This is a genomic window from Pseudomonas cavernae, from assembly GCF_003595175.1.
GTDB classification, from domain to species: domain Bacteria; phylum Pseudomonadota; class Gammaproteobacteria; order Pseudomonadales; family Pseudomonadaceae; genus Aquipseudomonas; species Aquipseudomonas cavernae.
Genome location: NZ_CP032419.1, coordinates 1,980,143 through 2,036,123 on the forward strand (window position 1 = coordinate 1,980,143; position 55,981 = coordinate 2,036,123).

55 protein-coding genes and 1 pseudogene (1 of these 56 only partly in view) are annotated in these 55,981 nt (G+C 65.0%); 43 read left to right on the forward strand and 13 right to left on the reverse strand.

All coding sequences use genetic code 11. From position 1 onward, the window contains the following. The 21 genes from fliM to D3880_RS09250 all read left to right on the forward strand — a co-directional run. On the forward strand, window positions 1-687 hold the 3' portion of the coding sequence (gene fliM, locus D3880_RS09150) for a flagellar motor switch protein FliM (RefSeq protein WP_119893156.1). It extends 288 nt beyond the left edge of the window; only the last 687 of its 975 coding nucleotides appear in the window; the start codon falls outside the window, past its left edge; its stop codon occupies window positions 685-687. Window positions 688-717: 30 nt separating this feature from the next. Continuing rightward, window positions 718-1,185, forward strand: coding sequence for a flagellar motor switch protein FliN (gene fliN / locus D3880_RS09155; RefSeq protein ID WP_119893157.1), 468 nt, complete (start codon window positions 718-720; stop codon window positions 1,183-1,185). 2 nt (window positions 1,186-1,187) lie between these two features. Beyond that, window positions 1,188-1,619 carry a flagellar biosynthetic protein FliO gene (gene fliO, locus D3880_RS09160; protein WP_119893158.1) on the forward strand — a complete coding sequence of 144 codons (432 nt, stop codon included), beginning with the start codon at window positions 1,188-1,190 and terminating at the stop codon, window positions 1,617-1,619. Further along, a complete protein-coding gene (fliP, locus tag D3880_RS09165) occupies window positions 1,619-2,374 on the forward strand; it encodes a flagellar type III secretion system pore protein FliP (protein WP_119893159.1) in 756 nt (251 codons plus the stop codon). Before fliO ends, fliP begins: the two co-directional genes overlap by 1 nt. Before the next feature lie 11 nt (window positions 2,375-2,385). Continuing rightward, on the forward strand, window positions 2,386-2,655 hold the full coding sequence (fliQ, locus tag D3880_RS09170; RefSeq protein ID WP_119893160.1) for a flagellar biosynthesis protein FliQ: 270 nt from the start codon (window positions 2,386-2,388) through the stop codon (window positions 2,653-2,655). Next, on the forward strand, window positions 2,656-3,429 hold the full coding sequence (gene fliR / locus D3880_RS09175; protein WP_119893161.1) for a flagellar biosynthetic protein FliR: 774 nt from the start codon (window positions 2,656-2,658) through the stop codon (window positions 3,427-3,429). A 16-nt stretch (window positions 3,430-3,445) separates the two neighbouring features. Continuing rightward, entirely contained in the window at window positions 3,446-4,582 is a 1,137-nt protein-coding gene (gene flhB, locus D3880_RS09180; protein ID WP_119893162.1) for a flagellar biosynthesis protein FlhB, read from the forward strand. Between the two features lie 296 nt (window positions 4,583-4,878). Then, entirely contained in the window at window positions 4,879-6,975 is a 2,097-nt protein-coding gene (gene flhA / locus D3880_RS09185; protein ID WP_119893163.1) for a flagellar biosynthesis protein FlhA, read from the forward strand. Window positions 6,976-6,987: 12 nt separating this feature from the next. After that, entirely contained in the window at window positions 6,988-8,307 is a 1,320-nt protein-coding gene (gene flhF / locus D3880_RS09190; RefSeq protein WP_119893164.1) for a flagellar biosynthesis GTPase FlhF, read from the forward strand. A gap of 59 nt (window positions 8,308-8,366) precedes the next feature. Next, complete coding sequence (gene fleN, locus D3880_RS09195; RefSeq protein WP_420800853.1) at window positions 8,367-9,197, forward strand: flagellar synthesis regulator FleN; 831 nt, start codon at window positions 8,367-8,369, stop codon at window positions 9,195-9,197. Beyond that, entirely contained in the window at window positions 9,194-9,940 is a 747-nt protein-coding gene (fliA, locus tag D3880_RS09200) for an RNA polymerase sigma factor FliA (protein ID WP_162934968.1), read from the forward strand. The genes fleN and fliA overlap by 4 nt, the downstream gene beginning before the upstream one ends. Before the next feature lie 92 nt (window positions 9,941-10,032). After that, a complete protein-coding gene (locus D3880_RS09205) occupies window positions 10,033-10,407 on the forward strand; it encodes a chemotaxis response regulator CheY (protein ID WP_177412165.1) in 375 nt (124 codons plus the stop codon). 19 nt (window positions 10,408-10,426) lie between these two features. Beyond that, a complete protein-coding gene (locus D3880_RS09210) occupies window positions 10,427-11,215 on the forward strand; it encodes a protein phosphatase CheZ (RefSeq protein ID WP_119893168.1) in 789 nt (262 codons plus the stop codon). A 30-nt stretch (window positions 11,216-11,245) separates the two neighbouring features. After that, window positions 11,246-13,480 carry a chemotaxis protein CheA gene (locus D3880_RS09215; RefSeq protein ID WP_119893169.1) on the forward strand — a complete coding sequence of 745 codons (2,235 nt, stop codon included), beginning with the start codon at window positions 11,246-11,248 and terminating at the stop codon, window positions 13,478-13,480. 46 nt (window positions 13,481-13,526) lie between these two features. Further along, complete coding sequence (locus D3880_RS09220) at window positions 13,527-14,657, forward strand: protein-glutamate methylesterase/protein-glutamine glutaminase (RefSeq protein ID WP_119893170.1); 1,131 nt, start codon at window positions 13,527-13,529, stop codon at window positions 14,655-14,657. Then, entirely contained in the window at window positions 14,657-15,397 is a 741-nt protein-coding gene (locus tag D3880_RS09225) for a flagellar motor protein (protein WP_119893171.1), read from the forward strand. The genes D3880_RS09220 and D3880_RS09225 overlap by 1 nt, the downstream gene beginning before the upstream one ends. 12 nt (window positions 15,398-15,409) lie before the next feature. Then, complete coding sequence (motD, locus tag D3880_RS09230; RefSeq protein WP_119893172.1) at window positions 15,410-16,285, forward strand: flagellar motor protein MotD; 876 nt, start codon at window positions 15,410-15,412, stop codon at window positions 16,283-16,285. Between the two features lie 52 nt (window positions 16,286-16,337). After that, a complete protein-coding gene (locus D3880_RS09235) occupies window positions 16,338-17,126 on the forward strand; it encodes a ParA family protein (protein ID WP_119893173.1) in 789 nt (262 codons plus the stop codon). Window positions 17,127-17,198: 72 nt separating this feature from the next. Next, window positions 17,199-18,008, forward strand: a complete 810-nt coding sequence (locus tag D3880_RS09240) for a CheW domain-containing protein (protein WP_119893174.1) — start codon at window positions 17,199-17,201, stop codon at window positions 18,006-18,008. Window positions 18,009-18,142: 134 nt separating this feature from the next. After that, complete coding sequence (locus D3880_RS09245) at window positions 18,143-18,622, forward strand: chemotaxis protein CheW (RefSeq protein ID WP_119893175.1); 480 nt, start codon at window positions 18,143-18,145, stop codon at window positions 18,620-18,622. A gap of 1 nt (window position 18,623) precedes the next feature. After that, on the forward strand, window positions 18,624-19,019 hold the full coding sequence (locus tag D3880_RS09250) for a DUF2802 domain-containing protein (protein WP_119893176.1): 396 nt from the start codon (window positions 18,624-18,626) through the stop codon (window positions 19,017-19,019). 1 nt (window position 19,020) lies between these two features. Here D3880_RS09250 and D3880_RS09255 read toward each other — a convergent pair whose 3' ends face one another. Then, window positions 19,021-19,356, reverse strand: coding sequence for an EscU/YscU/HrcU family type III secretion system export apparatus switch protein (locus D3880_RS09255; protein ID WP_119893177.1), 336 nt, complete (start codon window positions 19,354-19,356; stop codon window positions 19,021-19,023). After that, on the reverse strand, window positions 19,353-20,894 hold the full coding sequence (gene fliK / locus D3880_RS09260; RefSeq protein ID WP_119893178.1) for a flagellar hook-length control protein FliK: 1,542 nt from the start codon (window positions 20,892-20,894) through the stop codon (window positions 19,353-19,355). Before fliK ends, D3880_RS09255 begins: the two co-directional genes overlap by 4 nt. Before the next feature lie 136 nt (window positions 20,895-21,030). Here fliK and ccmA point away from each other — a divergent pair, with 136 nt between their 5' ends. The 10 genes from ccmA to D3880_RS22690 are packed head-to-tail and all read left to right on the forward strand — an operon-like array spanning window position 21,031 to window position 28,448. Next, on the forward strand, window positions 21,031-21,696 hold the full coding sequence (gene ccmA, locus D3880_RS09265) for a cytochrome c biogenesis heme-transporting ATPase CcmA (RefSeq protein WP_119893179.1): 666 nt from the start codon (window positions 21,031-21,033) through the stop codon (window positions 21,694-21,696). Then, window positions 21,693-22,364, forward strand: coding sequence for a heme exporter protein CcmB (gene ccmB / locus D3880_RS09270; protein WP_119893180.1), 672 nt, complete (start codon window positions 21,693-21,695; stop codon window positions 22,362-22,364). Before ccmA ends, ccmB begins: the two co-directional genes overlap by 4 nt. A gap of 48 nt (window positions 22,365-22,412) precedes the next feature. Beyond that, window positions 22,413-23,171 (forward strand): heme ABC transporter permease, encoded by a 759-nt coding sequence (locus D3880_RS09275; protein WP_177412166.1) that lies wholly within the window; start codon window positions 22,413-22,415, stop codon window positions 23,169-23,171. After that, entirely contained in the window at window positions 23,168-23,344 is a 177-nt protein-coding gene (gene ccmD, locus D3880_RS09280) for a heme exporter protein CcmD (RefSeq protein WP_119893182.1), read from the forward strand. Before D3880_RS09275 ends, ccmD begins: the two co-directional genes overlap by 4 nt. Continuing rightward, on the forward strand, window positions 23,341-23,808 hold the full coding sequence (gene ccmE / locus D3880_RS09285) for a cytochrome c maturation protein CcmE (protein ID WP_119893183.1): 468 nt from the start codon (window positions 23,341-23,343) through the stop codon (window positions 23,806-23,808). The genes ccmD and ccmE overlap by 4 nt, the downstream gene beginning before the upstream one ends. Before the next feature lie 17 nt (window positions 23,809-23,825). Then, window positions 23,826-25,799, forward strand: a complete 1,974-nt coding sequence (locus D3880_RS09290) for a heme lyase CcmF/NrfE family subunit (protein WP_162935047.1) — start codon at window positions 23,826-23,828, stop codon at window positions 25,797-25,799. Further along, the gene (locus D3880_RS09295; protein ID WP_119893185.1) at window positions 25,796-26,332 is read left to right on the forward strand and encodes a DsbE family thiol:disulfide interchange protein; all 537 of its coding nucleotides are present in this window, start codon (window positions 25,796-25,798) and stop codon (window positions 26,330-26,332) included. The genes D3880_RS09290 and D3880_RS09295 overlap by 4 nt, the downstream gene beginning before the upstream one ends. Then, window positions 26,329-26,817, forward strand: coding sequence for a cytochrome c-type biogenesis protein (locus D3880_RS09300; protein WP_119893186.1), 489 nt, complete (start codon window positions 26,329-26,331; stop codon window positions 26,815-26,817). Before D3880_RS09295 ends, D3880_RS09300 begins: the two co-directional genes overlap by 4 nt. Then, window positions 26,810-28,015: a c-type cytochrome biogenesis protein CcmI gene (gene ccmI / locus D3880_RS09305; RefSeq protein WP_119893187.1), complete on the forward strand. Its 1,206-nt coding sequence runs from the start codon at window positions 26,810-26,812 to the stop codon at window positions 28,013-28,015. The genes D3880_RS09300 and ccmI overlap by 8 nt, the downstream gene beginning before the upstream one ends. A 13-nt stretch (window positions 28,016-28,028) precedes the next feature. After that, window positions 28,029-28,448: a hypothetical protein gene (locus tag D3880_RS22690; RefSeq protein WP_162934969.1), complete on the forward strand. Its 420-nt coding sequence runs from the start codon at window positions 28,029-28,031 to the stop codon at window positions 28,446-28,448. 110 nt (window positions 28,449-28,558) lie between these two features. Here the strand turns inward: D3880_RS22690 and D3880_RS09315 are convergent, their stop codons facing one another. The 8 genes from D3880_RS09315 to gcl all read right to left on the reverse strand — a co-directional run bounded on the left by D3880_RS09315 (window position 28,559) and on the right by gcl (window position 38,041). Continuing rightward, window positions 28,559-29,224, reverse strand: a complete 666-nt coding sequence (locus D3880_RS09315; RefSeq protein WP_162934970.1) for a DUF2459 domain-containing protein — start codon at window positions 29,222-29,224, stop codon at window positions 28,559-28,561. Window positions 29,225-29,345: 121 nt separating this feature from the next. Then, window positions 29,346-29,954 carry an MliC family protein gene (locus D3880_RS09320; protein WP_119893190.1) on the reverse strand — a complete coding sequence of 203 codons (609 nt, stop codon included), beginning with the start codon at window positions 29,952-29,954 and terminating at the stop codon, window positions 29,346-29,348. Between the two features lie 62 nt (window positions 29,955-30,016). After that, on the reverse strand, window positions 30,017-30,925 hold the full coding sequence (locus tag D3880_RS09325; RefSeq protein WP_119893191.1) for an urea transporter: 909 nt from the start codon (window positions 30,923-30,925) through the stop codon (window positions 30,017-30,019). A gap of 225 nt (window positions 30,926-31,150) precedes the next feature. After that, window positions 31,151-32,566 (reverse strand): pyruvate kinase, encoded by a 1,416-nt coding sequence (gene pyk / locus D3880_RS09330; protein ID WP_119893192.1) that lies wholly within the window; start codon window positions 32,564-32,566, stop codon window positions 31,151-31,153. After that, window positions 32,563-33,837: a glycerate kinase type-2 family protein gene (locus tag D3880_RS09335; protein WP_119893193.1), complete on the reverse strand. Its 1,275-nt coding sequence runs from the start codon at window positions 33,835-33,837 to the stop codon at window positions 32,563-32,565. Before D3880_RS09335 ends, pyk begins: the two co-directional genes overlap by 4 nt. A 489-nt stretch (window positions 33,838-34,326) precedes the next feature. After that, entirely contained in the window at window positions 34,327-35,217 is an 891-nt protein-coding gene (locus D3880_RS09340; protein ID WP_119893194.1) for a 2-hydroxy-3-oxopropionate reductase, read from the reverse strand. A 141-nt stretch (window positions 35,218-35,358) separates the two neighbouring features. Further along, window positions 35,359-36,141 (reverse strand): hydroxypyruvate isomerase, encoded by a 783-nt coding sequence (gene hyi, locus D3880_RS09345; protein ID WP_119893195.1) that lies wholly within the window; start codon window positions 36,139-36,141, stop codon window positions 35,359-35,361. Between the two features lie 124 nt (window positions 36,142-36,265). Next, window positions 36,266-38,041, reverse strand: coding sequence for a glyoxylate carboligase (gene gcl / locus D3880_RS09350; RefSeq protein ID WP_119893196.1), 1,776 nt, complete (start codon window positions 38,039-38,041; stop codon window positions 36,266-36,268). A 339-nt stretch (window positions 38,042-38,380) separates the two neighbouring features. On the opposite strand from gcl, the gene D3880_RS09355 reads away from it, so the two are divergent. After that, entirely contained in the window at window positions 38,381-38,821 is a 441-nt protein-coding gene (locus D3880_RS09355) for a GlcG/HbpS family heme-binding protein (RefSeq protein WP_119893197.1), read from the forward strand. Window positions 38,822-38,965: 144 nt separating this feature from the next. On the opposite strand, the gene D3880_RS09360 is transcribed toward D3880_RS09355, so the two are convergent. Continuing rightward, entirely contained in the window at window positions 38,966-39,604 is a 639-nt protein-coding gene (locus tag D3880_RS09360) for a TetR/AcrR family transcriptional regulator (protein ID WP_119893198.1), read from the reverse strand. Window positions 39,605-40,029: 425 nt separating this feature from the next. Between D3880_RS09360 and moaA the strand changes: the two genes are divergently transcribed. The 11 genes and pseudogenes from moaA (at window position 40,030) to D3880_RS09420 (ending at window position 52,598) form a co-directional block, all read left to right on the forward strand. Next, window positions 40,030-41,025, forward strand: a complete 996-nt coding sequence (gene moaA, locus D3880_RS09365) for a GTP 3',8-cyclase MoaA (protein WP_119893199.1) — start codon at window positions 40,030-40,032, stop codon at window positions 41,023-41,025. 170 nt (window positions 41,026-41,195) lie between these two features. Beyond that, the gene (locus D3880_RS09370; RefSeq protein WP_119893200.1) at window positions 41,196-42,554 is read left to right on the forward strand and encodes an 8-oxoguanine deaminase; all 1,359 of its coding nucleotides are present in this window, start codon (window positions 41,196-41,198) and stop codon (window positions 42,552-42,554) included. 245 nt (window positions 42,555-42,799) lie between these two features. After that, window positions 42,800-43,627, forward strand: a complete 828-nt coding sequence (locus D3880_RS09375; RefSeq protein ID WP_238474423.1) for a substrate-binding periplasmic protein — start codon at window positions 42,800-42,802, stop codon at window positions 43,625-43,627. 230 nt (window positions 43,628-43,857) lie between these two features. Next, window positions 43,858-44,931 carry a methyl-accepting chemotaxis protein gene (locus tag D3880_RS09380; RefSeq protein ID WP_420800867.1) on the forward strand — a complete coding sequence of 358 codons (1,074 nt, stop codon included), beginning with the start codon at window positions 43,858-43,860 and terminating at the stop codon, window positions 44,929-44,931. Window positions 44,932-45,153: 222 nt separating this feature from the next. Next, window positions 45,154-45,519, forward strand: coding sequence for a response regulator (locus D3880_RS09385; protein ID WP_119893203.1), 366 nt, complete (start codon window positions 45,154-45,156; stop codon window positions 45,517-45,519). 21 nt (window positions 45,520-45,540) lie between these two features. Then, window positions 45,541-47,304, forward strand: a complete 1,764-nt coding sequence (locus D3880_RS09390; RefSeq protein ID WP_119893204.1) for a chemotaxis protein CheA — start codon at window positions 45,541-45,543, stop codon at window positions 47,302-47,304. Continuing rightward, the gene (locus D3880_RS09395) at window positions 47,291-47,776 is read left to right on the forward strand and encodes a chemotaxis protein CheW (RefSeq protein WP_119893205.1); all 486 of its coding nucleotides are present in this window, start codon (window positions 47,291-47,293) and stop codon (window positions 47,774-47,776) included. Before D3880_RS09390 ends, D3880_RS09395 begins: the two co-directional genes overlap by 14 nt. Before the next feature lie 96 nt (window positions 47,777-47,872). Beyond that, window positions 47,873-49,912, forward strand: a pseudogene (locus tag D3880_RS09405) (methyl-accepting chemotaxis protein). Between the two features lie 163 nt (window positions 49,913-50,075). Then, window positions 50,076-50,924 (forward strand): CheR family methyltransferase, encoded by an 849-nt coding sequence (locus tag D3880_RS09410; RefSeq protein ID WP_119893207.1) that lies wholly within the window; start codon window positions 50,076-50,078, stop codon window positions 50,922-50,924. Beyond that, window positions 50,921-51,526, forward strand: a complete 606-nt coding sequence (gene cheD, locus D3880_RS09415; protein ID WP_119893208.1) for a chemoreceptor glutamine deamidase CheD — start codon at window positions 50,921-50,923, stop codon at window positions 51,524-51,526. The genes D3880_RS09410 and cheD overlap by 4 nt, the downstream gene beginning before the upstream one ends. A gap of 10 nt (window positions 51,527-51,536) precedes the next feature. Continuing rightward, a complete protein-coding gene (locus D3880_RS09420; protein WP_119893209.1) occupies window positions 51,537-52,598 on the forward strand; it encodes a protein-glutamate methylesterase/protein-glutamine glutaminase in 1,062 nt (353 codons plus the stop codon). A gap of 284 nt (window positions 52,599-52,882) precedes the next feature. On the opposite strand, the gene D3880_RS09425 is transcribed toward D3880_RS09420, so the two are convergent. Both D3880_RS09425 and D3880_RS09430 read right to left on the reverse strand, forming a co-directional pair. Continuing rightward, the gene (locus D3880_RS09425) at window positions 52,883-53,737 is read right to left on the reverse strand and encodes an outer membrane protein OmpK (protein ID WP_119893210.1); all 855 of its coding nucleotides are present in this window, start codon (window positions 53,735-53,737) and stop codon (window positions 52,883-52,885) included. A 727-nt stretch (window positions 53,738-54,464) separates the two neighbouring features. Beyond that, on the reverse strand, window positions 54,465-55,823 hold the full coding sequence (locus D3880_RS09430) for a nucleobase:cation symporter-2 family protein (protein ID WP_119893211.1): 1,359 nt from the start codon (window positions 55,821-55,823) through the stop codon (window positions 54,465-54,467). Window positions 55,824-55,981: the final 158 nt, after the last annotated feature.

Consider the following 55,981-nt stretch of genomic DNA (forward strand, 5'->3'; position numbering starts at 1 on the left):
TACGTACCGACCAGCCTCAACCTGGTGAAGATGAAGCCGCTGCGCGGCACCGGTCTGTTCATCCTCGACGCCAAGCTGGTGTTCAAGCTGGTCGACAACTTCTTCGGTGGCGACGGCCGTCACGCCAAGATCGAAGGCCGCGAGTTCACCCCGACCGAGTTGCGCGTGGTGCGCATGGTGCTGGATCAGGCCTTCGTCGACCTCAAGGAGGCCTGGCACGCGGTGATGGACGTCAACTTCGAGTACATCAACTCGGAAGTGAACCCGGCGCTGGCCAACATCGTCAGCCCCAGCGAGGTGGTGGTGGTCTCGACCTTCCACATCGAACTGGATGGCGGTGGCGGCGACCTGCACATCACCTTGCCCTATTCGATGATCGAGCCGATCCGCGACATGCTCGATGCCGGCGTGCAGTCGGATGTCGACGATCAGGACGAGCGCTGGGTCAAGGCCCTGCGCGAGGACATCCTCGACGTGCGCGTGCCGCTGGCCGCCACCGTGGCGCGCCGTCAGCTCAAGCTGCGCGACATCCTGCACATGCAGCCGGGCGACGTGATCCCGGTGGAAATCGCCGATGACGTGGTGCTGCGCGCCAGCGGCGTGCCGACCTTCAAGGTCAAGCTGGGCGCGCACAAGGGCAACCTGGCCCTGCAAGTCGTCGAACCGCTCGATCAGCGTCAACGTTAATTCCTATTCAGCTCCAGCCGAGGACATCCCATGGCAGACGAAAACACCACACCCGAGGAACAGGCTCTGGCCGACGAGTGGGCCGCGGCCCTGGCCGAGTCCGGCGATGACGCCAACCAGGACGATATCGACGCCATGCTCGCCCAGAGCAACGCGCCGGCCAGGCCGGCCGCCCCGCGGGCGCCGATGGAAGAGTTCGGCAGCGGGCCGAAGGGCAACCAGCCGGTCAGCCTGGACGGCCCGAACCTCGACGTGATCCTCGATATTCCGGTGTCGATCTCCATGGAAGTCGGCAACACCGAGATCTCCATCCGCAATCTGCTGCAGCTCAACCAGGGCTCGGTGATTGAACTCGACCGCCTGGCCGGCGAGCCGCTCGACGTGCTGGTCAACGGCACCCTGATCGCCCACGGCGAGGTGGTGGTGGTCAACGAGAAATTCGGTATCCGCCTGACTGACGTGATCAGTCAGAGCGAACGCATCAAGAAGCTGCGTTGAGCATGCGGCGCGCGTTTCTCGCTCTGCTCGCGGCTTTGCCGCTTGGCGCCCTAGCCGCCGAAGCCGCGGCGCCGGCGACCCCTATGGCCAACAGCGGGATCACCGGCCAACTGGCGCAGCTGCTGCTCGGCCTGTTGCTGGTGGTCGGGCTGATCTTCCTGCTTGCCTGGTTGCTGCGTCGGGTGCAGCAGATCGCGCCGCGCGGCGGCCAGGTGATCAAGATCGTCGCCAGCCAGGCCCTCGGCCCGCGTGACCGGCTAGTGCTGGTGGAAGTGGGCGGCGAGCAGATCCTCCTCGGCCTCAATGCCGGGCGCATCACGCCCCTGCATGTGCTGGCCGAGCCGGTGGCCATGCCCGCCGGAGAGCCGGCCTCCGCTGAGTTTGCCCAGCACTTGGCGAAGCTGCTGGGGCGCGAGCAGAAGGGCAAGTCCTGATGACCCCACTGCATCTCGCTCTGGCGCTGCTGCTGAGCCTGGCCGCGCCGTTGGCGCTGGGTGCCGACAACCCGCTGTCGATCCCGGCGATCACCCTGTCGACCAATGCCGCCGGGCAGCAGGAGTACTCGGTCAGCCTGCAGATCCTGCTGATCATGACGGCGCTGAGCTTCATCCCGGCGTTCGTCATGCTGATGACCAGCTTCACGCGGATCATCATCGTCTTCTCGATCCTGCGTCAGGCCCTGGGCCTGCAGCAGACGCCGTCGAACCAGATCCTCACCGGCATGGCCTTGTTCTTGACCATGTTCATCATGGCGCCGGTGTTCGAGCAGATTAACCGCGAGGCCTTGCAGCCTTATCTCAGCGAGCAGCTGCCGGCCCAGGACGCGATCGCCAAGGCCGAGGTGCCGCTGAAGAACTTCATGTTGGCGCAGACCCGCAGCTCCGATCTGGAGCTGTTCATGCGCCTGTCCAAGCGCACCGACATCGCCAGCCCCGATCAGGCGCCGCTGACCATCCTGGTGCCGGCGTTCGTCACTTCAGAGCTGAAAACCGCGTTCCAGATCGGCTTCATGATCTTCATTCCGTTCCTGATCATCGATCTGGTGGTGTCCAGCATCCTCATGGCGATGGGCATGATGATGCTCTCGCCGCTGATCATTTCCCTGCCGTTCAAGATCATGCTGTTCGTCCTGATCGACGGCTGGGCGCTGATCATCGGCACCCTGGCCAGCAGTTTCGGCGGCGTGTAGGAGGCTCTGCGATGACTCCCGAAGTAGCCGTAGACCTGTTCCGCGAAGCGCTCTGGCTGACCGCCATGATCGTCGCCATCCTAGTGGTGCCGAGCCTGCTGGTCGGCCTACTGGTGGCGATGTTCCAGGCCGCCACCCAGATCAACGAACAGACCCTGAGCTTCCTCCCGCGCCTGCTGGTGATCCTGCTCACCCTGATCGTCGGCGGGCCCTGGTTGATCCAGCAGCTGATGGAGTACACCCAGACGCTGATCCAGAACATTCCGCAGATGATCGGCTAGATGGAGCTGACCGACGCGCAGATCGGCGGTTGGGTCGGCAGTTTTTTGCTGCCACTGTTCCGCATCGCCGCGTTGCTGATGACCATGCCGATCATCGGCACGCAACTGGTGCCGGTGCGCGTGCGCCTGTACCTGGCGCTGGCGATCGGCGTGGTGATCATGCCGACCCTGCCACCGATGCCGAGCGTCGATGCGATCAGCCTGCAGGCGTTCCTGCTGATCGCCCAGGAGGTGCTGATCGGCGCCATGCTGGGTTTCGCCCTGCAGCTGTTCTTCCATGCGTTCGTGATCGCCGGGCAGATTGTCGCCACCCAGATGGGCCTCGGCTTCGCCTCCATGGTCGATCCCACCAACGGCGTGTCGGTGGCGGTGATCGGACAGTTCTTCACCATGCTGGTGACGCTGCTGTTCCTCGCCATGAACGGCCATCTGGTGGTGCTCGAGGTGCTCACCGAGAGCTTCGTCACCCTGCCGGTGGGCGGCGGTTTTCTGACCACGCATTACTGGGAGCTGGCCAACAAGCTCGGCTGGGTGCTCGGTGCCGGCCTGCTGCTGGTGTTGCCGGCGATCACCGCCTTGCTGGTGGTCAACCTCGCCTTCGGCGTGATGACCCGCGCGGCGCCGCAGCTGAACATCTTCTCCATCGGCTTCCCGCTGACCCTGGTGGTCGGCCTGGTGATCGTCTGGATCGGTCTCGCCGATATCCTCGCCCAGTACCAGTTGCTGGCCAGCGAGGCCCTGCAACTGCTGCGTGACATGGCCCAGTTGCGCTGATGAGGAGCCCGCGCTGATGGCCGAAAGCGAGAGCGGCGCCGACAAGAGCGAACAGCCCACAGAGAAACGCCTGCGCGAATCGCGGGAAAAGGGCCAGATCGCCCGTTCCCGCGAGCTCAACACCCTGGCCATCCTGCTCGCCGGCACCGGTGGGCTGCTGGCCACTGGCGGCAGCCTGGCCGATGTGCTGCTGCAGATCATGCGCGCCAACTTCAGCCTGCCGCGCGAGGTTCTGCTCAACGATCAGGCCATGATCCTGTGGCTGGCGGCGTCGGCGAAGATGGCCTTCGAGGCGCTGCTGCCGCTGTTCTTCACCCTGCTGATCGCCTCCATCGTCGGCCCGATCGCTCTGGGCGGCTGGCTGTTTTCCGTCGAGGCGCTGCAGCCCAAGTTCAGCCGGATGAACCCGCTGGCCGGGCTCAAACGCATGTTCTCGGCCAAGGCGCTGGCGGAGTTGCTCAAGGCCTTGGCCAAATTCTCGGTGGTGCTGTTGGTGGCGCTGCTGGTGCTCTCCAGCGACCGCGACGATTTGCTGGCGATGGCCCAGGAGCCGCTGGAAATGGCCATCCTGCACAGCGTCCAGGTGGTCGGCTGGAGCGCGCTGTGGATGTCCTGCGGGATCATCCTGATCGCCGCCGTGGATGTGCCGTTTCAGCTCTGGGACAACAAGCAGAAGCTGATGATGACCAAGCAGGAAGTGCGCGACGAATACAAGGACAGCGAGGGTAAACCCGAGGTCAAGCAGCGCGTGCGCCAGATGCAGCGGGAGATGGCCGAGCGACGGATGATGGCCGCCGTGCCGCAGGCCGACGTGGTGATCACCAACCCGACGCACTTCGCCGTGGCGCTCAAGTACGACCCCGCCAAGGGCAGCGCGCCGGTGCTGCTGGCCAAGGGCGGAGACTTCCTGGCGCTGAAGATCCGCGAGATCGCCCAGGAGCATCAGGTCATGCTGCTGGAGTCGCCGGCCCTGGCGCGCTCGGTGTATTACTCCACCGAACTGGATCAGGAAATCCCCGCCGGCCTGTACCTGGCGGTGGCCCAGGTGCTGGCCTATGTCTATCAGCTCAAGCAGTTCAAGACCGGCAAGGGCAAGCGCCCGGCGCCTTTGCCGGATCTGCCGATCCCGGCGGATTTGCGCCGCGACGAGTGATGCGTCAAACGGGGCCTAGGTGGGCGTTCGCTGCTCACGTCTCAATCGCCCCTCACCCTAATCCCGCCGGTATAGATCGGCGTCTCGGCCAGCGCCGTAGGATGGGTTGAGCCGTAGGCGATACCCATGCGGGTGGAGTTGATGGGTATCGCTGCGCTCAACCCATCCTACGGACTCCCCGGCGCAAAGTTGGAATGCTTCTTGCCCTAACCCCGGCATAAGGCGCTTTCGCGTCAAAAGATTGGATCAGTCGGGGTAGGGACGTGGCAGTAGATCGTTCGCAGGTGATCGGCAATATGCGCAGCAACCTCGCCGGGTTGCGCCATGGCAACCTCGGGGTGCCGCTGCTGCTGCTGGTGATGCTCGCCATGATGATGCTGCCGGTGCCGCCGTTCCTGCTCGACGTGCTGTTCACCTTCAACATCGCCCTGTCGATCGTGGTCCTGCTGGTCTGCGTGTATGCCTTGCGGCCGCTGGATTTCGCCGTGTTCCCGACCATCCTGCTGGTCGCCACTCTGTTGCGTCTGGCGCTCAACGTCGCCTCCACCCGCGTGGTGCTGCTGCATGGCCACAATGGCCACGAAGCGGCCGGTAAGGTGATTCAGGCCTTCGGTGAGGTGGTCATCGGCGGCAACTACGTGGTCGGTGTGGTGGTGTTCGCCATCCTCATGATCATCAACTTCGTGGTGGTCACCAAGGGCGCCGGGCGGATCTCCGAGGTCAGCGCGCGTTTCACCCTGGATGCCATGCCGGGCAAGCAGATGGCCATCGACGCCGACCTCAACGCCGGCCTGATCGATCAGGCGGAAGCCAAGAAGCGCCGCACCGAGGTGGCTCAGGAGGCCGACTTCTATGGCTCGATGGACGGTGCCAGCAAGTTCGTCCGCGGTGACGCGGTCGCCGGCCTGCTGATCCTGTTCATCAACCTGATCGGCGGCGTGGCCATCGGCGTGCTGCAGCACTCGATGAGCTTCGCCGATGCCGGCAAGGTTTACGCCCTGCTGACCATCGGCGACGGTCTGGTGGCGCAGATGCCGTCGCTGCTGCTGTCGACTGCGGCGGCGATCATGGTCACGCGGGTGTCCAGCTCCGAGGACATGGGCCAGCAGGTCAACCGGCAGATGTTCGCCTCGCCCAAGGCGCTCGCGGTGTCGGCGGCGATCCTGATCGCCATGGGCCTGGTGCCGGGAATGCCCCACGTGTCGTTCCTCGGCCTCGGCCTGATTGCCGCTGGCGGCGCTTACTGGATCGCCAACAAGCAGCGGCAGACCAAGGTCCAGGCCGAACAGGAAGTGCAGCGCCAGCAGGAGTTGCTGCCGGCGCAGAAGGCCCAGGAGATCAAGGAGCTGGGTTGGGACGACGTCACTCCGGTGGACATGGTCGGCCTGGAGGTCGGCTATCGGCTGATCCCGCTGGTCGACCGCAACCAGGGTGGGCAATTGCTGGCGCGGATCAAGGGCGTGCGTAAGAAGCTCTCGCAGGAGATGGGCTTTCTCATGCCCTCGGTGCATATCCGCGACAACCTCGATCTGCTGCCCAACGCCTATCGGTTGACGTTGATGGGCGTCAGCGTCGCCGAGGCCGAGGTCTATCCGGACCGCGAGCTGGCGATCAACCCGGGCCAGGTGTTCGGCAGCCTCAACGGCGTGGCCGCCAAAGATCCGGCGTTCGGTCTCGAGGCGGTGTGGATCGATGCCGCCCAGCGCGATCAGGCGCAGTCGCTCGGCTACACCGTGGTCGACGCCAGCACTGTGGTCGCCACCCACCTCAACCAGGTGCTGCACAAGCACGCCCATGAACTGCTCGGTCACGAGGAGGTCCAACAGCTGCTGCAGGTGCTGGCGAAGAACTCACCGAAGCTGGCGGAAGAGCTGGTGCCGGGCATGGTCTCGCTGTCGACCCTGCTGAAGGTGCTGCAGGCGCTGCTGCAGGAGCAGGTGCCGGTGCGCGACATCCGTTCGATCGCCGAGGCCATCTCCAACGTCGCCTCGAAGAGTCAAGATCCCGCCGCGATGATCGCCGCGGTTCGCGTCGCACTATCCCGGGCAATCGTGCAAAGCCTTGTGGGACTAGAGCCGGAGCTGCCTGTGATCACCCTCGAACCAAGGTTGGAACAGATATTGCTCAATAGCTTGCAGAAGGCCGGTCAAGGCGCCGAGGACGGCATCCTCCTCGAGCCTGGCATGGCCGAGAAGCTGCAACGTTCGCTGGTGGACGCCGCGCAGCGCCAGGAAATGCTCGGCAAGCCGGCGATTCTGCTGGTAGCCGGTCCGGTTCGGGCGATGCTCTCGCGTTTTGCTCGCCTGGCAGTGCCGAACATGCACGTGCTGGCGTACCAGGAAATACCGGACAACAAGCAGGTCACCATCGTCGCCACCGTGGGACAGAACTGAGGTTTATAGGCCATGCAAGTCAAACGCTTCTTCGCCGCCGATATGCGTCAAGCCATGAAGCTGGTTCGCGATGAGCTGGGCGCCGACGCCTCGATCATCGGCACCCGCCGGGTCGCCGGTGGTGTCGAGCTGACCGCCGCGCTGGACTACCAGGTGCCCGCCGCGCCGCTGCAGCCGAACCCGGCGCTGGAGGCCGAGCTGCGCAAGACCCAGGCGAAGATCGCCTCGGCGCAAGCGGAACTGGCCTACCGTGAGCAGGGTGAGGCGCTCAAGGATGGCCAGCTGTTCGCCAACGAATCCATTGTCGCCCCCGAACTGCTGGCTTCGCCGCTGCGCCCCGAGCGTCCGGCGCCGGCCGCCGCCGCCCCGGTGCTGGCTGCCGCCACCGACCAGCATGCCCTCGAGGCCATGCGTTCCGAACTGCATGGCCTGCGCGAGCTGATCGAAGTGCAGCTCGGCTCCATGGCCTGGGGGCAGATGCAGAATCGCCGTCCGCAGCAGGCCAGCCTATGGCGCCGCCTGCAGCGCATGGGCCTGCCCGCCGAGCTGTCGCGCAGCCTGCTGGAGCGCGTGGCCGGCATTGCCGAGCCGCGTCAGGCCTGGCGCATGCTGCTCGCGCATCTGGCCCAGGCCATCCGCACGCCGAAGGAAGAGCCGCTGGAAGAGGGCGGGGTGATAGCCCTGGTCGGCCCCGCCGGCATGGGCAAGACCACCACCTTGGCCAAGCTGGCGGCGCGTTATGTGCTTAAGTACGGCGCGCAGAATGTCGCCCTGGTCAGCATGGACAGCTTCCGTATTGGCGCCCAGGAGCAACTGAAGACGCTCGGGCGCATCCTCAATGTCTCGGTGACCCAGGTCGACCCCGGCCAGTCGCTGCTCCAGGCCCTGGCGCCGCTGGCGCGCAAGCGCCTGGTGCTGATCGATACCGCCGGTCTGCCGGCCAACGATCCGGCCCTGTGCCTGCAGCTGGAAGCCCTGGCGGGACGTGGCATCAAGGCCAGGAATTACCTGGTCATGGCTGCCACCAGCCAGAGCCAGGTGCTCAAGGCGGCGTACCATAGCTACAAACGTTGCGGACTGTCCGGCTGCATCATCACCAAGGCGGATGAGGCCGCGAGCCTCGGCGAGGTGCTAGGGCTGGCTATCGGTCAGCATCTGCCGGTAGCCTATCTCGCCGATGGGCCGCGGATTCCGGACGATCTGCAGGTCCCCCGCAGCCATCAACTGGTCAGTCGCGCCGTCAGCCTGCAGACCGCGGAAGAGCCGAGCGAAGATGTCATGGCGGAAATGTTCGCCGGTCTCTATCAAAGCTCGCAGCGCCGGGTCGGCTAGATCTCGCGACGGACAGAACGGAAGCAGCCAAATGAAGCATGACAAGGTGTGGAACTAACATGGGAATGCACCCCGTACAGGTGATCGCCGTGACCGGCGGCAAAGGTGGCGTGGGCAAGACCAACGTCTCGGTGAATCTGTCCCTGGCCCTGGCCGACCTCGGTCGCCGGGTGATGCTGATGGACGCCGACCTCGGCCTGGCCAACGTCGATGTGCTGCTGGGCTTGACGCCCAAGCGCACGCTGGCCGATGTGGTCAGCGGTGAATGCGATCTGCGTGACGTGATCATCCCGGGCCCCGGCGGCATTCGCGTGGTGCCGGCGGCTTCCGGCACCCAGAGCATGGTGCAGCTGTCGCATATGCAACACGCCGGGCTGATCCAGGCCTTCAGCGATATCAGCGACAACCTCGATGTGCTGATCATCGATACCGCCGCCGGTATCAGCGACGCGGTGGTCAGCTTCGTCCGCGCCGCCCAGGAAGTGCTGGTGGTGGTGTGCGACGAACCGACCTCGATCACCGACGCCTATGCGCTGATCAAACTGCTCAACCGCGATCACGGCATGAGCCGCTTCCGCGTGCTGGCCAACATGGCCCACAGTCCGCAGGAGGGGCGCAACCTGTTCGCCAAGCTGACCAAGGTTACCGACCGCTTCCTCGACGTGGCCCTGCAGTATGTCGGCGCCGTGCCATACGACGAGTCGGTGCGCAAGGCGGTACAAAAACAGCGCGCCGTGTATGACGCGTTTCCGCGTTCGAAATGTGCCCTGGCGTTCAAGGCGATCGCCCAGAAAGTCGACGGTTGGCCGCTTCCAGCCAACCCGCGCGGCCATCTGGAGTTTTTCGTCGAGCGTCTGGTGCGGCACCCGTCTACCGAACCGGCCGTATGATCGCAGCCACTGGACAGCGTATGTACTACAAGGCACAGGCACGGGATTCCCAGCACCAGTTGATCGAGCGCTATGCGCCGCTGGTCAAGCGCATCGCCTACCACCTGTTGGGCCGCCTGCCGGCCAGCGTGCAGGTCGAGGATCTGATCCAGGCCGGGATGATCGGCCTGCTCGAGGCCGCGAAGAAATACGACTCCAGCAAGGGCGCGAGTTTCGAGACTTTCGTCGGCATCCGCATCCGCGGTTCGATGCTCGACGAGGTGCGCAAGGGCGACTGGGCGCCGCGTTCGGTGCACCGCAACAGCCGCATGGTCAGCGATGCGATCCGGAAAATTGAAGCGCGAACCGGTCGTGACGCTAAAGATCACGAGGTTGCTGCCGAACTCCAATTGAGTCTCGAAGATTACTACGGCATCCTTGGTGACACTTTGGGCAGCCGCCTGTTCAGTTTCGACGACCTGTTGCAGGACGGCGAACATGGCGAGCTGGCCGAAGACGCCGAGAGTACCCACTCAGAACCTTCACGCGATCTGGAAGAGGAACGCTTCCAGGGCGCTTTGGCGGACGCCATCGGCAAGCTGCCGGAGCGGGAAAAGTTGGTGTTGTCGCTGTATTACGACGAAGAGCTGAATCTCAAGGAAATCGGCGAAGTGCTGGGGGTCAGCGAGTCGCGAGTCAGCCAGTTGCATAGCCAGTGTGCCGCGCGTTTGCGTGCACGTTTGGGCGAATGGCGCGCACGCTGAGGCGCTATTTGGGGCTGTAGTTGCACGATTGATCGGCGCCTCCCCGGGGCGGGGGCGTTTAAGACTGACCGGAGGTCGACTTGGACAAGAATATGAAAATCCTCATCGTTGACGATTTCTCGACGATGCGACGGATCATCAAGAACCTCTTGCGTGATTTGGGTTTCACCAACACGTCCGAGGCGGACGATGGCACCACCGCGCTGCCGATGCTGCATAGCGGCAACTTCGACTTCCTGGTGACCGACTGGAACATGCCGGGCATGACCGGTATCGACCTGCTGCGCGCGGTGCGCGCCGACGAGCGCCTCAAGCACCTGCCGGTGCTGATGGTGACCGCCGAAGCCAAGCGTGATCAGATCATCGAGGCGGCACAGGCCGGGGTAAACGGCTATGTCGTCAAACCGTTCACGGCGCAAGTACTGAAAGAAAAGATCGAGAAGATCTTCGAGCGCGTCAACGGCTGATCTCCGCCGCGAGGGCACTATGGATCACAACGATTCCCTGCTGGGTGACCTCGAGTCGACCCTGAAAAGTCACGCCCGCGAACTGGTCGAAAGCCTGGAAAAAGGCAACTTCGGCGAGGCCGTGCAGCTCATTCACGAGCTCAACAAGGCGCGCGACCGTGGCCTCTATCACGAGGTCGGCAAGCTGACCCGCGAATTGCACAACTCGATCGTCAACTTCCAGCTCGATCCGCGCATGCCCCATGCTCAGGAAGTCTCGCAGATCACCGACGCCACCGAGCGGCTGAACTACGTGGTGACCATGACCGAGAAGGCGGCCAACCGCACCATGGACTTGGTCGAGCAGAGCGCGCCGTTGGTCAACGATCTCAGCGACGAGGCCCAGCGCCTGAGTGCCGACTGGGGGCGTTTCATGCGCCGCGAGTTGGGTGCCGACGCCTTCCGCGATCTGGCCAAGCGCATCGAGCTGTTCCTCGCCCGCAGCGAGCGCGACACGCACAAGCTGTCGGCCAATCTCAACGACATTCTGTTGGCGCAGGACTTCCAGGACCTCACCGGGCAAGTGATCAAACGGGTCACCCAGCTGGTCACCGAGGTGGAGAGCGATCTGCTCAAGTTGATGCTGATGGCCAGCAGTGTCGATCGCTTCGCCGGCATCGAGCACGATCTCGATCAGCTGCGTAGCGAACAAAAACAACAAAAAAATCCATCCCAGGGTGAAGGTCCGCAGATTCATGCCGATAAGCGTGATGACGTCGTATCCGGTCAGGACGATGTCGACGATCTGCTGTCCAGCCTGGGTTTCTAGGTTCTGGCTGAACCTTTTGGAGCACGCACAATGAGCTTTGGCGCCGATGAAGAAATCCTCCAGGACTTCCTGGTAGAGGCCGGCGAGATTCTCGAGCAACTTTCCGAGCAACTGGTCGAGCTGGAAAGCCGGCCGGATGACGCGGACCTGCTCAATGCCATCTTTCGCGGGTTCCATACCGTCAAGGGCGGTGCCGGCTTCCTCCAGCTGAACGAGTTGGTGGATTGCTGCCACATCGCCGAGAACGTCTTCGACATCCTGCGCAAGGGCGAACGGCGGGTCGATTCGGAATTGATGGACGTGGTTCTGGCTGCGTTGGATGCGGTCAACGGCATGTTCACCGAGGTGCGCGAGCGCGTCGCCTTGACCCCGGCTTCTCCGCAGTTGCTGGCCGCCCTGGCGCGCCTGGCCGAGCCGCAGCGCGACGACGAACTGGCTGCGCCTGCAGCCGTCGCCGAGCCAGAGCCAACGGTGGCTAGCGGCGACATCACCGATAGCGAGTTCGAGCAACTGCTCGAAGCCCTCGGCGATGAGCCGGGCGCTCAGGCGGAAACAGTCGCCGCGGGCGGCGATGAGATCAGCGACGACGAATTCGAGGCGTTGCTCGACCAGTTGCATGGCAAGGGCCAGTTCGGCGGCGGCGTGGCGGCTGCGACAGTGGCTGTGGCCGAAGCGCCGGTGGCGGACGTGGTTGCCAGCGATGACATCAGTGACGACGAATTCGAGGCCTTGCTCGATCAGCTGCACGGCAAGGGCAAGTTCGACGCCAGCGCCGCCACTGTTGCGGCTGGCGAAAGTGTTGCAAGTGCCGCGGTGGTGGCCGGGCCGGTTGCCGTCGCAAGTGCGGCGAGTGAGCTGATCAGCGACGACGAATTCGAAGCCTTGCTCGATCAGCTGCATGGCAAGGGCAAGTTCAGCGAGGCCGCCAGCACTGGCGCCGACGAGTCTGCCGTTGCGGTCGCCACTCCGGTGCCGGCCATCAACGGCGCGGCCAAGCCGGCGGCGCCGAGCAAACCGGCCACCCCGGCGCCGGCCAAGGCCGAGCCGCTGCGCAGTGCTGCGCCGGCGAGCGACAAGCCGGCGGCAAGCAGCGAGGCGGAAACCACGGTGCGGGTCGACACCGCGCGCCTGGACGAGATCATGAACATGGTCGGCGAACTGGTGTTGGTGCGTAATCGCCTGGTGCGCCTGGGTGCCAACAGCAGCGACGAGAGCATGGCCAAGGCCGTGTCCAACCTCGACGTGGTCACCGCCGACCTGCAGACCGCGGTGATGAAGACCCGCATGCAGCCGATCAAGAAGGTCTTCGGCCGCTTCCCGCGCCTGGTCCGCGATCTGGCGCGCAATCTGAAGAAAGAAATCAACCTGGAACTGGTGGGCGAGGAAACCGACCTCGACAAGAACCTGGTCGAGGCCCTGGCCGACCCGCTGGTGCACCTGGTGCGCAACTCGGTGGACCACGGCATCGAGCTGCCGGAGGCGCGCGAGGCCAAGGGCAAGAACCGTGGCGGGCGCATCGTCCTGGCGGCGCAGCAAGAGGGCGACCATATCCTCCTGTCGATCACCGACGACGGCAACGGCATGGATCCCGACGTGCTGCGCGTCAAGGCGGTGGAGAAGGGCCTGCTGGACAAGGACGCCGCCGAGCGCCTGAACGAATCGGAATGCTACAACCTGATCTTCGCTCCGGGCTTCTCGACCAAGACCGAGATTTCCGACGTGTCCGGCCGCGGCGTTGGCATGGATGTGGTGAAGACCAAGATTTCCCAGCTCAACGGCACCATCAATATCCATTCGAGCAAGGGCCAGGGCACCAAGATCGCCATCAAGGTGCCGCTGACCCTGGCGATCATGCCGACCCTGATGGTGATGCTCGCCGACCAGGCCTTCGCCTTCCCGCTGGTCAACGTCAACGAAATCTTCCACCTCGACCTGTCGCGCACCAACGTGGTAGATGGCCAGGAAGTGGTGATCGTCCGCGACAAGGCGCTGCCGCTGTTCTACCTCAAGCGCTGGCTGGTCAAGGACGCCGGCTACGCCGAGCAGCAGCGCGAGGGCCATGTGGTGATCCTCTCGGTCGGCACCCAGCGCATCGGCTTCGTCGTCGATCAGCTGGTCGGCCAGGAAGAGGTGGTGATCAAGCCCTTGGGCAAGATGCTCCAGGGCACCCCCGGCATGTCCGGAGCGACCATCACCGGCGACGGCCGCATCGCGTTGATCCTCGACGTGCCCAGTTTGCTCAAGCGCTACGCGCGGCGCATTTGATTGATTGGCCGTCGGCCCTGCGGGGCGGCGGCATGCAGGAGTGTGTATGGCAGTCAAGGTCCTGGTGGTCGACGATTCCGGCTTCTTTCGCCGACGGGTCTCGGAGATTCTCTCTGCCGATGCCAGCATCCAGGTGATCGGCACTGCCACCAATGGCCGCGAGGCCATCGATCAGGCGCTGGCGCTCAAGCCCGACGTGATCACCATGGATTACGAGATGCCGATGATGGACGGCATCACCGCGGTGCGGCACATCATGCAGCGCTGTCCGACGCCGGTCCTGATGTTCTCCTCGCTGACTCACGAGGGCGCGCGGGTCACCCTCGATGCCTTGGATGCCGGCGCGGTGGACTTCCTGCCGAAGAATTTCGAGGACATCTCGCGCAACCCGGAGAAGGTCAAGCAGCTGCTGTGCGAGAAGGTTCACAGCATCGCCCGCAGCAACCGCCGCTACAACCATTTCAGCGCGCCTGTGGCGCCGCCCGCTGCCAGCCCCGCGGTCAGTCCGTCGCTGGGCAATCGGCCTAGCAGCCCGGCGCCGGTCCGCTCTGCTCCGGCGGCGCCGGCTGCGGCAGCCGCCAGTCCCGCTCCGGCCGGCCCGGCGCCACGGCGCAAGAGCTACAAACTGGTCGCCATTGGCACCTCGACCGGCGGACCGGTGGCCCTGCAGCAGGTGCTGAGCCAGTTGCCGGCGCATTTTCCGGCGCCGCTGGTGCTGATCCAGCACATGCCGGCGGCCTTCACCAAGGCCTTCGCCGAGCGTCTCGACAAGCTCTGCAAGATCCGCGTCAAGGAAGCCGAAGATGGTGACCTGCTACGCCCCGGCCTGGCTCTGCTGGCGCCCGGCGGCAAGCAGATGATGATCGATGGCCGCGGCGCGGTGCGCATCCTTCCCGGTGACGAGCGGCTGAACTACAAGCCGAGCGTCGACATCACCTTCGGCTCGGCGGCCAAGTCGTTCAACGACAAGGTGCTGGCGGTGGTGCTCACCGGCATGGGCGCCGATGGCCGCGAGGGCGCACGCATGCTCAAGCAGGGCGGTAGCCAGATATGGGCGCAGGACGAGGCCAGCTGCGTGATCTACGGCATGCCGATGGCGGTGGTGAAGGCCGCTCTGGCCGATGCCGTGTACAGCCTCGATGACATCGGCCGGCATCTGGTCGAGGCCTGCGTCTGATGGACGTGCTGAGCCTAATCGGCGTCATTCTCGCCTTCGTCGCCATTCTCGGCGGCAATTACCTGGAAGGCGGGCATGCCAGCGCGCTGCTCAATGGCCCGGCGGCGCTGATCGTCATCGGCGGCACCCTCGGTGCCGCATTTCTGCAGGCTCCGGTCAGTGTATTCAAGCGCGCGCTGACGGTGCTGCGCTGGATATTCTTTCCGCCGCGCATCGACCTGGTCGGCGGCATCAACCGGGTGGTGGGCTGGAGCATGACCGCACGCAAGGAAGGCCTGCTCGGCCTCGAAGCGCTGGCCGATGTCGAACCCGATGCCTATGCGCGCAAGGGCCTGCAGCTGCTGGTCGACGGCTCTGAGCCGGAGGCCATCCGCAGCATCCTCGAAGTCGATCTCTACACCCAGGAAAGCCGCGACCTGCAGGCCGCCAAGGTGTTCGAGAGCATGGGTGGCTATGCGCCGACCATCGGTATCATCGGCGCGGTGATGGGCCTGATTCACGTGATGGGCAACCTGGCCGACCCGAGCATGCTCGGCAGTGGTATCGCCGTGGCCTTCGTCGCCACCATCTACGGCGTGGGTTTCGCCAACCTGCTGCTGTTGCCGATCGGCAACAAGCTGAAGGCCGTGGTCCTGCGTCAGGCGCGTTATCGGGAGATGCTCTTGGAGGGCATCCTCTCCATCGCCGAGGGCGAGAATCCGCGCGCCATCGAACTGAAGCTGCAAGGCTTCATGGACTGATGGAGTAGGCCCGTGGCACGTAGACGCCAGCACGAAGAACATGAAAATCACGAGCGCTGGCTGGTGTCCTACGCCGACTTCATCACCCTGCTGTTCGCCTTCTTCGTGGTCATGTACTCGATTTCCTCGCTCAACGAGGGTAAGTACAAGATCCTTTCCGACACCCTGGTCGGCGTGTTCAATCAGCCGGATCGCGCGATCAAGCCGATCCCGGTCGGCGAGGAGCGACCGCTGACCACCGCTCCCGAGCGCCCCGCGGATCAGGACGTGGCCCATGGCCGCGATGAATCCGCCGAAGCCTTGGAGGATATCGCCGCGAGCATGCGCCAGGCGCTGGGCGAATTGATCAAGACCGGCCAGGTCACCGTGCGCGGCAATGAGCTGTGGGTGGAGATCGAGCTGAATTCGAGTCTGCTGTTCCCCAGCGGCGACGCGCTGCCGCGCAACCAGGCGTTCGCCATCATCGAGAAGGTTGCCAAGATTCTGTCGCCCTACGACAACCCGGTGCATGTCGAGGGCTTCACCGACAACCTGCCGATCAAGACCACGCAATACCCGACCAACTGGGAGTTGTCCGCGGCGCGGGCGGCCAGCGTGGTGCGCATGCTGGCACTCGACGGCGTGAGTGCCGGGCGGTTGGCGGCGGTCGGTTATGGCGAGTTCCAGCCGGTGGCCGATAACGCCACGGCGGAGGGCCGGGCGCGCAACCGGCGGGTGGTACTGGTGGTATCGCGCAACCTCGATGTACGTCGCAGCGTCAGTGGCATGGGCAGTGGCAAGGCCAAGCCCGACAGTGCGCTGCAACGCGCTGGCATGCAATCTGCACCGCTGTCGGCAGCACAGGCCCCGCCAGCGGGTGCCGTCAATTCTCCGTCGCCGGTGCACTGAAGCCGGCCTCAGTTCTCGGTCAGGCGCTTGGCCCGTCGGGAGGAAGGAACGCATGAGAGTCTGGGCAGTAGCCAATCAAAAAGGTGGTGTCGGCAAAACCACCACCACCATCGCCCTGGCCGGCCTGCTGGCCGATGCCGGCAAGCGCGTGGTGGTCGTCGATCTCGACCCGCATGGGTCGATGACCAGCTATTTCGGCCACGATCCGGACGCCCTCGAGCACAGCTGCTTCGACCTGTTCCTGCATCAGGGCAACGTGCCGCAGGGCTTGCCGCAGGAACTGCTGCTGCCCACCAGTCACGAACGCATCGCCTTGCTGCCGTCGAGCACCGCGCTGGCCACCCTCGAACGCCAGTCGCCGGGGCAGAACGGCCTCGGCCTGGTGATCGCCAAGAGCCTGACCCAGCTGTGGCAGGATTTCGATTTCGCCCTGATCGACAGCCCGCCCTTGCTCGGCGTGCTGATGGTCAATGCGCTGGCGGCCAGCCAGCAACTGGCGATTCCGGTACAGACCGAGTTTCTCGCAGTGAAGGGCTTGGAGCGGATGGTCAGCACCCTGGCGATGATCAACCGCTCGCGCAAACAGGCGCTGCCCTACAGCATCGTGCCGACTTTGTTCGACCGCCGTACTCAGGCGTCCCTGAGCACCCTGCGGGCGCTGCGCAATGCCTATCCGGAGCAACTGTGGCCGGCCTATATCCCGGTCGACACGCGCCTGCGCGACGCCAGCCGAGCCGGGCAGACGCCTTCGCAGTTCGATGCCAAGAGTCGCGGCGTGATTGCCTACCAGGCGCTGCTCAAACACCTGCTGGCGCGCCTGCCGGCCAGCCAGGTGGCATGAGATGCGCGCTCGCTCAAGTCCCTTGCCGGTCCTGCCGATAGCTAGGCAAGTCCATTTTTTCAGGTTGCCGTCATGAGTCGAGCCGTCGCTGTCGCTACCCGCCCGCAGTTGGCCTTGCAGTCCTATCTGGATAGCCTGTTGCAGGAGGCTGCGCTCGAGCTGGCCGAGTCGGTGAGCCGCGAAGAGTTCGAGGCGGCGGTGCTGGAAGAGCAGGTACGTGATTCCCGTTTGGCGCCGGTTGCGCTGGCTATCCCGGAGCCGGGCGCAGCGCCTCTGGTGGCAGCGCCGGACATCGTGGTCGAGGAAGCGGTGGTCGAGCCGCCGGTGGCCCTGGTGGCGCCGGTGGCCGAGTTGAATGTGGCGGCCGCGCCGCCGGTCATCCTGCCGGGGCTGCAGTTGGAAGGGCGACCGAGCTGGGCGCAGGAGCCGTTCGAGTGCCTGCTGTTCGACGTCGCCGGGCTGACCCTGGCGGTGCCGCTGGTGTGCCTGGGCTCGATCTACCCGCTGGCCGATCAAGAGTTGACCCCATTGTTCGGCCAGCCGGACTGGTTCCTCGGGCTGCTGCCGTGCCAGGCCGGCAACCTCAAGGTGCTGGATACCGCGCGCTGGGTGATGCCGGATCGTTACCGCGACGATTTCCGCCAGGGCCTGCAATACGTGATCTCGGTGCAGGGCTACGAGTGGGGGCTGGCGGTGCATCAGGTCAGCCGCTCGGTGCGCCTCGACCCCAACGAGGTCAAGTGGCGGGCTCAGCGGACCCAGCGCCCCTGGTTGGCGGGCACGGTGATCGAACACATGTGCGCCTTGCTGGATGTCGCGGCGTTGGCCGAGCTGATCGCCAGCGGCGCGGCCAAGCGCCTGGTCGATGGCCGGTTGCACTGAAGCGTTGAGTAATTGAAGAACTGAAGAATTGACTGTCTCGCCCTCGGCGGGGCTCTGTGTTAATAGCTTTGTGTTAATAACAGCGGGCACACCCGCGCGTACCGCCGTAAGCGGGTTTGGATGAGGCTAGGGAAATGAACAAATCGTCGATGCAGGGCGCCGAAGACCCCATTCTGCAGTGGGTGACCTTCCGTCTGGACAACGAGACCTACGGCATCAACGTGATGCAGGTTCAGGAAGTGCTGCGCTACACCGAAATCGCGCCGGTGCCCGGGGCGCCGAGCTATGTGTTGGGGATCATCAACCTGCGCGGCAACGTGGTGACGGTGATCGACACCCGTCAGCGTTTCGGCCTCAATCCGGCGCCGGTGACCGACAACACCCGTATCGTCATCATCGAGGCCGACAAGCAAGTGGTCGGCATTCTCGTCGACAGCGTGGCGGAAGTGGTGTACCTGAAGCAGTCCGAGGTGGAAACCGCGCCGAACGTCGGCAACGACGAGTCGGCCAAGTTCATCCAGGGCGTGTGCAACAAGAACGGTGAGCTGCTGATCCTCGTCGAACTGGACAAGATGATGAGCGAGGAAGAGTGGTCGGAGTTGGAGAACATCTGAGTTGATCGAGATCGCGCTGCTGCTTCTCACGCTAATCTGCGTCGCCCTGGCGGCTAGCTGCTGGTGGCTGGCGCGGCAGTTGCGCGAGCAGGCCGCGGAGCAGGCCAAGCGCGACGCCGCGCGCGATCAACGCCTCAAGGAGCTGGGCAAGCGCCTGGACACCTACCTGACCGGCAGCATCCGCATGGGCGAGGAGCTGCACGAGCTGCGCCATGTGGTGGCGCCGCTGCCGGACAAGCTCAGCCAGATCGAGCAGCGCGATCCCACCAGCCTGTCCTTCACCCAGGCCGCGCGCCTGGTCGGTCTGGGCGCCAGCGTCGACGACCTGACCCAGTCCTGCGGCCTCAGCCGCGCCGAGGCCGAACTGGTCAGCAAGCTGCACCAGTCCAAGCCGTAACTTAAGGTTCTTCCGTGCCTGGCCCGCCGAGCAGCGCGGGGGCGATGCCGTGCTCGCTTTCCGCGCCGAAACCCGGCGGGCACTTGCCCTGCAGATACCAGGCGAACGCGATAATCTCGGCGATGCTGCGATACAGCGCCTCGGGAATCGCGTCGCCAAGCTCCAGGCGGGCGAGCAGGCGCACCAGCTCGGCGTTCTCGTAGATCGGCACTTCATATTCGCGGGCGATGGCGAGAATCGCCTCGGCCAGCTCGTCGTCGCCCTTGGCGCTGAGGCTGGGGGCGTTCTGGCCATCGTAGGTGAGGGCGATGGCTTGGCGGGGTGCGTGCTGTTTCATGCGGTTTCGTCGATCCAGCGCTGTTCCAGGGTGGTGCGCGGCCCTTGCGGCGGCGTGCCTTGACGGCAGGCCAGCTCACCGACCGTGAGGCCAGCCGCGAGCAGGCGTTCGCGCAGGTTGTCGAGTTCGCTGTCGATCAGCCGGGCGGTGCCGGGGCGTTCGGCCCACATCTGGCTGGACAGGCTGCCGTGAGCCAGCTGCGCCTGCACCTGCAGCGGCCCGAGTGGTGCCAGGTCGAAGGCCAGCTCGACGCGCCAGAGCGTGTCCTGTTGGTCCTTCCTGCCCTGCTTGCTCTGATCTTCGCGTTGCAGCTTGAGCTGCAGCGGCACCAGTTCCTGCTGGTTGCGCATGGGCAGTTCCAGCTGCCAAGTGGTCAGCAAGTTGCCTTCCGGACTCAGCTGGGTTTGCGCCAGGCTCGACAGCTGGTGGGTCTGCAGGCGCGAGACGGCGGCGGCGGCGAGTTTCAGCAGGGCTTCCAGGTCGGCCTCGCCATCCATCGCCTGCAGCAGTTTGGACGGCAGGGGAAAGCTCAGCGCCTGCTGGCGATTGCCGGCCTGATCGAGGGCGCCGAGGGCGCTGCGCACGAAGGCCGGCAGAGCCTGGGCCAAGGTGCCGGCGGCAGTGCCAGGATTGAGCGGGGCGGCATTGGGCAGTTGCGGCAACAATTGGGCAATCAGGCGCAGCAGGTTGGCCTTGAGATCCTGCGGCAGGCTGGCGGTGTTTCCGCCGAGCAGTTTGGCTTCGAGCTGCAGGCCGCTGTTTTCCAGGGCCTGCGCCAGCCCCTTGGCATCGCTGAGCTGACGGATGTCGGGGCTGGCCGCGAGCAGCTGGTCGATGCTGGCGCGCAGACCTGCCGGCAAGGCGGCGCCGCTCAGCCCCTGCAGAGCCTTGAACAGGCCGTCGAGCGAGCCTTGGCGATTCTGTTGGGCCAGCAACTGCTGGCCCAGTTCCAGCTGATCCAGGCGGCCGCTGAGCGGCAGGAAACTCAATGCCTGGCTGCCCCGCACCTGGGCAGTCAGCAAGCTGCCGAGGGGTAGGGCGAGGGGCGTCTCTATGCTCAGCTTGTTGCCGGCCAGCGGCGTATTGAGCAGGTTGACCACCACCCGGTACAACACCTGCTGGGCCTTGAGCTGGGCGATCTGCTCGCTGGCTTCGACCTTGCCCTGGATCAGCGTGCCGATCGGCAGCAGGTTCAGGTCCAGCTGGGTCAGCGCACGCTCGCCGGCGCTCTGCAGAATCATCGCCAGCCGGGTGTCCGACAGCGCGGTGACGTTCAGCACGCTGCCCTGACTCAGCGGCTGGCTGCTGCTGGCCTGCAGGGTGGCCTGGCTGCCGTTGGCGAGGGTCAGCTTGAGCAGCACCTGGAAGCTCTGCGCCACCGCTTCCTTGACCGCGATCACCTCGGCCTTGGCGCTTTCGCCGCTGGCCAGCAGGCCGTCCAGCGGTTGCAGGAGCTTGAGCGCCTGCTCGGCGACCTGGCTGGGGCGCGTCGGTGGCGGGCTGGCGGGAAGCGGGCGAGTGCTGCTGATTTCGCTCATGGCGGGGGTTACAACCTGTTGAAAATGGCCGCTGCGGGTGGGTGGGCCGGGCATGTATAATGCCGCCCCGTTCGCGCCGGCCGTGCATTTCGCGTATGCCAGTATAGCGGCCGAGACCTTCCTGACTTGAGCGCCCTTGGGTAAGCATGCCGTGACCAGTCCTGTCCTTGAAACCGTGGCGCTCGCCTGTGAGCGGGACTGGCGTCTGCTGTTCGAGCGTCTCGACCTGCGTTTGAACGGCGGCGAGATGCTGCAGGTCAGCGGCCCCAATGGCAGCGGCAAGACCAGTTTGTTGCGTCTGCTCGCCGGGCTGATGCAGCCGACCACCGGTGAAGTGCGCCTGAACGGCAAGGCGTTGAGCAAGCAACGCGGCGAACTGGCGCGCAACCTGCTGTGGATCGGCCATGCCGCCGGAATCAAGGGCCTGCTGACGGCCGAGGAGAACCTCGCCTGGCTCTGCGCCCTGCATCAACCGGCCGCGCGCGCGACGATCTGGCGGGCGCTGGAGGCGGTCGGTCTGCGTGGTTTCGAGGATGTGCCGTGCCACACCCTGTCCGCCGGTCAGCAGCGTCGCGTCGCCCTGGCCCGTCTGTATCTGGAGGCGCCGCCGCTGTGGATTCTCGACGAGCCCTTCACCGCGCTGGACAAGCAGGGCGTGGCGCAGCTGGAGCAGCATCTGGCCCGGCACTGCGAACAGGGCGGGCTGGTGGTGCTGACCACCCATCACACGCTGGCGGTGAAGCCGGCCGCCTATCGCGACCTCGATCTGGGCGCCCTGATGGTGAGTGAGCATGCTGCATGAGTAACGTGTTCACCCTGCTGGTCGCCCGCGAAGCCCGCCTGCTGTTCCGTCGTCCGGCCGAGCTGGCCAATCCGCTGGTGTTCTTCGCCATAGTGGTCGCCCTGTTCCCGCTCGCCGTCGGTCCGGAAACCCAGCTGTTGCAGACTTTGTCGCCGGGGCTGGTGTGGGTCGCGGCCCTGCTGGCGGTGCTGCTGTCGCTGGATGGTCTGTTCCGCAGTGATTTCGAGGATGGCTCCCTGGAACAGTGGGTCCTTTCGTCGCACCCTCTGCCTCTTCTGGTTTTGGCCAAGGTGCTGGCACACTGGCTGTTCTCCGGGCTGGCATTGGTCGTGCTGGCGCCGCTGCTGGCGCTGATGCTCGGCCTGCCGGCGCGCTGTCTGCCGGTGCTGTTGTTGTCGCTGTTGCTCGGCACTCCGGTGCTGAGCCTGCTCGGTGCGGTCGGCGCGGCGCTGACCGTCGGTCTGAAACGTGGTGGCCTGTTGTTGGCCCTGCTGATTCTGCCGCTGTATATCCCAGTGCTGATTCTCGGCAGCGGGGCGCTGCAAGCTTCCCTGCAAGGACTGCCGGCGGTCGGCCACCTATTGTGGCTCGCCAGCCTCACCGCGTTGGCGGTGACCCTGACACCTTTTGCCATTGCCGCCGGCCTGACCATCAGCGTCGGTGAATAACAGGGCGGTCGGACCCTTGCGGCCGCCGCCCCAGAATGACGAGTTAGCGTGATGAACTGGACTTGGTTTCACAAACTGGGCTCGCCCAAGTGGTTCTACGAGAAGAGCGGCCGTTGGCTGCCCTGGCTGGCGCTCGCCGCCGCACTGCTGCTCGGCGTCGGCTTGGTCTGGGGCCTGGCCATCGCGCCGCCGGACTATCAGCAGGGCAACAGTTTCCGCATCATCTACATTCACGTGCCGGCGGCGATCCTCGCCCAGTCCTGCTACATCATGCTGGCGGTGGCCGGGGTGGTCGGTCTGGTGTGGAAGATGAAACTGGCCGACGTCGCCCTGCAGCAGGCCGCGCCGCTCGGCGCCTGGATGACGGTGATCGCGCTGCTCACCGGGGCGATCTGGGGCAAGCCGACCTGGGGCTCGTGGTGGGTCTGGGATGCACGTCTGACTTCGATGCTGATCCTGCTGTTCCTGTATTTCGGCGTGATCGCCCTCGGCCAGGCGATCAGCAACCGCGACAGCGCGGCCAAGGCCTGCGCGGTGCTGGCCATCGTCGGGGTGATCAACATCCCGATCATCAAGTACTCGGTGGAGTGGTGGAACACCCTGCACCAGCCGGCCACCTTCAAGCTCACCGAGAAACCGGCGATGCCGGCGGAAATGTGGCTGCCGCTGCTGGTGATGGTGCTCGGTTTCTACTGCTTCTTCGCTGCCGTGCTGCTGCTGCGCATGCGCCTCGAGCTGCTCAAGCGCGAAGGCCGCAGCAGTTGGGTCAAGGCCGAGGTGGTCAAGAGTCTGGGAGGAGTAAGATGAGCTTCAGCTCCTTCGGCGAGTTTCTCGCCATGGGCCAGCACGGCCTGTATGTCTGGACCGCCTACGGCATCAGCCTGAGCGTGCTGGTCCTCAACGTTGCGCTGCCGTTGCTGGCGCGGCGTCGTTATCTGCAAGAAGAGGCGCGCCGTCTGCGCCGGGAGAGCAAGTCGTGAATCCGCTGCGCAAAAAGCGTCTGATCATCATCCTCGGCATCCTCGCCGGGGTCGGCATCGCCGTGGCCCTGGCCTTGAGTGCCCTGCAGCAGAACATCAACCTGTTCTACACGCCAACCCAGATCGCCAACGGCGAGGTGCCGCACGACACGCGCATCCGCGCCGGCGGCATGGTCCGGGAGGGTTCGCTGCAGCGCTCACCGGATTCGCTGGTGGTGCGCTTCGTGGTCACCGATTTCGCCAAGGACGTGATCATCCAGTACCAGGGCATCCTCCCCGACCTGTTCCGCGAAGGGCAGGGCATAGTCGCGCTCGGCAAGCTGGACGCCGACGGCGTGCTGATCGCCGATGAGGTGCTGGCCAAGCACGACGAGAAATACATGCCGCCGGAAGTCACCAAGGCCCTCAAAGACAGCGGTCAGCTGCCAGACAGCGGCCAGTTGCCGACGAAGAAGGAGGGTTGAACATGAGCGCAGCCCTGCTGATTCCCGAACTCGGCCACTTGGCCATGATCCTCGCCCTGTGCTTCGCCATCGTTCAGGCGACGCTGCCGCTGATCGGTGCCTGGCGCGGCGATCGCCAGTGGATGAGCCTGGCGCAGCCGGCCGCCTGGGGCCAGTTCGCCTTCCTGGTGTTCGCCTTCGCCTGCCTGACCTGGGCCTTCCTGGTCGACGATTTCTCCGTGCGCTATGTGGCCAGCAACTCCAACAGCGCGCTGCCCTGGTATTACAAGTTCAGCGCCGTGTGGGGCGCCCATGAGGGTTCGCTGCTGCTCTGGGCGCTGATCCTCGGCGGCTGGACCTTTGCCGTGTCGATTTTCTCCCGCCAACTGCCGGAGGCCATGTTGGCCCGCGTGCTGGCGGTGATGGGGATGATCAGCATCGGTTTCTTGCTGTTCTTGATCGTCACCTCCAACCCCTTCGAGCGCCTGCTGCCGAACGCGCCGGCGGACGGCAACGACCTCAACCCGCTCCTGCAAGACATCGGCCTGATCGTCCACCCGCCGATGCTGTACATGGGCTACGTCGGCTTCTCGGTGGCCTTCGCCTTCGCCATCGCCGCGCTGCTCGGCGGCCGCCTGGACGCCGCCTGGGCGCGCTGGTCGCGGCCGTGGACCATAGTCGCCTGGGCCTTTCTCGGTATCGGCATCACCCTCGGCTCCTGGTGGGCCTATTACGAACTGGGCTGGGGCGGCTGGTGGTTCTGGGATCCGGTGGAAAACGCCTCGTTCATGCCTTGGCTGGTCGGCACCGCGCTGATCCATTCGCTGGCGGTGACCGAGAAGCGCGGGGTGTTCAAGAGCTGGACCGTGCTGCTGGCGATCGCCGCGTTTTCGTTGAGTCTGCTCGGTACCTTCCTGGTGCGTTCCGGGGTGCTGACCTCGGTGCACGCCTTTGCCTCCGATCCGGCGCGCGGGGTGTTCATCCTCGCCTTCCTGTTGCTGGTGGTCGGCGGCTCGCTGACCCTGTTCGCCGTGCGCGCCCCGGTGGTCAAGAGCCAGGTCGGCTTCGCCCTGTGGTCGCGCGAGACCCTGCTACTGGTCAACAACCTGGTGCTGGTTGTGGTGGCCGCGATGATCCTGCTCGGCACCCTCTATCCGCTGGTGCTGGATGCGCTGACTGGGGCCAAGCTGTCGGTCGGCCCGCCGTATTTCAACGCGCTGTTCCTGCCGTTGATGAGCATCCTCATGCTGGTGCTGGCGGTCGGTGTGCTGGTGCGCTGGAAGGACACGCCGCTGCAGTGGCTGGCGCGCATGCTCACCCCGGTGCTGCTTGGCAGCGTGGTGCTGGGCGGACTGGCCTCTTTCGTCCTGGCGGATTTTCACTGGGCGGTGCTGGCCGCCTGCCTGTTGGCGGCCTGGGTGGTGCTCGCCGGCCTGCGCGACCTGCTCGACAAGACCCGCCACACCGGCCTGCTCGCGGGCCTGGGCAAGCTCGGTCGCACTTACTGGGGCATGCAGCTGGCGCACCTCGGCATCGCGGTCTGCGCCCTCGGTGTGGTGCTGTCCAGCCAGGGCAGCGCCGAGCGTGACCTGCGCCTGGCGCCGGGCGAGGCGGTGGAGCTGGGCGGTTATCAGTTCGTCTTCGAGGGTGCCAAGCACTTCGAGGGGCCGAATTTCACCTCCGACAAGGGCACCATCCGGGTGATCGAGGACGGCAAAGAAGTCAGCGTGCTGCATCCGGAAAAACGCCTGTACCGCGTGCAGCAGTCGGTGATGACCGAGGCCGGCATCGACGCCGGCTTCACCCGCGATCTCTACGTCGCCCTCGGCGAGCCGCTGGACAACGGCGCCTGGGCGGTGCGCGTGCAAGTCAAACCCTATGTGCGCTGGATCTGGTTCGGCGGCCTGCTGACCGGTCTCGGCGGCCTGTTGGCGGCGCTGGACCGGCGCTACCGGGTCAAGGTGAAAACCCGGGTGCGCGAAGCCCTCGGTCTGGTCGGAGCGCAAGCATGAAGCGTCTGGTGTTGTTGATTCCGCTGCTGATCTTCCTCGGCGTCGCGCTGTTCCTCTATCGCGGCCTGTTCCTCGATCCGGCGGAGCTGCCCTCGGCGTTGATCGGCAAGCCGGTGCCGGCCTTCTCGCTGCCGGCGGTGCAGGGCGAGCAGACCCTGACCCAGGCCGACCTGCTCGGCAAGCCGGCGCTGCTCAACGTCTGGGCCACCTGGTGCATCGCCTGCCGGGTCGAGCATCCGATGCTGAACAAGCTGGCCGAGCAGGGCGTGCGCATCCATGGCATCAACTACAAGGACGACAACGCCGCCGCGCAGAAGTGGCTGCAGGAGTTCCACAACCCCTACCAGCTCAACATCAACGACGCACAGGGCAGCCTGGGCCTGGACCTCGGTGTCTACGGCGCGCCGGAAACCTTCCTGATCGACGCCAAGGGCGTGATCCGCCACAAGTTCGTCGGCGTGATCGACCAGACTGTCTGGCGCGAACAGTTGGCGCCGCTGTACCAGCAGTTGGTCGATGAGGCCGGCCAATGAAGCGTTCTTTTGTCGCTCTGGTACTCGGCCTCAGCCTGCTCGGCGGCGCCCAGGCCGCCATCGACACCTACCAGTTCGCCGACGAGGCACAGCGGACCCGCTTCGCCGAGCTGACCAAGGAACTGCGCTGCCCGAAGTGCCAGAACCAGGACATCGCCGACTCCAACGCGCCGATCGCCGCCGACCTGCGCCGCGAGATCCATCGCATGCTCGGCGAGGGCAAGAGCAATGAGGAGATCGTCGAGTTCATGGTCGAGCGCTACGGCGAGTTCGTCCGCTACAAGCCAGCCGTCAACTCCCGCACCTGGCTGCTCTGGTACGGTCCGGCCGGCCTGCTGGTCGGTGGGTTGCTGGTGCTCGGGGTGATCGTGCTGCGCCGCCGTCGGGTGGAAAACGCCCCGCCTGCCAGCCTCTCCGCCGAGGAGCGTGCGCGCCTCGATACCCTGCTGAATTCCACCTCTGCGGATAAATCTACCGATGATTGATTTCTGGCTCGCCGCCGGCCTGTTGCTGCTGCTGGCTCTGGCGTTTCTGTTGATCCCTGTGCTGCGCGGTCGCCGCGCGCAGCCCGAGGAAGACCGCACCGCCCTCAATGTCGCCCTCTATCAGGAACGCCTGGCCGAGCTGCAAAGCCAGCAGCAGGCCGGCGTGCTGACTGCCGAGCAACTGGAAGGCGGCCGCGCCGAAGCCGCGCGCGAACTGCTGACCGACACCGAGGGCGCCGACGTGGCGCGCAGCTCGCGGCTGGGTCGCGCGGTGCCACTGCTGGCCGCGCTGCTGGTGCCGCTATTCGGCCTGGGCCTGTACCTGTACTGGGGGGCCAGCGACAAGGTCGAGTTGACCCGCGAGTTCAGCCAGATGCCGCGCAGCATCGAGGACATGACCGCGCGCCTGGAGCAGACCGTCAAGGCCCAGCCGGACTCGGCGGAAGCCTGGTACTTCCTCGGGCGCACCTATATGGCCCAGCAGCGCGCGGCGGAGGCGGCTACGGCCTTCGAGCGTGCCGCCACGCTGTCCGGCCGCCAGCCCGAGGCGCTCGGACAATGGGCGCAGGCGCTGTACTTCGCCAGCGAGCGCAAGTGGTCGGCGCAGATGCAGGCGCTGACCGACGAGGCGCTGAAAGGCGACCCCGAGGAAGTCACCAGCCTGGGCCTGCTGGGCATCGCCGCCTTCGAGAGTCAACGCTACAAGGACGCCATCGGCTTCTGGGAGCGCTTGATCGCCGTGCTGCCGGCCGAAGACCCGTCGCGGGCAGCGATCCAGGGCGGGGTCGAGCGGGCCAGGGCCAAGGTCGGTGACGCTGCCGGAGTCGACCAGCCGGCGCTGGCCGCGGCCAGCAGCGGCGCGACCCTCAAGGTGCGGGTCGATTTGGCGGCTAAGCTGAAGGACAAGGTCCAGCCGGGCGACAGCGTGTTCGTCTTCGCCCGCGCCACCAGCGGCCCGCCGATGCCGCTGGCGGTCAAACGTCTGACCGTCGCCGATCTGCCGGCCGAGGTCGAACTGAGCGACGCCGACGCGATGATGCCGCAGCTGAAACTTTCCGCATTTCCCGAGGTTCAACTGGTGGCACGCATCTCCCGCGCCGGCACCGCCACCGACGGCGAGTGGATCGGCCGCAGCCAGCCGCTGGCCAGCAGCACCACCGAGGCTCAGCAGCTGAGCATCGACAGCCCGGACAAGTGACAGGACCATGCCCATGAAACCGACCTTACGCGTTCTCGCTCTTGGCCTGATGGTCGGCCTGGGCGGCTGTAGCGTGCAGCCGCCGGTGTCGGACTCGGACTACCCGACGCAGCCGGCGCCCCGGCCGCTGCCGCCACCGCAGCAGCAGGCGCCGCTGCCGCGCCCGCCCATGCCGCCGGTGCAGCCGGTGCCGAAACCGCCGAGCATCATGAAGGCCCACCCGCGCTATGCGCCGCCGCCCGGCGGCAACTGCCACTGGGACAACAACCTGGGCGTCTACGTGCTGGAGAACGCCCGCGACCTCTACTACCGCGAGCGTACCTACTACCGCTGGGACAACGGCTGGTTCTGGTCCAACAGCCCGCAAGGGCCGTGGCAGGAAACCGACAGCAGCGGTGTGCCGCCGGGCTTGACCAAGCGCTACGCGCAGTAGGGGCGGCGGCTCCCGCCGATCCGACTGCAAGCGCCCTGGTCAGGGCCGCGAGTAGGTTTTGTCCAACAGCATCATCGCGACAACTGTGCGGCGAGAAGCGCCGGACGTCGTCAGTCATTATCGACAGTTTCGAACTGGCAGCTGGCGACCGCCGGTTCCCGCCGCAGTTGCGACATGACGGCGTCGGCCGTCTGTACCGAGGTCGACGCGATGGGAAAGCCACTGGCGGCCACCGCCTCGGCGACCCAGGTATTGCAGGTATTGGCCAGCGAATAGCGGCCGGTCGCCCGGTAGAAGCGGCTGTCGCCATTCAGGCCGGGACCGAGCGGTTGCAGGGTGCCGGCCGGGGAACGGGCGAAGCTCGCGACGAGGAAGGCCAGCAGGCGTTGATAGCCATTGGCGTCGACCGTCAGCGCAACCACCTCACCCGCCGGGAAGTAACGCGCGGGCTCGCCGGGTAGCCGGACCAGGTGCAGGGCGCTGTCGCCGGACCCGAACAGCGCCCGCAGCGCCTGGCCGATGCCGGGTTGCGGGGCCCGGTAGAAGCCCTCGTCGCCCCAGCCGAGTTCGATGAACCCCGCGTCGGCGAAGTCCTCGCCGAGGGCCGGAAGCACCAGGAGCAGGTCGGCGGCGGCGACGACCACTCCGGTATGCCAGCCGTGATTCACCACATGAAAGGTCGCCGCCGCGTTGCAGTCCAGCGGACCCGGTGGCGGGCCAGGTGGAGCGGCGGCGCAGCCAAACAGGGCGAGAACCAGCAGCAGGGCGATTCGCATGGGCGCGGGACCGACGGCGCTTGTCCTACCCTGAGGTGCCTTCGTCCACGGGGGGGGCATGACGGGGTGGACGGGCGTCTCGGGAGGTCTTTGGGTATCCATCACCGTGGTACTCGGCGGTTCAGGGCGAAGAAGGTTGGCGGATCTTGCACTTCATTTCCGGCGCCTCGTAGCCCCAGACCACCGTGGCCTCGCCGTGATGTTCCCAGAGCGACTCATTGTTCCCCTGGTACCGAGCACCGCTGGCGGCCGGCTGCTGGTACATCAGCGAAGTGCTGTCGCCGAACTCGACGACGGCGCTCGCCGGGTCAGTGGGGTAGAAGGTGGCCACCACTTCCTTCGCCGGCTGACCATCGCATTCGTAGCGCACCGGACCGGTGCCTTCGATCAGTTGGTAGCGCGCCTGCAATTCGGCGATGCGCTGGCGGTAGCTGTCGGTGACGCACTGGGTCTTGTCGTCCGCCTTCCAGCAGTCGTCACGTCCCTTGATCCAGCCGCGTTGCTCGGCTTTCAGCATCGGCGGGTGCTCATTGACGGCCTTGGCCGAGGCCTGCTTGTAGACCGCTGCCAACTGCCGGTCCAGCTTGGCCAGGGCAGGGCTCTCGCAGACCAGCGCCTCGATACTGCCGGCGTCAACCTTGCCGCAATCGAAGGACGGGGCATCCCCCTGGGCCAGCAAGGGGAGTGGTGTCGCCAGCAGGAGCCAGACAATGTTTTTCCGAGGACTCATGTTGCCTCCTGGCCACGCAAGTAGGGTGTGCTCCATGCACCTTAGCAGGCGACTGCAGCCTGTCAGCTTCCGGCGGCGTTCGCGCCTGCCGTGCGCTTCTGCAAGCCGCGCCGTGCAGTCAGCACCAGCCAGCAGGCGAGGATGAACGGCGCGGTGAGTGGCGGCACCGCGAGGGCGGTGAAACAGGGTTGCAGCAGTAGGGTCAGCAGGATGCCAGCCAGCGGCGCCCAGGGCCGGCGGTGGCTTTGGCTCAGGGCGATGGCGGCGAGCACCGCGTTGTAGCCGTACAGGCCGAGCAGGGCGGTGGGCTGCGGCCAGCCCTGGAGCAGCGCCAGACTCAGCCCGGCGGCGGATGCGCCGAGCGCCCAGGCCGCCGCCCGCCAATCGGCCAGCAATAGGCCGAGCAGCAGGCAGGCGCCGGCCAGCGGGCTGTCGAGGAAAATCACCTGGCCGATGCCGCGCAACGCCGCGTCGGCCAAGCCGGGGGCATCGAGCGGCAATGCCGAGGCGACGATACTGCGATCATCCAGTCCCGGCAGATCGTCCAGCGGCAAGGTCAGCCAGCCGAACAGCACGAAGGGCAGGGTGTAGACGGGGAGTCCGCCGAGCAGGCGGCCGCGGTGCAGGAACAGGTGCAGCAGGACGGTGGCCAGCGCCGCCGCGGCGAGGATCAGCAGGGCCAGCGACAGCGACCAGTTGAAACGCATGGCCAGCACTAAGCCGACCAGGGTGGCGTTGTAGCCGTACAGCCCGGCGTCCACATCCGCCCGGGCGTAGTTCAGACGATGGGCGACCAGCAGGCCGGCGAGGGCGCCGAGCAGGGCGCCACCGAGCAGTGGCGGAGCGCCGAGGGCGATGGCCAGCAGCACCAGCGCGCCGCAGAGGGGGTGTCGTTGCAGGAAGATCTGGCTGCAGCCGTTGAGCAGGGCTTTCGCCAGGCTCAGGGTTCGGGGTGACAGTAGGCGGTTCATGGTCCGGCAATAAAAAAAGAGGCGACCGTTGAGGGGCGGCCGCCTGCAAAGCTGGCGCAAGCCAGATGGGATTCGATTGGTTCGGGGTCGGTTTCTTTGCCCTCACTCGGGGCCGATCACCGGGCAGTTTTTGCCCCTCTCCCGTTTACGGGAGAGGGCTGGGGAGAGGGTGGCGTTGCCGTCGGCCCTCTCCCCCGGTCCCTCTCCCACAGGTGGGAGAGGGAGTCATTGCAACGTTTCGATCCGCAGCGTATTGGTGCTGCCCGGCTGTCCGAACGGCACGCCGGCGGTGATCACCACGGTGTCGCCTTTGTTCGCTAGGCCTTGGGCCTGGGCGATTTCCAGGGCGGTGCTGCTGACTTCCTCGACCTGGTGCAGGCGCTCGTTGACCACCGAGTAGATGCCCCAGGCCACGCTCAGGCGACGCGCGGTGTGCAGGCTCGGGGTCAGGCTGAGGATGGTCGCCTTCGGCCGCTCACGCGAGGCGCGCAGGCTGGAGGCGCCGGATTCGCTGTAATTGACCAGCGCCGCCACTGGCAGAATGCTGCTGATGCGACGGATCGCGCAGCTGATTGCGTCGGAGGCGGTGGCCTCGGCCTGCGGGCGGCCGACGTCGAGCTGGGCCTGGTAGTCCGGGCCGTTCTCCACCTGGCGGATGATCTTGCTCATCATCTGCACGGCTTCCAGCGGGTAGTCACCGGAGGCGGTCTCGGCCGAGAGCATCACCGCGTCGGTGCCTTCGGCCACGGCGGTGGCGACGTCGGTCACTTCAGCACGGGTCGGGGCAGGGGAGAAGCGCATCGATTCGAGCATCTGCGTGGCCACCACCACCGGCCGGCCGAGCTGGCGGCAGGTGCGGATGATGTCTTTCTGGATGCGCGGCACGTTCTCGGCCGGCACTTCCACACCGAGGTCGCCGCGCGCCACCATGATCGCGTCGCACAGCTGGGCGATCTCTTCCAGGTACTGCACCGCCGAGGGCTTCTCGATCTTGGCCATCAGGAAGGCCTTGCCCTGGATCAGCTCACGGGCCTCGATGATGTCTTCCGGGCGCTGGACGAAGGACAGGGCGACCCAGTCGACACCAAGCTCCAGGCCGAAGGCCAGGTCGCGGCGGTCCTTGGCAGTCAGCGGCGACAGTTGCAGCACCGCCTCCGGCACGTTGACGCCCTTGCGGTCGGACAGTTCGCCGCCGGCGATCACCTGGGTGTCGATGGCGTCGGCGTGCTTGGCGGTCACCTGCAGGCGCAGGCGGCCGTCGTCGAGCAGCAGGTTCATCCCCGGCTGTAGCGCTTCGATGATTTCCGGGTGCGGCAGGTTTACGCGCTGGGCGTTGCCCGGCGTGGCGTCCAGATCCAGACGCAAGGCCTGGCCCTTGGCGAGTTGCACCTTGCCCTCGGCGAAGCGGCCGACGCGCAGCTTCGGTCCCTGCAGGTCCATGAGGATGCCGATCGGGTAGTTCAGCTGGCGCTCCACTTCGCGCACCCACTGGTAGCGCAGGGCATGGTCGGCGTGTTCGCCGTGGCTGAAGTTGAGGCGGAAGATGTTGACCCCGGCCTCCACCAGCTGGCGGATATCGTCGATGCCTTTGATCGCCGGGCCGAGGGTGGCGAGGATTTTTACTTTCTTATCAGGAGTCATTTGGCAGGTGCCTCGAGGATCAGGATGGCGCGGAAGTCATTGACGTTGGTGCGGGTCGGGCCGGTGACGATCAGCTGATCGAGGGCGGCGAAATAGCCATAGCCGTTGTTGTTGTCCAGCTCGTCGCGGGCGGACAGGCCCTGGCGCCCGGCGCGGGCATAGCTGTCCGGGGTCATGATCGCCCCGGCGTTGTCCTCGGAACCGTCGATGCCGTCGGTGTCACCGGCCAGGGCGTAGACACCGGGCAGGCCCTTGAGGCTGTCGGTGAGGCTGAGCAGGAACTCGACGTTGCGCCCGCCGCGGCCGTTGCCGCGCACGGTGACGGTGGTCTCGCCGCCGGAGAGGATCACGCAGGGCGCCTGCAGCGGCTGGCCGTGCAGGATGATCTGCTTAGCGATGCCGGCATGCACCTTGGCCACTTCGCTCGACTCGCCTTCCAGGTCGCCGAGGATCAGCGGCGTCAGGCCGGCGGCGCGGACCTTCTCGGCGGCGGCGTCGAGTGACTGCTGCGGCGTGGCGATCAGCTGGAAATGGCTGCGCGCCAGGCACGGGTCGCCGGGCTTGACCGTCTCCGAGCGCGGGTCGAGCAGCCAGGCACGCACGTGGGCCGGTACTTCGATGTCGTAGCGGGCGAGGATCGCCAGCGCCTCGGCCGAGGTGGTCGGGTCGGCCACGGTGGGGCCGGAGGCGATCACCGTGGCCTCGTCGCCGGGCACGTCGGAAATCGCGTAGGTGTACACGGTGGCCGGCCAGCTGGCCTTGGCCAGGCGCCCGCCCTTAATCGCCGAGAGGTGCTTGCGCACGCAGTTCATCTCGCCGATGGTCGCCCCGGATTTGAGCAGTGCCTTGTTGATCGCCTGCTTGTCCTTGAGGCTGATGCCTGCGGCGGGCAGGGCCAGCAGCGAGGAGCCGCCGCCGGACAGCAGGAAGATCACCCGGTCGCTTTCCGCGAGGTTGCTGACCAGCTCCAGCACGCGGCGCGCCACGCGCTCACCGGCGTCGTCCGGCACCGGGTGGGCGGCTTCCACCACTTCGATCTTCTGACAGTTGGCGCCGTGCTCGTAGCGGGTCACCACCAGCCCGGAAATCTCGCCGTGCCACTCGCGCTCGATCACCTCGGCCATGGCCGCGGCGGCCTTGCCTGCGCCGATGACGATGACCCGGCCGCTACGGTCGGTCGGCAGGTGGTCGGCCAGCACTTGGCGCGGATGGGCGGCGGCGATGGCGGTGGCGAACAGGTCGCGGAGCAGGGCTTGTGGATCGAGAGACATGGGAGGCTCCAGTGTTGTTATTGCGTCTATGGGCCGATTGCAGTCCTCAGGGCTCGGCTTGGCAAGCACTAAGGACTGGAATCGACCAACCTGGCTGGCAGGCCGTGACACCGCCAGCCAGGAGGTCGAAAGCTTTGCTTCCCCTTCCCGATGGGAGGGGAACCGCGAGATGAGCACAGGGGCGCAATCCGAGCTTTCCGAGACTCGTTACCAAGCGCCGGAGTGCCTGGCAGACCTTGCTTCCCTATCCCATCCTGCGGTTTTTCAAACGCCCGGCTTGTGGCCGGGGCCGGTCGACAGCGCGTTGGGGGTAGACGGTCCCCTCGCGTTGCCTGCCAGTCTGCGAGCCTTCCCACGACCGGCTGCGCGTCGGCGATACGGCGTCAAAAACAGCCTCGGAATGCTCATTTACAGCTGTAAACTGCGCTTCCTCGGCTGCTTTTTCCTTGTCTCGCCTTAGCTCGCTCGGTCGTGGAAAGGCTCTTGTGGTTACTTCTCGCGAATCGAGAAGTTGGCCATGTGCTCCAGGCCCTTGATCAGCGCCGAGTGGTCCCAGTTGCTGCCGCCGATGGCCGCGCAGGTGCTGAACACTTGCTGGGCGTTGGCGGTGTTGGGCAGGTTGAGGCCCAACTCGCGGGCGCCGGCCAGCGCCAGGTTGAGGTCCTTCTGGTGCAGGCTGATGCGGAAGCCCGGATCGAAGGTGCCCTTGATCATGCGCTCGCCGTGCACTTCGAGGATCTTCGAGCCGGCGAAGCCGCCCATCAGCGCCTCACGCACCTTGGCCGGATCGGCGCCGTTCTTGGCGGCGAACAGCAGGGCTTCGGCGACCGCCTGGATGTTCAGGGCGACGATGATCTGGTTGGCGACCTTGGCGGTCTGGCCGTCACCGTTGCCGCCGACGCGGGTGATGTTCTTGCCCATCGCCTGGAACAGCGGCAGGGCGCGCTCGAAGGCGTTCGGGCAACCGCCGACCATGATACTCAGGGTCGCGGCCTTGGCGCCGACTTCACCGCCGGACACCGGGGCGTCCAGGTAGGCGGCGCCGGTGGCCTTGACCTTCTCGGCGAAGACTTTGGTGGCGGTGGGGGAGATCGAGCTCATGTCGATCACCACCTTGCCGGCGCCGACGCCTTCAGCCACGCCGTCCTTGCGGAACAGCACGTCGTCGACCTGCGGGGTGTCCGGGACCATGACGATGATGAACTCGGCTTCCTGGGCCACTTCCTTCGGGTTGGCCAGGGCGATGGCGCCGGCTTCGATCAGGTCGGCCGGGGCCGGGTCGTGGTGCTCGGAGAGGAACAGGGTGTGGCCGGCTTTCTGCAGGTTCTGAGCCATGGGCTTGCCCATGATGCCGGTGCCGATAAATCCGATTTTTGCCATGAGGAAGTTCTCCTGGTGTCGTGATGTCTGTTGTGGGCCGAGTCTCGTAGGATGGGTTGAGCCTGCGATACCCATCACTGGGCGCTGGGCCTGGCTCGATGGGTATCGCTTCGCTCCACCCATCCTACGAACGGTGCGCGGTCAAACGGCGTTATGGGTTTTCAGCCAGCCGAGGCCGGCGGCGGTGGTGGTCAGCGGCTTGTACTCGCAGCCGACCCAGCCCTGGTAGCCGATGCGGTCCAGGTGGGCGAACAGGAAGCGGTAGTTGATCTCGCCGGTGCCCGGCTCGTTGCGGCCCGGGTTGTCGGCCAGTTGCACGTGGTTGATCACCGCCAGGTTGCCTTCCAGGCTGCGGGCCAGGTCACCTTCCATGATCTGCATGTGGTAGATGTCGTACTGCAGGAACAGGTTGGCGCTGCCGACCGCTTCGCGGATCTCCAGGGCCTGCTTGGTGGTGCTCAGGTAGAAGCCGGGGATGTCGCGGGTGTTGATCATTTCCATGACCAGCTTGATCCCGGCGGCCTCGAGCTTGCCTGCGGCGTACTTGAGGTTGTCGACGAAGGTCTGCTTGATGGTCGCGCAGTCGTAGCCCTGCGGACGGATGCCGGCCAGGCAGTTGATCTGGCTGTTGCCCAGCACCTGGGCGTAGGCGATGGCCTTGTCCACGCCTTCGCGGAACTCCTCGACGCGGTCCGGGTGGCAGGCGATGCCACGCTCGCCCTTGGCCCAGTCACCGGCGGGCAGGTTGAACAGCACCTGCTCGAGCCGGTTGGCGGTCAGGCGCGCCTTGATTTCCGCGGCCGGGAAGTCATAGGGGAACAGGTATTCGACGCCAGCGAAGCCAGCATCGGCGGCGGCGGCGAAGCGGTCCAGGAAGTCCACTTCGGTGAACAGCATGGACAGGTTGGCGGCAAAACGGGGCATGGTTGGCTCCTCTGTTTGTCTCCCCTCTCCCGCGTGCGGGAGAGGGGCCGGGGGAGAGGGGGGCTGACAGCGCGGCCCTCTCCCTAACCCTCTCCCATGAATGGGAGAGGGGACTGGTTCTGCGTTAGTCCAGCAGCGAGATGGCGGTCGGCGCGTCGGCGCCGCGCTCGGCCAGTTCCTCGAACTCGTTGACGGCGTTGATCTCGGTACCCATGGAGATGTTGGTGACCCGCTCGAGGATCACTTCCACCACCACCGGCACGCGGTGCTTCTGCATCAATTCCTTGGCCTGGGCGAAGGCGGCCTGCAGCTCGTTCGGGTCGAACACGCGGATCGCCTTGCAACCCAGACCCTCGACCACCGCGACGTGGTCGACGCCATAGCCGTTCAGCTCCGGCGCGTTGATGTTGTCGAACGCCAACTGCACGCAGTAGTCGATCTCGAAGCCGCGCTGCGCCTGGCGGATCAGGCCCAGGTAGGAGTTGTTCACCAGCACGTGGATGTATGGCAGGTTGAACTGCGCGCCGACGGCCAGCTCTTCGATCATGAACTGGAAGTCATAGTCGCCGGACAGCGCCACGACCTGACGGCTCGGATCGGCCTTGACCACGCCCAGCGCCGCCGGCACGGTCCAGCCCAGCGGGCCGGCCTGGCCGCAGTTGATCCAGTGGCGCGGCTTGTAGACGTGCAGGAACTGCGCGCCGGCGATCTGCGACAGACCGATGGTGCTGACGTAGCAGGTGTCCTTGCCGAACGCCTCGTTCATCTCCTCATACACGCGCTGCGGCTTGACCGGCACGTTGTCGAAGTGGGTCTTGCGCTGCAGGGTGCGCTTGCGCTCGCGGCAGGCTTCGACCCAGGCGCTGCGGTCCTTCAGCTTGCCGGCGGCTTTCCACTCGCGGGCAACGATGAGGAAGGCGTCCAGCGCGGCGCCGGCGTCGGAGACGATGCCCAGGTCCGGGTTGAACACGCGGCCGATCTGGGTCGGTTCGATGTCGACGTGGACGAACTTGCGGCCGGCGGTGTAGACGTCCACCGAGCCGGTGTGGCGGTTGGCCCAGCGGTTGCCAATGCCGAACACCATGTCCGATTCCAGCAGGGTGGCGTTGCCGTAGCGGTGTGAGGTCTGCAGGCCGCACATGCCGGCCATCAGCCGGTGGTCGTCGGGGATGGTGCCCCAGCCCATTAGGGTCGGGATCACCGGAACGCCGGTCAGCTCGGCGAACTCCACCAGCTTGTCCGAGGCGTTGGCATTGATCACGCCGCCACCGGAAACGATCAGCGGGCGCTCGGCAGCGTTGAGCATCGCCAGGGCCTTCTCGGCCTGGGCGCGGGTGGCAGCCGGCTTGGCCAGCGGCAGCGGCTCGTAGGCGTCGATATCGAATTCGATCTCGGCCATCTGCACGTCGAACGGCAGGTCGATCAGCACCGGGCCGGGGCGGCCGCTGCGCATTTCATAGAAGGCCTTCTGGAAGGCGTAGGGCACCTGGCCCGGCTCCAGCACGGTGGTCGCCCACTTGGTCACCGGCTTGACGATGCTGGTGATGTCGACGGCCTGGAAGTCTTCCTTGTGCATGCGCGCACGCGGCGCCTGGCCAGTGATGCAGAGGATCGGGATGGAGTCGGCGGAGGCCGAGTACAGACCGGTGACCATGTCGGTGCCGGCCGGGCCGGAGGTGCCGATGCACACGCCGATGTTGCCCGGGTTGGTGCGGGTGTAGCCCTCGGCCATGTGCGAGGCGCCCTCAACGTGGCGGGCCAGGACGTGGTCGACACCGCCGAGTTTCTTCAGCGCTGCGTACAACGGGTTGATGGCGGCGCCGGGGATGCCGAACGCGGTGTCGACGCCTTCGCGGCGCATCACCAGGACGGCTGCCTCGATTGCTCTCATTCTGGCCATAATCTTGTGCCTCTTTTGTTATCAGATTGTATACAAAACAGCTGTGGTCGGATTCTATGCAGCCCTCGACTTGGCGGTCAAGAATTTTTCGGCGGCAAGTCCGGGCAGGGAAAGTTCTTTTAAAACGGCCGTTTGAGCAGGGCTGAAGGGGGGCTTAGGTGGCCGTCTACTTAGATGTATACAATAACAATTAAAATTGTATCTATCTATTGAGTTTTTTGTTTTAGGTGGGATAGTGGAAAAAATCCATTTCGGCGCCCGTACGGTCGTTTTTGGCCACAAGGTCACGCCGGCCACGGACGCAGCAACAGGTCTTATCCACTACAAGAGGCATAAACGATGAGCACGTTGAACCTGGAAACCGCCACCCACATCGCCCAGCGCGCCCAGGCCACCGGCCGCGAGCTGCGGGCGGCGCCCCTGACCATTGCGGTGCTGGATGCCGGTGGTCATCTGATCAGTCTGCTGCGCGAGGACGGCGCCAGCATGCTCAGGCCGCAAATCGCCATCGGCAAAGCCTGGGGCGCGGTGGCCCTGGGCAAGGGCTCGCGGCTGATTGCCGCCGACGCCCAGCAGCGCCCGGCCTTCATCGGCGCGGTGAACAACCTGGCCGATGGCAACCTGGTGCCGGCTCCGGGCGGCGTGCTGATCCGTGATGAGCGCGGTGAGGTGATCGGTGCCATTGGCATCAGCGGCGACACTTCGGACATCGACGAGCAGTGTGCGATCAGTGGTGTCGAGGCCGCGGGGCTGAAGGCCGATGCCGGCGTAGCGGTGTGATGCTGGAATCGTAGGATGGGTTGAGCAACGCGCTACCCATCAATCTGGCCGCATGGGTATCGCTGCGCTCAACCCATCCTACAAACAGCGATAACGAAAAAGGCGCGATCGAATCGCGCCTTTTTCGTGTCCGGGCCGGAATGATCAGGCGCTTTTCACCTGCTCGCTGGCGACCGGCTCGGCCACCTCGCAGCCCTTGAGCACCAGGCGGATGATGGTTTCGGCGGCGGCCTCGTAGTCGGCATCGTCGAGCTTGGCCTTGCCGGTGACCGTGGAGATCTGCCAATCAAAGTCGGCGTAGGTCTGGGTTGCGGCCCAGATGCTGAACACCAGGTGATGGGGGTCGACCTTGGCCATCAGACCCTGATCGATCCAGCGCTGCAGGCAGCCGATGTTGTGCTTGGCCTGGGCATTGAGTTGCTCGATCTGTTCCGCCGACAGGTGCGGCGCGCCGTGCATGATTTCGCTGGCGAACACCTTGGAGGCGTAGGGCAGCTCGCGGGAAATGCGGATCTTCGAGCGGATGTAGGCCTTGAGCACCTGCGCCGGATGGCCGTCTTCGTTGAATGGCGCGGAGGCCGCCAGCAGCGGCTCGATGATGCTCTCGAGCACCTCGCGGTAGAGGTTCTCTTTCGACTTGAAGTAGTAGTAGACATTGGGCTTGGGCAAGCCAGCCTTGGCCGCGATGTCGCTGGTCTTGGTGGCGGCGAAGCCCTTGTCGGCAAACTCTTCACTGGCCGCGCGCAGGATTTGTTCTTTATTGCGCTCGCGAATACTGCTCATAAGCCCCCTCAGGCTCCATATCTCTCGCCGCAACCTGCGGCAACTCAGCCAGTGTGAAAACTACTGCACTCGGTTATGCAGCGTTACAAACAGGCTCGGAAAGCAGCTTGCTGCTAACGCGCTTTAGCGCGGCCCCGAAGGGGCGAGCGAAGCGAGTACTGCTCATTTACAACGCGTAAACTGCGCGTCCTCGCCTGTTTGTGCCTTGCCTAACCTTCGCTCGTGACGTTTTCACATTGGCTGAGATAGGCGGTCGGGCATGGTAGCACCGGCTATTCCGGAGCCTCAACCGCTGCACTGGGCAGCCGCGGTGGCGAAATTGCCAAGGGGAATTTGTATACAGGATTGTTTTTTTCTGTTTTTATTCGGCATCCGTCCATGTCGCCGAAGTCCCGTTCCGGCGTGTGTTGCGGCAGAACTCCAAGATGCAAGACAACGCTTTGCTCGACCCCTTTGGCCGGCGTATCACCTACCTGCGCTTGTCGGTCACCGATCGTTGCGATTTTCGCTGCACTTACTGCATGAGCGAGGACATGGTCTTCGCCCCGCGGGCGCAGATCCTTTCCCTCGAAGAGCTCTATACCGTGGCCGACGCCTTCATCGGCCTCGGCGTGAAGCGTATCCGCATCACCGGCGGCGAGCCGCTGGTGCGCAAGAACCTGCTCAGTCTGCTCGGCCGCCTCGGCGCGCGCCGCGAGCTGGACGACCTGGCGATCACCACCAACGGCTCGCAGCTGGCGCACCTGGCGTCGGACCTGCGCGACGCCGGCGTCACCCGCCTGAACATCAGTCTCGATTCGCTGCAACGCGAGCGCTTTGCCGCCTTCACCCGCCGCGACAAGCTCGACCAGGTGTTCGACGGCATCGCCGTGGCGCGCCACGCCGGTTTCCGCCGCATCAAGCTGAATACCGTGGTGCAGAAGGGCCGCAACGACGACGAAGTGCAGGATCTGGTGGCCTTCGCGGTGGAGCAGGGCATCGACATCAGCTTCATCGAGGAGATGCCGCTGGGCAGCATTTCCAGCCACGAACGCAAGCACACCCTGTGCAGCAGCGACGAGGTGCGCGAGCGGGTGGCGCAGCGCTTCGAGCTGCTGCCCAGCAGCCACCGCACCGGCGGGCCGTCGCGCTACTGGCAGGTGCTCGGCAGCGACACCCAGGTCGGTTTCATCTCCCCGCACAGCCGCAACTTCTGCGGCGACTGCAACCGCGTGCGCGTCACCGCCGAGGGCAAGCTGGTGCTCTGTCTCGGCCACGACGGCGCGCTGGACCTCAAGGCCTTGATCCGTCGTCATCCCGGCGACAGCGAGCGCCTGCGCGCGGCGCTGATCGACGCGCTGCGCTTGAAGCCCGAGCGGCATTGGTTCGATGCCGACGAGCAGGTGCAGGTCGTTCGCTTCATGAGCATGACCGGCGGCTGACCGGAACCCTCGGAATCGTTCTGACTGCGTTGCTTCATCTCGCCGTACTACTCGTACTGTCTTCGCTGAAGCGCCTTGTCAGAACCGCTGCGCTCGATCCCAAGAATTCCGGTCCCACTTTCTAATCTTCGACAACAACATCGCCCGCCCAAGGGCCGAGGACTATTTGCATGGCTAAGACGCTTCTGGTGAAAAACGCCGATCTACTGGTGACCATGGACGGCCAGCGCCGCGAGATCAAACAAGGCGGCCTGTATATCGAGGACAACCTGATCAAACAGGTGGGCCCCAGCGCCGAGTTGCCGCAAGTGGCCGACGAGGTGCTCGACCTCAAGGGCCATATCGTCATCCCCGGCCTGGTCAACACCCACCACCACATGTACCAGAGCCTCACTCGGGTGGTGCCGGCGGCACAGGATGGCGAGCTGTTCAACTGGCTGACCAACCTCTACCCGATCTGGGCGCGGCTGACCCCGGAGATGATCGCGGTGTCGACCCAGACGGCCATGGCCGAGCTGATCCTCTCCGGCTGCACCACTTCCAGTGATCACCTGTACATCTACCCCAACGGCTGCAAGCTGGACGACAGCATCCACGCCGCCAAGGAGATCGGCATGCGCTTCCATGCCGCGCGCGGCAGCATGAGTGTCGGCCGTAGCCAGGGCGGCCTGCCGCCAGACTCGGTGGTGGAGAAGGAGGCCGACATCCTCAAGGAATCGCAGCGCCTGATCGAGGACTACCACGACGCCAACCACGGTTCGATGCTGCGCGTGGTGGTCGCGCCCTGTTCGCCGTTCTCGGTGAGCCGCGACCTGATGCGCGAGGCGGCGGTGCTGGCGCGCCAGTACGGTGTGTCGCTGCACACCCACCTGGCCGAGAACGTCAACGACATCGCCTACAGCCGCGAGAAGTTCGGCATGACCCCGGCCGAATACGCCGAAGACCTCGGCTGGGTCGGCCATGACGTCTGGCATGCCCACTGCGTACAGCTCGACCAGCATGGCATCGACTTGTTCGCGCGCACCGGCACCGGCGTCGCCCATTGCCCCTGCTCGAACATGCGCCTGGCTTCGGGCATCGCGCCGATCCGCAAGATGCGCGACGCCGGCGTGCCGGTTGGCCTCGGCGTCGACGGCTCGGCCTCCAACGACGGCGCGACCATGATCGGCGAGGTGCGCCAGGCCCTGCTGCTGCAGCGCGTCGGTTTCGGTCCGGACGCGATGACCGCCCGCGAAGCGCTGGAGATCGCCACCCTCGGCGGCGCCAAGGTGCTCAACCGCGACGACATCGGGGCGTTGGCGCCGGGCATGGCGGCCGACTTCGTCGCCTTCGACCTCAAGCAGATCGCCTTCGCCGGCGCCTTGCACGATCCGCTGGCGGCGTTGGTGTTCTGCGCGCCGACCCAGGTCTCCCACAGCGTGATCAACGGTCAGGTGGTGGTGAAGGCGGGGCAGCTCACCACCGTCGACCTGCCACGTGTGTTGGAACGCCACAACCGCCTGGCGCGGCAACTGGTGGCCGGGGAGTGATGTGTAGGTTGGGTTGAGGAGCGCAGCGACGAAGCCCAACGAGCGGTGATCGTCGCAGTGCCTTAGTCAAACTCGGCCACGCCGTTGGGCTTCGCTGCGCTCAGCGCCAACCTACGGAGCCATGCGTGCCTCAATAAGTTGTCCATTGGGTCAGGAATTGGCCCGAAACTTGATTGTGTTGGCCGTCGCCTTGGCGGGTGTTACCGCCCGGAGTTCCAAGGCATTCACCGATCATGGAGAGTGTTGTGAAGTCCTTATTCCGCTATTGGCTGCTCGCCAGCCTGATTCCTTGCGCGGCCAGCGCCGAGTCCTATGTGGTGGGCGTCGAGAAGGCCGAGTTCGAGCCCTATTTCACTGTCGATCAGCAGGGCAGCTACCGCGGCTTTTCCCGCGACCTGCTCGACCTGTTCGCCCGTGACGCCGGGATCGAGCTGACCTATAAGCCAGTCGAGCCGGCCAACCTGCTGGACGAGCTGCTCACTGGGCGCGTCGATCTGAAATACCCGGACAGCCCCTACTGGGCCAAAGACCTCAAGGCCGGCAGAAACCTGAGCTACAGCGGCGACATCGTGGCGTTCATCGACGGGGTGATGGTGGCGCCCAGCCGCCTGGGCAAGAACATCCAGCTGCTCAAGCGCCTGGCGGTGGTGAAGGGCTGGACGCCCGAGCAATACCGCGAGGCCATCGGCTCGGGCCACATCACTCGGGTGGACAACGGCAGCCTGCGCGAGCTGATCCGCGGCACGCTCAAGCAACAGGCCGACGGCGCCTACTACAACGTCGAGGTGGCGATTCACTACCTCAACTACCGCAGCAGTTCGCCCAACGCGCTGGTGTTCGACCCGAGTCTGCCCTACAGCCGCGGTACCTATCAGCTGTCGACGCTCAAGCACCCGCAGCTGGTCGAGCGTTTCAACCGCTTTCTCGGCGAGCACCGTCAGGAGGTCGAGGCGCTCAAGAGCAAATATCGAGTGGAGGAGAACATCAGCTCCGAGTTCCTCGGCATGGAACAGTGGAAAGTCGATTTCATCAAGCGCCAGCGTGCCAAGGAACAGGCCGCCAAGAACGGTTGAATGCAGGCGAAAATGGGGCGGCAGTGACAGAAACTAGAGTGTCAATTTGCTATCACTGAGTTGCCCCTCTAGTTTTACACTCCGGTGCCGATGCAAACCTAAAAGGCTATGTGGTTGTCATCCAGGTAAGGGAGTATGCGATGCGCGAGAGTTCTCCGAGCTTATTGACCCTGCAATCGTTGCCCGTGCGGCTCGGGCTGTCCTCATTGCCCTGGCTGCTGTGTGGCGGGATGCTGTGGCTGGGGGCGGCGCCTTGGCTGAGTCTGCTGCTCGGCGGGATCGGCACGCTGTTGTTGGTCCTATCTGGTGTCGGCCTGGTAAGGCGGATACCCGCTCCAGTCGAGGAGTTGGAGCTGGTCTTGCCCTGGTCTGCGGCGCAGCAGGCCATTGGCGAACGCAGCGGGCAACTGCAGCGCCATAGCGAGCAGGTCGACAGCCTGCTACAGGATGCCATCGTCAAGCTGACCGACAGCTTCTACCTGCTGGTGTCCTGTGTGGAGCAGCAGCGCAATCACTCGCACTCCTTGATCGAACGTTATGGCGAGGGCCAAGAGAGCGACTCGATCAATTTCCAGGAGTTCATCGCCACCACCCGGCACACCCTCGGACTGTTCGTCGAGGCCACCCTGGAAACCAGCAAGACCTCGCTTGAGCTGGTCCAGCGTATGGAGCGGGTGACGCAGAAGATCGGCGAAATCCTGCAGTACACCGACGATATGGATGCCATCGCCAAGCAGACCAATCTACTTGCGCTGAACGCGGCCATCGAGGCGGCGCGTGCGGGGGAGAGCGGTCGCGGTTTCGCGGTGGTGGCCGATGAAGTGCGCGCGCTGTCGAACCGTTCGAGCAATTTTTCCCAGCAGATCCGCCAGCATGTGGATGTGGTGTACCGGGAAATCCGCGATGCCGAGCAGGCCATCAGCCAACTGGCGGACAAGGACACCAGTTTCGCCCTGGATGCCAAGCAGCAAGTGCATGGCATGTTGGCGGATCTGGAGGCGATGAACCGCCACACTCTGCAGGTGGTGCATGAATGTGACCGCCTTTCCCAGGAAATTGGCCAGGGGGTCAATGTTGCCGTCACCGCCCTGCAATTTCAGGACATGAGCAGCCAGCTGCTGGGGCAGATCCGCAAGCACTCCGGCAAGCTCGCCGAGTTCGCCACTGGACTCGGTGCTTTGGCTGGCCAGCCGGTCGAGTCCTGGGCCCAGCGCATGGAGGCGGATAGCCGTGAGCTCGCCCGTGACCGCAGTGATCCGGTCAGTCAGAACAAACTCAGTGCCGGTGAAGTCGAGCTTTTTTGAGCCTGGCGATACACCTGCCAGGCTCAGGCCAGCGGGGAAGTGAAAAATAGCGAAATATTGGCGCCAATAGCTGGACGATTCACGAACTGCGATCTATTACAAGTTATGTCAATTGGCCATTAGTTTGATATCCGGCCACTACTGACTCGAATTGCTGTTCACATCACTGCTTCCTTTCCCGGCCCAAGGCCGGGGCATACCGTGCCACGGAGGGCTCCACGCATGAGTAAGCAGATATTGATCGTCGACGACTCGGCATCCATCCGGCAGATGCTGAGCTTCACCCTGAAGTCCGCCGGCTATCTGGTGGACGAAGCGGTAGATGGCAAGGACGGCCTGGGTAAGGCGCAGAGCAAGTCCTACAACCTGGTCTTCACCGACCAGAACATGCCGAACATGGATGGCCTCAGCCTGATTCGCAGCCTGCGCGGGCTGCCGGCTTATCGCGCCACGCCAATCCTGATGCTCAGCACCGAGTCCAGCGATGCCATGAAGCAGCAAGGGCGCGCCGCCGGTGCGACCGGTTGGCTGGTCAAGCCTTTCGATGCGCCCAAGCTGTTGGAAGTGACCAAGAAAGTCCTGCCCTGACCAACCAGCGAGACGGATCTCATGACTGAAGGAATGAGCCAGTTTCTCCAGGTGTTCTTCGAGGAGGCCGAAGAGCACTTGAGCCGACTCGAACTGCTGTTGCTGGGGCTTGACCTCGAGCAGCCCGACCGCGAGGAGCTCAACAGCATCTTTCGCGCGGCGCACTCGATCAAGGGCTCCAGCGGCATGTTCGGCTTCGACGACCTGACCGCCGTCACCCACGAGCTGGAAACCCTGCTGGATCGCGTGCGTTCCGGACAGCTCGCCCTGCACGCGCAGATGGTCGACACCTGTCTGCTGGCCCGCGACGTGCTCCAGCGCCTGCTCGATGCCCACCGCTACCAGCAACCGGATCCGCAGATTCCGATGGCCGACATCATCGGCCGCCTGCGCGAGTTGCTGGAAGCGCCTGCCGTTGCGGCGACCGGTGAGGACGATTTCGGCTGCTTCGATGATGCGCCCGGTGCGCCTGCGGAAGCGGCAGCCGAGGACGAGGCCTTCGGCTTCTTCGACGACGCCCCCGGAACGCCGGCTGTGGTGCCGGTGGCGGCGCCGGTCGTGGTCGCGAGCAGCAAGCCTGCCGCCGCCGAGGGCGAGTCCAGCTCGATCCGCGTCAGCGTCGAGAAGATCGACAGCCTGATCAACCTGGTCGGCGAGCTGGTGATCACCCAGGCCATGCTCAACCAGCTCGGCGATCAGCTCGATCCGGCGCTGTACGAGCGCATCCACCAGACCCTGGCGCAACTCGAACACAACACCCGCGACCTGCAAGAGTCGGTGATGTCGATCCGCATGCTGCCGATCAGCTGCATCTTCAGCCGCTTCCCGCGGCTGGTGCGCGATATGGCGACCAAGCTCGGCAAGCAGGTGGAGCTGCATCTGCAGGGCGAGCATACCGAGCTGGACAAGAGCGTGATCGAGCGTCTCAGCGACCCGCTGACCCATATCGTGCGCAACAGCATCGACCACGGTATCGAAACCGCCGAACAGCGCCTGGCCGCCGGCAAGCCGGCGACAGGTTCGGTGCGTCTCGCGGCCTTCCACCGGGGCGGCAACATCGTGGTCGAGATTTCCGATGACGGTCGCGGGTTGTCTCGCGAGCGCATCCTCGCCAAGGCCCAGGAGAAGGGCCTGCCGGTGCATGACGGCATGGCCGATGCGGAGGTCTGGCAACTGGTGTTCATGCCCGGGTTCTCCACCGCGGAAGTGGTAACCGACCTTTCCGGCCGAGGCGTCGGCATGGACGTGGTGAAGCGCAACATTCAATCCATGGGCGGGCGCATCGATATCGAATCGGTCGCCGGCATGGGCACGCGCATCGCCATTCGCCTGCCGCTGACCCTGGCGATCCTCGACGGCATGATCGTCTCGGTCACCGGGGTCAACTATGTCATCCCGCTGACCTACATCGTCGAATCGCTGCAGCCACGGACCGAGGACATCAAGGGCTTGGGTGGCGAGGAGGGCGCGCTGATCTGCGTGCGCGGCGAATACCTGCCCTTGCTCAGCCTGCAGGACCTGCTCGGCGTGAGCAGCCCGGCACAGCGGGCGGAGCGGGCGATCGTGGTGATCCTCGAAGCCGAGGGGCGGCCCTTCGCCCTGCAGGTGGATGAACTGGTCGGCCAACAGCAAGTGGTGATCAAGAGTCTGGAACAGAACTTCCGCCGGATTGAGGGAATCGCCGGCGCCACCATCATGGGCGACGGCAGCGTGGCCCTGATCCTCGATGTCGACGCACTGCCGCGTCTGGCGGCGAAAGGAGAACCGATGCATGAATGCGAGTAATGCGGAGCTGGCCATTCAGCAGGCCCAGGAGTACCTCACCTTCACGCTTGGCCGCGAGGAGTACGCCATCGACATCCTCCGCGTCCAGGAGATCCGAGGCTACGACCAGGTCACCGCGATAGCCAACAGCCCGGCCTTCATCAAAGGCGTGATCAACCTGCGCGGGGCGATCGTGCCGATCGTCGACCTGCGCATCAAGTTCAACCTCGCCAGCGTGACCTACGACGAATTCACCGTGGTGATCATCCTCAACATCGGCCGGCGCATCGTCGGTGCGGTGGTGGATTCGGTGTCGGACGTGATTGCCCTGGCCAGCGAGGAGATCAAGCCGCCGCCGGAGTTCGGCTCGAACTTCGATACCGAGTATCTGCTCGGCCTGGCCAGTGCCGACGACAACATGCTGATTCTGGTGGACATCGAAAAACTGATGACCAGCCGTGAGATGGCGCTGGTCGAGGAGGCTGCGTCCTGACATAGACACGCAGCCACTCGTGGACGGTTTTTAGATCGCAGCAAGCTCAACCATAGATTTATCCCAGTTAAACCAATAAACATGCAGGGGATTCACATGGGTTTGTTCAACAGCAATGCGCAAGCGCAGCTTCTCGCCAAGCAGGTCGCCGGCATCATTCAATCCCTGGCCGAAGGCCATCTCGACCAGCCCATCGTCAACAGCAATCCGACTTACAGCAGCGTCTACGACGCCTTGGCCAACCTGCAGCAGTCGCTGCGTCGGCAACGCGCGGACGTCGCCCAGAGCGAGCAGCTGGAGCAGGCGCTGGTGCAGATGACCGCCAAGCATGACGAGGGCTGGATCGACGAAATCATCGCACCCGCCTAGTTCAGCGGCAGTCACGCGCGTGTCGCGGCGGGCATCAACGCCCTGGTGGCGGCGCACATCGCGGTCAAGATGAAGGTGGTGCAGGTGGTCACGGCCTACGGTCAGGGCGTTTTTTCCACGCCCATGGATCGCCTGCCGGGCAAGAAGGCGCAAATCACCGAGGCGATCGATGGCGTGCGCAACGGCTTGAAGGCGGCTGCCGATGCGGCCGACGAGGCCAGGACCATCGCCGCCGCGAATGCGCGGATCAAGAGTGCGCTGGATAACGTTTCGGCCAACGTGATGATCGCCGATACCGACCTGCGCATCATCTACATGAACCGCACGCTGAAAGAGATGCTCGGCAAGGCCGAGGCGGATATTCGCAAGCAATTGCCGAATTTCAGCACCGCCAACCTGATGGGCGCGAACATCGACGTGTTCCACAAGAATCCGTCGCACCAACGCCACATCCTGGCCAACCTCACCGGCGTGCATAAGGCCGAACTGAGCCTGGGCGGGCGGCGCTTCTCCCTGGATGTGGTGCCGGTGTTCAGCGATGGCGGCGAGCGTCTGGGGGCGGCGGTGCAGTGGGTCGACCGTACCGAGGAAGTGCGTGCCGAGCAGGAGGTTTCCGGGCTGGTCGAGGCCGCGGCTGCCGGTGACTTCAGCAAGCGCATCAGCGAAGAAAACAAGGATGGCTTCTTCCTGCAGATGGCCAAGGGCCTGAACGTGCTGGTGGATACCGCCGACCGCGGCCTCAAGGACGTGTCGCGCGTCTTGGGCGCCCTGGCCCAGGGCAATCTGACCCAGCGCATCGTGGCGGAGTATCAGGGCACCTTTGGTGAGCTCAAGGACTTCTCCAACGAAACGACGGACAGCCTGTCGAGCATGCTCGGGCAGATCCGCGAGTCGGCGGACACCATCAGCACGGCAGCCAATGAAATCGCTTCGGGTAACGCCGAGCTGTCGACGCGCACCGAGCAGCAGGCCGCCTCACTGGAGGAAACCGCCTCGAGCATGGAGGAGCTGACCAGCACCGTTAAGCTCAATGCGGAGAACGCCCGGCAGGCCAACTCCTTGGCGGTCAACGCCTCCGAGGTCGCCACCGAGGGCGGCAACGTGGTGCAGAAGGTGGTCACCACCATGTCGTCGATCAACGAGTCGGCACGCAAGATCTCCGACATCATCGGCGTGATCGACGGGATCGCCTTCCAGACCAACATCCTCGCCCTGAACGCCGCCGTCGAAGCGGCGCGGGCCGGCGAGCAAGGCCGCGGCTTTGCCGTGGTGGCCGGGGAAGTGCGGACCTTGGCGCAGCGCTCGGCGGCCGCGGCCAAGGAAATCAAGACGCTGATTTCCGACTCGGTGAGCAAGGTGGAGAACGGCAACACCCTGGTGGCGCAAGCCGGGCAGACCATGAGCGACATCGTCGTGGCGATCAAACGGGTCACCGACATCATGGCCGAGATTGCCGCGGCGTCGTCCGAGCAGAGCCGGGGCATCGAGGAAATCAACGGCGCGGTCAGCCAGATGGACGAGATGACCCAGCAGAACGCCGGTCTGGTGGAGGAGGCGGCTACTTCCGCCGGCGCCTTGCAGGAACAGGCCACAGTGCTGTCGCAGGCGGTGGCGGTGTTCAAGCTCGATGCCGGGCAGGCCGGTGCGCGCGGCACGACCAGCACGGCGAACAGCACTCCTGCGGGTAAGGTTGCTGGGGCACTGCGCAAGACCAAGGCGGTGCCGCGTAGCGCTAAGGCCAAGGAAGAGGAATGGCAGGAGTTCTAGGGTCTGTTGACGTTTCGTCGCGAACCGCCAACAGACCCTAGCCAGGAGGGTCACTCGGCCTGCCGCCTGATTGGCGCTGCAGGCCGAGCCTGGTTGTTGTGTCTGTGAAGTGTGAAATGCACTGCATCTCAAGGGACCGCAGTAGGGTTCGGGCGACAATGGCATGAGCAGCAGCGCGATAATCGGTGCACATGAGTTCGGCTATACCCTCGAAGATTTCGAGCGGGTGCGGCGTCTGCTTTACCAGAAGGCGGGCATCAGCCTGGCGCCGAGCAAGGCGCAGATGGTCTACAGCCGGCTGGCCCGGCGTCTGCGTTGCCTGCAGCTGTGCAGCTTCAGCGAGTATCTGGCCTTCCTCGAACGGCACTCGGAAGAGTGGCAGCAATTCGTCAACGCCCTGACCACCAACCTCACCGCCTTCTTCCGCGAATCTCACCATTTCGATCAGCTCGCCACGCTGGCACGCCTGCGGGCCAAGGAGGGGCGGCCACTGCGTTTCTGGTCGGCGGCCTCGAGTACCGGGGAGGAGCCTTATTCCATGGCCATGACCCTGGTCGAGGTGTTTGGCAGCTTTGCCGCGCCGGTACAGATCATTGCCTCGGATATCGATACCGGCGTGCTCGACTATGCGCGCCAGGGCATCTATCCGGAGGAGCGGGTGGCGCAGCTGGCGCCGGCGCTGAAGCAGCGCTTCTTGCAACGTGGCACGGCGAGCAACGCCGGCAAGGTGCGCGTGGTGCCTGAGTTGCGGCAATTGGTGGAGTTCCGCCAGATCAACCTGCTGGAGGCTAACTGGGGTATTCCGGGCGGGCTGGACGCGATTTTCTGCCGCAACGTGATGATCTATTTCGACAAGCCGACCCAGGCCCGCCTGCTGGAACGCATGGTGCGGCTGCTGCGGCCGGACGGCCTGTTCTTCGCCGGGCATTCGGAAAGCTTCATGCATGCCAGTCACGTGGTGAAGCTGGTCAGCCGCTCGGCCTATCAGCCCGTATTGGCGGTGCACGCATGATCATCGAGCAACCCAGCGCCCTGGCGCAAACCCGCTATTACGACCCGTACTTCGCCAGCGAGGCGGTGAAGATTCTGCCCGGCGAGTACTACGCCACGGGCGATGACCAGCTGATCGTCACCGTGCTCGGTTCCTGTGTCTCGGTTTGTCTGCGCGATCGCTGCAGTGGCATCGGTGGCATGAACCATTTCATGCTGCCGGGCCAGGTCGATGGGTACCTGCAGGCAGCTGACTCGGCACGTTACGGTGTGTTCGCCATGGAGCTGCTGATCAATCTAGTACTCAGGCTCGGCGCGCAGCGCGAACAGTTCGAGGCCAAGGTGTTCGGCGGCGGTTGTGTGCTGCCAGACATGACTGAGAACGATGTCGGCCAGCACAACGTCGCGTTCGTCCATGACTACCTGCATGCTCAGGGTATTCCTGTGCTCGCCGAGGACGTGCTGGGGAACCATCCGCGCAAGGTCTACTACTTTCCGGCCAATGGCCGGGTGTTGGTGAAGACGCTCAGGCGTCTGCACAACAGCACCCTGTTGGAGCGTGAGCAGGAGTTGGATCTGAGCATCCAGCGCGCCGCTCTGACCGGGCCGATCGATCTGTTCTAGGAGGCTGGAGATGCCGATCAAGGTGTTGGTGGTTGACGACTCGGCGCTGATCCGCAGTCTGCTCAGCGAGATCATCCAGGCCGATTCGCAATTGCAGCTGGTGGGCGTGGCGGCTGATGCCTATGTGGCGCGCGATCTGGTCAACAAGCATGCACCGGACGTGATCACTCTGGATGTGGAAATGCCGCGCATGGATGGCCTGACCTTCCTCGAAAAACTGATGCGGGCGCGGCCGACGCCGGTGGTGATGATCTCCTCGCTCACTGAACAGGGTTCCGAAGCAACGCTGCGGGCGCTGGAGTTGGGCGCCATCGACTTCGTCAGCAAACCCAAGCTGGGCATCAGTGAAGGCATGCAGGCGTATGCCAATGAGATTCGTGCCAAGCTCAAGGTGGCCGCCGGCGCGCGGCTGCTCAAGCGGGCGGCTGTTGCGCGACCTGCGGTGGTAGAGGCGCTGGCGCCGGCGGCTCCGATCGTCGGCACGGAAAAGCTGCTCGCCATCGGCGCATCCACCGGCGGTACCGAGGCGATCAAGGAGGTGCTGCTGGGGTTGCCGGCGGACTGCCCGGGCGTGGTGATCACCCAGCACATGCCGGCCGGTTTCACCCGCTCGTTCGCCGAGCGTTTGAATCGCCTCACTCGCCTCACTGTCAGCGAAGCCAAGGACGGCGACCGCATTCTGCCCGGCCATGCGCTGATCGCCCCGGGCGGCCGGCATCTGCTGGTGAGCCGTTCGGGCGCCAACTACGTGGCGCGGCTTTCCGACGCGCCGCCGGTCAACGGCCATCGGCCGGCGGTGGACATGATGTTCCACTCGGCGGCCCGCTGTGCCGGGCGCAACCTGATTGCCGCGCTGCTCACCGGGATGGGCCGCGATGGGGCTCAGGGCTTGCTGGATATCCGCCAGTCCGGTGGTTACACCCTGGCCCAGGACGAAGCCAGTTGCGTGGTCTACGGCATGCCGCGTGAAGCGGCGGCGATCGGGGCGGCGGAGGAAGTGTTGCCGCTTGCGGCGATTGCCCCGGCCTTGCTGGCGCAGGCGCGCAAGCGCGGAGGCGGCAATCGCGTCTGAGTTGGAGGCAGTGAAAAACAAGGCGCCCGTAGGCGCCTTGTTTGTGCAGCGGAGTCTTAGAGCCTGTTTACGATCTGCTGCGCGTCGGCCATATGGCGTTAAAAATGGCCTCGGCAAGCCACTTGTGGCTAACGCGCTTTAGCGCGGCCCCGACGGGGTGAGCGCAGCGAGTCATGCTCATTTACAGCTCGTAAACTCCGCTTCCTCGGCCATTTTGACCAGCCTTCGGCTGTTACTGCGTTGCGCCTTGTCTGGCTCTAGCTCGCGAGATCCGAGACAGGCTCTTAGAAGTGGTACTTGACCAGCGCCTGCACGGCGGTCTGGTCGAAGCCGTCGGTGGAGCCGTCGACCGGCTTCACCCCGTACTTGTTGTGCCACATGTTCAGCTCGGTGCCGACGTAGAGCTTGCGCTCCTCGCCGAACAGCTGCTTGCCGGCATCCCACTTGATCTGGATGGACGAGCCCAGCGAGGTCTGGGTGTTGGCCTCGTCGGAGGGGGAGCGCCAGTCGATGAAACCGTCGACCAGGAAGCTCTGGTTGCCGATGGCGAAGGGGTAGGCGCCGGCGATGGTCAGTTGGGTGGCGTAGCCGTTGCTGTTTTGGTCGGCGAAGAACACCTGGTTGTTGATCTTCACCTGGTACAGGTTGGTCTGCAGGAAGGCGAAGCCGGGTACGTCCCAGTCCAGGCCGATGCCGTACAGGTAGTTCTCGGTGCCGGGACCGCCGTCGCCTTTTTCCAGGGTGAAGGCCGCTTTCACGTCCTTGATCGGGCCGACCGAGAGGTCCTGGCCGGTCAGCCAGCTGAGGCTGACGCGCGGCTGGAATTCCATGTAGTAGAAGCTGTTCTTCTCATGCTGGCGGAAGCTGTTGTTGGCGAAGCTGCCGCGCGACTGCAGGTTGTCGGCGCGGATGTAGTCGGCGAAGTAGAACACATCGCCCCAGGCCCAGCCGCTGGCGTGCTCGAAGGTGAAGGTGGTCTGGGTGCGCTGCTCTTCTTCGTTGAAGTTCATCCGCTGGAAGTTTTCGCCGTACAGGTAGGTCAGGCTGTTGTCCTGCCATTGCAGTAGGTCGCCGGCCATCGCTTGGGCGCCGAAGGCCAGGCCGCCGGCCAGCATCAGGGTGGGAAGAGAACGGTTCATCAGTGGTGGATCTCCAGATCGATGTTGTTATGGATGGTGCGAACGCAACGTCGCCCGCGACCGGCCGCGCCCCGGCGCACGCGCAGATGGATCTGGCATGCGCAAAGGCGTGGTCGGTCAGGGGGAACGGAATGGGGGCGTGGCGTCGGCAGCGGGCGTGCCGCGCGGGCGTCGGTAGCCGGAGCGCTGTCCGGATGCGCGGAAAGAGGCGCCGCGCGCTGTGTGTGTGCTCATCAGTCAGCCTGCCGTTTGTTGTTATTCGGTCTTGGGCTTGTCGCCAGCCTTGGAGGCCGGTGCCAGGCGGATAAAAGTTGTCCGCCGGGTCAGGATGTGCCGACTATATCAATTTGTAGGCAGTGTGATAACAATTTGTTTACTGAATTGTGCACAAATTTTGTGGTGCTGACGGCGCGAGGCGGAACGTGCGGGCGCGCACGACGCAGCCTGCGGGGGGGCGGAAAGACTATGTCCCAGTTGCGTGTTGCGTGGGTCAGTGCTTTTGGTAGGAGCGGATTTATCCGCGAACCGGGGCTAAAGGCGGTGCCAAGCCTTTCGCGAATGAATTCGCTACAGGTTCGTCATGGGCTGACAGCCCACAGGGCAGGGGAGGCTGCACCCCGGATTGCATCCGGGCTACGACATCGCCAACACCTGACTGGAACAGAGCCTTCGGAAAGGGGAAGGGGGAAGGAGCGGACCGCCGCAGGCCGGCGGTCCGCCTTGCGGCTTAGTTGCAGTGATTGCCGCAGAGGTGCGCGCGATTTTCGCCGAGCATGTTGAACAGCAGGTTGAGCGTGATGGCCCAGAGCGCGGTCATGGCGATGCCGCTGTGGGTGATCGGCTCCAGCCAGTGCGGCAGATGGGCGAAGAAGTCCGGACGCACCACCGGCACCATGCCCATGCCGATGCTCACGGCAACCAGCAACTGGTTGCGGCGGTCGCTGATGTCGGCCTCCTGGAGGATGCGGATGCCACTGGTGGCGACCATGCCGAACATGGCGATGCCGGCGCCGCCGAGTACCGCCGGCGGGATCGAGGCGACCAGGAAGGCGGCCTTCGGCAGCAGGCTGAGGGCGATCAGGAACAGTGCGGCGGCGGCGGTGACGTAGCGGCTACGTACGCCGGTCATCTGCACCAGGCCGATGTTCTGGGCGAACGATGAGTGGGTGAAAGTGTTGAAGAAGCCGGCGATGAACGAGGCGCTGGCGTCGCACAGCAAGCCGCGGCGCAGGCGCTGTGGGGTGATCTCGGTATCGGTGAGTTGGCCCAAGGCGAGGAACATGCCGGTGGACTCGACGAAAATGATCACCACCACCAGGCACATGGCAAGCACCGGCGCCAGATGAAATTCCGGCATGCCGAAGTGCAGCGGCGTGACTACGTCGAACACGGGCCGTTCGCTCATACCGCCGAGATCGACCATGCCCATGCAGGCGGCGATCGCGTAGCCCAGACCCATGCCGAGCAGCACCGAGATGTTGACCCAGAAACCCTTCATGAAGCGGTTGATCAGCAAAATGCTGATCAGTACCAATGACGACAGGGCGAGGAACTCCGGGGCGCCGAAGTTGGCCGCGTCCTTGCCACCACCGGCCCAGTTGATCGCCACCGGGAACAGGCACATGCCGATCGAGGTGATCACCGTGCCGGTTACCAGCGGTGGGAAGAAGCGCACGATGCGGCTCATGAACGGGGCGATCAGGATGCCGAAGAAGCCGGCGGCGATGGTGGCGCCAAAGATACCGGGCATGCCGACGCCGGGCATCCCGGTCATCGCCACCATGCTGCCGACCGCGGCGAAGCTGGCGCCCATCATCACCGGCATGCGGATGCCCACCGGGCCGATGCCAAGGGACTGGATGAGGGTGGCGATGCCGGCGACCAGCAGGTCGGCGTTGATCAGGAAAGCGATTTCATCACGCGACAGGCCGGCGGCCTGACCGACGATCAGCGGCACGGCGACGGCGCCGCCATACATCAGCAGGACATGTTGGAAACCCACCAGCAGCAGTTGCAGCAAGGGCAGGCGTTGATCGACCGGCGAGACAGTTCCGGCGGGGGCGGGACAGGCGGTTGTCTCGGACATAAATTACCTCGGCTTTTTATTGTTGTCGGGTTACTGGCGATCACAGGAATGATCAGGCAGCGGGTATCGAGCATCCGACGTACCCTCCGGCCCGAAGGGTGGGGCGGGAGTTTAGCGATACGGCGTGTGTTGTCTGCAAACGCTTTCTGTATACATTT

What these genes read in the sequence shown, in the direction of transcription:
- D3880_RS09215 (WP_119893169.1), top strand. Translation starts at nt 11,246, where the DNA reads ATGAGCTTTGGCGCCGATGAAGAAATCCTCCAGGACTTCCTGGTAGAG.
- moaA (WP_119893199.1), top strand. Translation starts at nt 40,030, where the DNA reads ATGCAAGACAACGCTTTGCTCGACCCCTTTGGCCGGCGTATCACCTAC.
- D3880_RS09420 (WP_119893209.1), top strand. Translation starts at nt 51,537, where the DNA reads ATGCCGATCAAGGTGTTGGTGGTTGACGACTCGGCGCTGATCCGCAGT.
- D3880_RS09225 (WP_119893171.1), top strand. Translation starts at nt 14,657, where the DNA reads ATGGACGTGCTGAGCCTAATCGGCGTCATTCTCGCCTTCGTCGCCATT.
- fliQ (WP_119893160.1), top strand. Translation starts at nt 2,386, where the DNA reads ATGACTCCCGAAGTAGCCGTAGACCTGTTCCGCGAAGCGCTCTGGCTG.
- fliN (WP_119893157.1), top strand. Translation starts at nt 718, where the DNA reads ATGGCAGACGAAAACACCACACCCGAGGAACAGGCTCTGGCCGACGAG.
- D3880_RS09220 (WP_119893170.1), top strand. Translation starts at nt 13,527, where the DNA reads ATGGCAGTCAAGGTCCTGGTGGTCGACGATTCCGGCTTCTTTCGCCGA.
- flhA (WP_119893163.1), top strand. Translation starts at nt 4,879, where the DNA reads ATGCGCAGCAACCTCGCCGGGTTGCGCCATGGCAACCTCGGGGTGCCG.
- fleN (WP_420800853.1), top strand. Translation starts at nt 8,367, where the DNA reads ATGGGAATGCACCCCGTACAGGTGATCGCCGTGACCGGCGGCAAAGGT.
- flhF (WP_119893164.1), top strand. Translation starts at nt 6,988, where the DNA reads ATGCAAGTCAAACGCTTCTTCGCCGCCGATATGCGTCAAGCCATGAAG.
- D3880_RS09425 (WP_119893210.1), bottom strand. Translation starts at nt 53,737, where the DNA reads ATGAACCGTTCTCTTCCCACCCTGATGCTGGCCGGCGGCCTGGCCTTC.
- D3880_RS09370 (WP_119893200.1), top strand. Translation starts at nt 41,196, where the DNA reads ATGGCTAAGACGCTTCTGGTGAAAAACGCCGATCTACTGGTGACCATG.
- D3880_RS09240 (WP_119893174.1), top strand. Translation starts at nt 17,199, where the DNA reads ATGAGTCGAGCCGTCGCTGTCGCTACCCGCCCGCAGTTGGCCTTGCAG.
- fliA (WP_162934968.1), top strand. Translation starts at nt 9,194, where the DNA reads ATGATCGCAGCCACTGGACAGCGTATGTACTACAAGGCACAGGCACGG.
- fliK (WP_119893178.1), bottom strand. Translation starts at nt 20,894, where the DNA reads ATGAGCGAAATCAGCAGCACTCGCCCGCTTCCCGCCAGCCCGCCACCG.
- D3880_RS09355 (WP_119893197.1), top strand. Translation starts at nt 38,381, where the DNA reads ATGAGCACGTTGAACCTGGAAACCGCCACCCACATCGCCCAGCGCGCC.
- D3880_RS09245 (WP_119893175.1), top strand. Translation starts at nt 18,143, where the DNA reads ATGAACAAATCGTCGATGCAGGGCGCCGAAGACCCCATTCTGCAGTGG.
- D3880_RS09430 (WP_119893211.1), bottom strand. Translation starts at nt 55,823, where the DNA reads ATGTCCGAGACAACCGCCTGTCCCGCCCCCGCCGGAACTGTCTCGCCG.
- D3880_RS09390 (WP_119893204.1), top strand. Translation starts at nt 45,541, where the DNA reads ATGACTGAAGGAATGAGCCAGTTTCTCCAGGTGTTCTTCGAGGAGGCC.
- ccmB (WP_119893180.1), top strand. Translation starts at nt 21,693, where the DNA reads ATGAGTAACGTGTTCACCCTGCTGGTCGCCCGCGAAGCCCGCCTGCTG.
- D3880_RS09325 (WP_119893191.1), bottom strand. Translation starts at nt 30,925, where the DNA reads ATGAACCGCCTACTGTCACCCCGAACCCTGAGCCTGGCGAAAGCCCTG.
- D3880_RS09315 (WP_162934970.1), bottom strand. Translation starts at nt 29,224, where the DNA reads ATGCGAATCGCCCTGCTGCTGGTTCTCGCCCTGTTTGGCTGCGCCGCC.
- D3880_RS09255 (WP_119893177.1), bottom strand. Translation starts at nt 19,356, where the DNA reads ATGAAACAGCACGCACCCCGCCAAGCCATCGCCCTCACCTACGATGGC.
- D3880_RS09380 (WP_420800867.1), top strand. Translation starts at nt 43,858, where the DNA reads ATGCTGTGGCTGGGGGCGGCGCCTTGGCTGAGTCTGCTGCTCGGCGGG.
- gcl (WP_119893196.1), bottom strand. Translation starts at nt 38,041, where the DNA reads ATGGCCAGAATGAGAGCAATCGAGGCAGCCGTCCTGGTGATGCGCCGC.
- flhB (WP_119893162.1), top strand. Translation starts at nt 3,446, where the DNA reads ATGGCCGAAAGCGAGAGCGGCGCCGACAAGAGCGAACAGCCCACAGAG.
- fliR (WP_119893161.1), top strand. Translation starts at nt 2,656, where the DNA reads ATGGAGCTGACCGACGCGCAGATCGGCGGTTGGGTCGGCAGTTTTTTG.
- D3880_RS09340 (WP_119893194.1), bottom strand. Translation starts at nt 35,217, where the DNA reads ATGGCAAAAATCGGATTTATCGGCACCGGCATCATGGGCAAGCCCATG.
- D3880_RS09205 (WP_177412165.1), top strand. Translation starts at nt 10,033, where the DNA reads ATGAAAATCCTCATCGTTGACGATTTCTCGACGATGCGACGGATCATC.
- hyi (WP_119893195.1), bottom strand. Translation starts at nt 36,141, where the DNA reads ATGCCCCGTTTTGCCGCCAACCTGTCCATGCTGTTCACCGAAGTGGAC.
- D3880_RS09295 (WP_119893185.1), top strand. Translation starts at nt 25,796, where the DNA reads ATGAAGCGTCTGGTGTTGTTGATTCCGCTGCTGATCTTCCTCGGCGTC.
- D3880_RS09385 (WP_119893203.1), top strand. Translation starts at nt 45,154, where the DNA reads ATGAGTAAGCAGATATTGATCGTCGACGACTCGGCATCCATCCGGCAG.
- D3880_RS09320 (WP_119893190.1), bottom strand. Translation starts at nt 29,954, where the DNA reads ATGAGTCCTCGGAAAAACATTGTCTGGCTCCTGCTGGCGACACCACTC.
- cheD (WP_119893208.1), top strand. Translation starts at nt 50,921, where the DNA reads ATGATCATCGAGCAACCCAGCGCCCTGGCGCAAACCCGCTATTACGAC.
- ccmI (WP_119893187.1), top strand. Translation starts at nt 26,810, where the DNA reads ATGATTGATTTCTGGCTCGCCGCCGGCCTGTTGCTGCTGCTGGCTCTG.
- D3880_RS09235 (WP_119893173.1), top strand. Translation starts at nt 16,338, where the DNA reads ATGAGAGTCTGGGCAGTAGCCAATCAAAAAGGTGGTGTCGGCAAAACC.
- D3880_RS09395 (WP_119893205.1), top strand. Translation starts at nt 47,291, where the DNA reads ATGAATGCGAGTAATGCGGAGCTGGCCATTCAGCAGGCCCAGGAGTAC.
- D3880_RS09210 (WP_119893168.1), top strand. Translation starts at nt 10,427, where the DNA reads ATGGATCACAACGATTCCCTGCTGGGTGACCTCGAGTCGACCCTGAAA.
- fliO (WP_119893158.1), top strand. Translation starts at nt 1,188, where the DNA reads ATGCGGCGCGCGTTTCTCGCTCTGCTCGCGGCTTTGCCGCTTGGCGCC.
- pyk (WP_119893192.1), bottom strand. Translation starts at nt 32,566, where the DNA reads ATGACTCCTGATAAGAAAGTAAAAATCCTCGCCACCCTCGGCCCGGCG.
- D3880_RS09335 (WP_119893193.1), bottom strand. Translation starts at nt 33,837, where the DNA reads ATGTCTCTCGATCCACAAGCCCTGCTCCGCGACCTGTTCGCCACCGCC.
- D3880_RS09300 (WP_119893186.1), top strand. Translation starts at nt 26,329, where the DNA reads ATGAAGCGTTCTTTTGTCGCTCTGGTACTCGGCCTCAGCCTGCTCGGC.
- D3880_RS09410 (WP_119893207.1), top strand. Translation starts at nt 50,076, where the DNA reads ATGAGCAGCAGCGCGATAATCGGTGCACATGAGTTCGGCTATACCCTC.
- D3880_RS09360 (WP_119893198.1), bottom strand. Translation starts at nt 39,604, where the DNA reads ATGAGCAGTATTCGCGAGCGCAATAAAGAACAAATCCTGCGCGCGGCC.
- D3880_RS22690 (WP_162934969.1), top strand. Translation starts at nt 28,029, where the DNA reads ATGAAACCGACCTTACGCGTTCTCGCTCTTGGCCTGATGGTCGGCCTG.
- fliP (WP_119893159.1), top strand. Translation starts at nt 1,619, where the DNA reads ATGACCCCACTGCATCTCGCTCTGGCGCTGCTGCTGAGCCTGGCCGCG.
- ccmD (WP_119893182.1), top strand. Translation starts at nt 23,168, where the DNA reads ATGAGCTTCAGCTCCTTCGGCGAGTTTCTCGCCATGGGCCAGCACGGC.